At 63.7% G+C, this 51,116-nt stretch carries 36 protein-coding genes and 1 pseudogene; 17 read left to right on the top strand and 20 right to left on the bottom strand.

Annotated features, from left to right (window positions below):
* Together JKL46_RS25615 and JKL46_RS25610 are read right to left on the bottom strand one after the other, a co-directional pair.
* A pseudogene (locus JKL46_RS25615) lies at window positions 1-319 on the bottom strand (autotransporter domain-containing protein); the annotation flags it as partial.
* Between the two features lie 308 nt (window positions 320-627).
* Window positions 628-1,326, bottom strand: a complete 699-nt coding sequence (locus JKL46_RS25610; protein WP_201838628.1) for an alpha/beta fold hydrolase — start codon at window positions 1,324-1,326, stop codon at window positions 628-630.
* 189 nt (window positions 1,327-1,515) lie between these two features.
* Here JKL46_RS25610 and JKL46_RS25605 point away from each other — a divergent pair, with 189 nt between their 5' ends.
* Window positions 1,516-3,060 carry a DEAD/DEAH box helicase gene (locus JKL46_RS25605; RefSeq protein ID WP_201838627.1) on the top strand — a complete coding sequence of 515 codons (1,545 nt, stop codon included), beginning with the start codon at window positions 1,516-1,518 and terminating at the stop codon, window positions 3,058-3,060.
* On the opposite strand, the gene JKL46_RS25600 is transcribed toward JKL46_RS25605, so the two are convergent.
* The gene (locus JKL46_RS25600; RefSeq protein WP_201838626.1) at window positions 3,053-3,427 is read right to left on the bottom strand and encodes a TfoX/Sxy family protein; all 375 of its coding nucleotides are present in this window, start codon (window positions 3,425-3,427) and stop codon (window positions 3,053-3,055) included. The two genes, JKL46_RS25605 and JKL46_RS25600, sit on opposite strands and share 8 nt — an antisense overlap.
* A gap of 3 nt (window positions 3,428-3,430) precedes the next feature.
* Window positions 3,431-3,811, bottom strand: coding sequence for a HesB/IscA family protein (locus JKL46_RS25595; RefSeq protein ID WP_201838624.1), 381 nt, complete (start codon window positions 3,809-3,811; stop codon window positions 3,431-3,433).
* A 167-nt stretch (window positions 3,812-3,978) separates the two neighbouring features.
* Here JKL46_RS25595 and ybaL point away from each other — a divergent pair, with 167 nt between their 5' ends.
* Entirely contained in the window at window positions 3,979-5,859 is a 1,881-nt protein-coding gene (ybaL, locus tag JKL46_RS25590; protein ID WP_201838622.1) for a YbaL family putative K(+) efflux transporter, read from the top strand.
* Window positions 5,860-6,094: 235 nt separating this feature from the next.
* Here ybaL and JKL46_RS25585 read toward each other — a convergent pair whose 3' ends face one another.
* The 6 genes from JKL46_RS25585 to JKL46_RS25560 all read right to left on the bottom strand — a co-directional run bounded on the left by JKL46_RS25585 (window position 6,095) and on the right by JKL46_RS25560 (window position 12,751).
* A complete protein-coding gene (locus JKL46_RS25585) occupies window positions 6,095-6,469 on the bottom strand; it encodes an SUF system Fe-S cluster assembly protein (protein WP_201838636.1) in 375 nt (124 codons plus the stop codon).
* A gap of 19 nt (window positions 6,470-6,488) precedes the next feature.
* A complete protein-coding gene (locus JKL46_RS25580; protein ID WP_201838620.1) occupies window positions 6,489-7,724 on the bottom strand; it encodes a cysteine desulfurase in 1,236 nt (411 codons plus the stop codon).
* A 117-nt stretch (window positions 7,725-7,841) separates the two neighbouring features.
* On the bottom strand, window positions 7,842-9,155 hold the full coding sequence (gene sufD / locus JKL46_RS25575) for a Fe-S cluster assembly protein SufD (RefSeq protein ID WP_201838618.1): 1,314 nt from the start codon (window positions 9,153-9,155) through the stop codon (window positions 7,842-7,844).
* A gap of 1 nt (window position 9,156) precedes the next feature.
* Entirely contained in the window at window positions 9,157-9,909 is a 753-nt protein-coding gene (gene sufC, locus JKL46_RS25570; RefSeq protein ID WP_201838616.1) for a Fe-S cluster assembly ATPase SufC, read from the bottom strand.
* A 130-nt stretch (window positions 9,910-10,039) separates the two neighbouring features.
* Window positions 10,040-11,512 carry a Fe-S cluster assembly protein SufB gene (gene sufB / locus JKL46_RS25565; RefSeq protein WP_201838615.1) on the bottom strand — a complete coding sequence of 491 codons (1,473 nt, stop codon included), beginning with the start codon at window positions 11,510-11,512 and terminating at the stop codon, window positions 10,040-10,042.
* Window positions 11,513-11,578: 66 nt separating this feature from the next.
* Complete coding sequence (locus tag JKL46_RS25560; RefSeq protein WP_201838635.1) at window positions 11,579-12,751, bottom strand: cysteine desulfurase family protein; 1,173 nt, start codon at window positions 12,749-12,751, stop codon at window positions 11,579-11,581.
* Window positions 12,752-12,985: 234 nt separating this feature from the next.
* Between JKL46_RS25560 and JKL46_RS25555 the strand changes: the two genes are divergently transcribed.
* Window positions 12,986-13,642 carry an alpha/beta hydrolase gene (locus JKL46_RS25555; RefSeq protein WP_201838614.1) on the top strand — a complete coding sequence of 219 codons (657 nt, stop codon included), beginning with the start codon at window positions 12,986-12,988 and terminating at the stop codon, window positions 13,640-13,642.
* A gap of 441 nt (window positions 13,643-14,083) precedes the next feature.
* Here the strand turns inward: JKL46_RS25555 and JKL46_RS25550 are convergent, their stop codons facing one another.
* The gene (locus JKL46_RS25550; RefSeq protein ID WP_201838613.1) at window positions 14,084-16,762 is read right to left on the bottom strand and encodes a M10 family metallopeptidase; all 2,679 of its coding nucleotides are present in this window, start codon (window positions 16,760-16,762) and stop codon (window positions 14,084-14,086) included.
* Between the two features lie 213 nt (window positions 16,763-16,975).
* On the opposite strand from JKL46_RS25550, the gene tyrS reads away from it, so the two are divergent.
* On the top strand, window positions 16,976-18,238 hold the full coding sequence (gene tyrS, locus JKL46_RS25545) for a tyrosine--tRNA ligase (protein ID WP_201838612.1): 1,263 nt from the start codon (window positions 16,976-16,978) through the stop codon (window positions 18,236-18,238).
* 277 nt (window positions 18,239-18,515) lie between these two features.
* On the opposite strand, the gene JKL46_RS25540 is transcribed toward tyrS, so the two are convergent.
* Window positions 18,516-21,977, bottom strand: a complete 3,462-nt coding sequence (locus JKL46_RS25540) for a YhdP family protein (protein ID WP_201838611.1) — start codon at window positions 21,975-21,977, stop codon at window positions 18,516-18,518.
* A 270-nt stretch (window positions 21,978-22,247) separates the two neighbouring features.
* On the opposite strand from JKL46_RS25540, the gene JKL46_RS25535 reads away from it, so the two are divergent.
* Together JKL46_RS25535 and JKL46_RS36395 are read left to right on the top strand one after the other, a co-directional pair.
* On the top strand, window positions 22,248-22,715 hold the full coding sequence (locus JKL46_RS25535) for a peroxiredoxin (protein WP_201838610.1): 468 nt from the start codon (window positions 22,248-22,250) through the stop codon (window positions 22,713-22,715).
* Between the two features lie 89 nt (window positions 22,716-22,804).
* Window positions 22,805-23,953, top strand: coding sequence for a matrixin family metalloprotease (locus JKL46_RS36395; protein ID WP_201838608.1), 1,149 nt, complete (start codon window positions 22,805-22,807; stop codon window positions 23,951-23,953).
* A gap of 98 nt (window positions 23,954-24,051) precedes the next feature.
* Here the strand turns inward: JKL46_RS36395 and prfB are convergent.
* The 3 genes from prfB to JKL46_RS25515 all read right to left on the bottom strand — a co-directional run bounded on the left by prfB (window position 24,052) and on the right by JKL46_RS25515 (window position 29,150).
* Window positions 24,052-25,180 (bottom strand): peptide chain release factor 2 gene (gene prfB, locus JKL46_RS25525; RefSeq protein WP_201838607.1). Its coding sequence is split into 2 segments (ribosomal slippage): window positions 24,052-25,110 and window positions 25,112-25,180, totalling 1,128 coding nucleotides; the frame shifts between segments, so codons are not numbered across the junction.
* Between the two features lie 168 nt (window positions 25,181-25,348).
* Window positions 25,349-27,799 carry a penicillin-binding protein 1A gene (locus JKL46_RS25520; protein ID WP_201838634.1) on the bottom strand — a complete coding sequence of 817 codons (2,451 nt, stop codon included), beginning with the start codon at window positions 27,797-27,799 and terminating at the stop codon, window positions 25,349-25,351.
* Window positions 27,800-27,908: 109 nt separating this feature from the next.
* The gene (locus JKL46_RS25515) at window positions 27,909-29,150 is read right to left on the bottom strand and encodes an N-acetylmuramoyl-L-alanine amidase (protein WP_201838606.1); all 1,242 of its coding nucleotides are present in this window, start codon (window positions 29,148-29,150) and stop codon (window positions 27,909-27,911) included.
* Between the two features lie 605 nt (window positions 29,151-29,755).
* Here JKL46_RS25515 and JKL46_RS25510 point away from each other — a divergent pair.
* On the top strand, window positions 29,756-32,506 hold the full coding sequence (locus JKL46_RS25510) for an Rne/Rng family ribonuclease (protein ID WP_201838605.1): 2,751 nt from the start codon (window positions 29,756-29,758) through the stop codon (window positions 32,504-32,506).
* A gap of 570 nt (window positions 32,507-33,076) precedes the next feature.
* On the opposite strand, the gene JKL46_RS25505 is transcribed toward JKL46_RS25510, so the two are convergent.
* Window positions 33,077-34,258 (bottom strand): pyridoxal phosphate-dependent aminotransferase, encoded by a 1,182-nt coding sequence (locus JKL46_RS25505; RefSeq protein ID WP_201838604.1) that lies wholly within the window; start codon window positions 34,256-34,258, stop codon window positions 33,077-33,079.
* 338 nt (window positions 34,259-34,596) lie between these two features.
* Between JKL46_RS25505 and JKL46_RS25500 the strand changes: the two genes are divergently transcribed.
* From JKL46_RS25500 to aat, 5 genes are all read left to right on the top strand, one after another.
* Complete coding sequence (locus tag JKL46_RS25500; RefSeq protein WP_201838602.1) at window positions 34,597-35,376, top strand: DsbA family protein; 780 nt, start codon at window positions 34,597-34,599, stop codon at window positions 35,374-35,376.
* Window positions 35,377-35,617: 241 nt separating this feature from the next.
* Complete coding sequence (gene aroQ / locus JKL46_RS25495; protein WP_201838600.1) at window positions 35,618-36,085, top strand: type II 3-dehydroquinate dehydratase; 468 nt, start codon at window positions 35,618-35,620, stop codon at window positions 36,083-36,085.
* 25 nt (window positions 36,086-36,110) lie between these two features.
* The gene (gene accB, locus JKL46_RS25490) at window positions 36,111-36,578 is read left to right on the top strand and encodes an acetyl-CoA carboxylase biotin carboxyl carrier protein (RefSeq protein WP_201838599.1); all 468 of its coding nucleotides are present in this window, start codon (window positions 36,111-36,113) and stop codon (window positions 36,576-36,578) included.
* Between the two features lie 8 nt (window positions 36,579-36,586).
* A complete protein-coding gene (gene accC / locus JKL46_RS25485; protein ID WP_201838598.1) occupies window positions 36,587-37,942 on the top strand; it encodes an acetyl-CoA carboxylase biotin carboxylase subunit in 1,356 nt (451 codons plus the stop codon).
* Window positions 37,943-37,964: 22 nt separating this feature from the next.
* The gene (gene aat, locus JKL46_RS25480) at window positions 37,965-38,627 is read left to right on the top strand and encodes a leucyl/phenylalanyl-tRNA--protein transferase (protein WP_201838597.1); all 663 of its coding nucleotides are present in this window, start codon (window positions 37,965-37,967) and stop codon (window positions 38,625-38,627) included.
* A gap of 11 nt (window positions 38,628-38,638) precedes the next feature.
* Here the strand turns inward: aat and JKL46_RS25475 are convergent, their stop codons facing one another.
* Window positions 38,639-39,238, bottom strand: coding sequence for a DUF2155 domain-containing protein (locus tag JKL46_RS25475; RefSeq protein WP_201838633.1), 600 nt, complete (start codon window positions 39,236-39,238; stop codon window positions 38,639-38,641).
* 229 nt (window positions 39,239-39,467) lie between these two features.
* Between JKL46_RS25475 and JKL46_RS25470 the strand changes: the two genes are divergently transcribed.
* From JKL46_RS25470 to JKL46_RS25460, 3 genes are all read left to right on the top strand, one after another.
* Window positions 39,468-40,469 (top strand): SDR family oxidoreductase, encoded by a 1,002-nt coding sequence (locus JKL46_RS25470; RefSeq protein WP_246529528.1) that lies wholly within the window; start codon window positions 39,468-39,470, stop codon window positions 40,467-40,469.
* Window positions 40,470-40,575: 106 nt separating this feature from the next.
* Window positions 40,576-41,199, top strand: a complete 624-nt coding sequence (locus JKL46_RS25465) for an LbetaH domain-containing protein (RefSeq protein WP_201838596.1) — start codon at window positions 40,576-40,578, stop codon at window positions 41,197-41,199.
* Between the two features lie 5 nt (window positions 41,200-41,204).
* On the top strand, window positions 41,205-41,975 hold the full coding sequence (locus JKL46_RS25460) for an aldo/keto reductase (protein ID WP_201838595.1): 771 nt from the start codon (window positions 41,205-41,207) through the stop codon (window positions 41,973-41,975).
* A 399-nt stretch (window positions 41,976-42,374) separates the two neighbouring features.
* Here the strand turns inward: JKL46_RS25460 and JKL46_RS25455 are convergent, their stop codons facing one another.
* Window positions 42,375-42,788: an NADH:ubiquinone oxidoreductase subunit NDUFA12 gene (locus JKL46_RS25455; protein ID WP_201838594.1), complete on the bottom strand. Its 414-nt coding sequence runs from the start codon at window positions 42,786-42,788 to the stop codon at window positions 42,375-42,377.
* A gap of 677 nt (window positions 42,789-43,465) precedes the next feature.
* Between JKL46_RS25455 and JKL46_RS25450 the strand changes: the two genes are divergently transcribed.
* Both JKL46_RS25450 and JKL46_RS25445 read left to right on the top strand, forming a co-directional pair.
* A complete protein-coding gene (locus JKL46_RS25450) occupies window positions 43,466-47,173 on the top strand; it encodes a vitamin B12-dependent ribonucleotide reductase (RefSeq protein ID WP_201838593.1) in 3,708 nt (1,235 codons plus the stop codon).
* Window positions 47,174-47,345: 172 nt separating this feature from the next.
* A complete protein-coding gene (locus JKL46_RS25445) occupies window positions 47,346-49,325 on the top strand; it encodes a sensor histidine kinase (protein WP_201838591.1) in 1,980 nt (659 codons plus the stop codon).
* Window positions 49,326-49,689: 364 nt separating this feature from the next.
* On the opposite strand, the gene JKL46_RS25440 is transcribed toward JKL46_RS25445, so the two are convergent.
* Both JKL46_RS25440 and JKL46_RS25435 read right to left on the bottom strand, forming a co-directional pair.
* Window positions 49,690-49,983, bottom strand: coding sequence for a GIY-YIG nuclease family protein (locus JKL46_RS25440; RefSeq protein ID WP_246529526.1), 294 nt, complete (start codon window positions 49,981-49,983; stop codon window positions 49,690-49,692).
* A 215-nt stretch (window positions 49,984-50,198) separates the two neighbouring features.
* Window positions 50,199-50,486: a hypothetical protein gene (locus JKL46_RS25435; RefSeq protein ID WP_201838590.1), complete on the bottom strand. Its 288-nt coding sequence runs from the start codon at window positions 50,484-50,486 to the stop codon at window positions 50,199-50,201.
* Window positions 50,487-51,116 lie beyond the last annotated feature (630 nt).

The following is a 51,116-nucleotide window of genomic DNA, read 5'->3' as shown; positions in this document are numbered from 1 at the left end:
CGTCGCCGCCGAAATCGGCGTACTGGATGTCGCCTTCGAGACCGACCACGAAGGAGCCGATCTGGTAGTTGTAGCCGACCTGGGCGCCGCCGACGAAGCCGCCGTCGTCGTCGAGGTCGAAGCGGACACCGCCGACGGTGATGCTGTCATTGGTGTTCCAGCCATAGCCGGCGTTCACACCGACGTAGAAGCCGGTCCAGGTGAAGAGCGGAACGGCAGCGATCACCGGAGCCGGAGCGCGGCGCGAGGGAAGGTCGGCAGCGAGAGCGCCGGTGGCCAGGCCGAGGAGGGCGACCGAAGAGAGGAGAATCTTTTTCATTGGTTTGGTCCGTCCGTTAGAAGGATGTGGCCAGCTTGTAGCCCAGACTTGACCTTGCGTCTGTCACTTTCCTGCCACACATGAGGCCAAAGCCGGATTATATCCCCCGACAACCCAAGGTCGGTGGCTTTGGACACCCTTCCGGCTCGGCCTGCCATTCCCGAGCGGCATAGGAGGGAGATCTTAAAATTGCTTATTTTTCAATATCTTGCAGCGCCGGTATCAAGACCGATTGCTCGTCTTGAGCCCGGTAACGAAGGATTGACCATCTTTTGCACGAGGTCTGCAAGAAGCGGGCGAAAAGATGGTTAATTCTCGTTCAACCATAGCGTGAGGGCCTGAATCACCCGCTCAGGCTGTTCGAGGGACGACAAGTGTCCTGCCCCGGGCACGACCACCAGGGAGGACCATTCGATCATTTCCGCCATCTCCCGCGCGATGTCAGGCGGCGTGATCGCGTCGCCTTCCCCAACGAGCACGAGGGTCGGAATCTCGATGCCGGAGAGCCCCGGCCGGGAATCGGCACGCGCCATGATCGCACGCTGCTGGCGGATATAGGCTTCCGTGCCGGTTTCCCGCAGCATGGAGACAGAGATGTCCTGCAGCGCCTGATTGGATTGGTTGTCCGGATGGACAAGGCGTGGCCATAGCCTGGAATGGATATCCTCGAGGCGGCCGGCCTGAGCGAGCGCGATCAGCCTTTCGCGATCCTGACTGGCCTCGACCGAGTCCGGGCGCGCATTCGTATCGAGCAGCGCCAGCCGCGCAACCCGTTCCGGCGCCTGCCGCATGACCTCCATGGCGACGTATCCGCCCATCGAGAGCCCGGCGAGGGCAAAGCGCTCGGGAGCCTCGTGCAGCAGACGGGCGGCGATGGCCGGGATCGAATCATCCCGCCTATGGTCGGCCACCAGCACGGTCCGCCCCTCGGACAAGGCTTCGATCTGCGGCTCGAAAAGGCGGGATGTGCAGGCCAGCCCGGGGATCAGAACGAGTGCTTCGGCCATTCAATTTGTCCTTTGCGGTCTTTTGGCAAGTTTCCCTGGATTGACAAGCGCATAGCTTATCTTATGGTCCCGCCACTCCTTAACTTGAGCAAGAGCCTCAGGTGAAACCAGTCTCGCGCCTGTTTGTTGCCGTAGAGCGCGGCCGGCACTTAAGAGCGCGCCTTAGCCCCTCAACGGTAATTTGCATTCATGTCGTTCGCCGAACTCGGACTTAGCGAAAAAGTTCAACAAGCCGTGGATGCCGCAGGCTACACGACGCCGACGCCCATCCAGGCCCAGGCCATCCCGCACGTGCTGGCGCGTCGGGACGTGCTCGGCATCGCGCAGACCGGCACCGGCAAGACGGCGGCCTTCACGCTGCCCATGCTGACCCTGCTGGAAACAGGCCGTGCCCGGGCGCGCATGCCGCGCACGCTCATCCTGGAGCCGACCCGCGAGCTCGCCGCCCAGGTCGAGGAGAACTTCGACAAGTACGGCGTCAACCACAAGCTCTCGGTCGCTCTTCTCATCGGCGGCGTCTCCTTCGGCGATCAGGATGCCAAGATCACCCGCGGCGTCGACGTGCTGATCGCGACGCCCGGCCGCCTGCTCGACCATTTCGAGCGCGGCAAGCTCCTGCTCACCGGCGTCGAGCTGCTCGTCATCGACGAGGCCGACCGCATGCTCGACATGGGCTTCATCCCGGATATCGAGCGCATCGTGAAGCTCGTGCCGTTCACCCGCCAGACATTGTTCTTCTCGGCGACGATGCCGCCGGAGATCCAGCGCCTCGCCGATGCCTTCCTCCACAATCCCGTGAAGGTGGAAGTGGCCCGCGCCGCTTCGACGGCCTCGACCATCATCCAGCGCCTCGTGGCGACGGGCCGCGAGGATTACGAGAAGCGCGAAACCCTGCGGGAGCTGATCCGGAACGCGACGGACCTCCAGAACGCCATCGTCTTCTGCAACCGCAAGCGCGACGTCGCCGTCCTTCACCGGTCCCTGCAGAAACACGGCTTCGGGGCGGTCGCCCTTCACGGCGACATGGACCAGCATGCCCGCATGGCGGCGCTCGACAGCTTCCGCACCGGAGAGATGCCGATCCTGGTCGCCAGCGACGTGGCAGCCCGCGGCCTCGACATTCCGGCGGTCAGCCACGTGTTCAACTACGACACTCCGCATCACGCCGAGGATTACGTACACCGGATCGGCCGCACGGGTCGCGCCGGGCGCTCGGGCCAATCCTTCACGCTGGTAAGCCACAGCGACGAGAAATCCCTGGCGGCCATCGAGAAGCTGATCGGCCAGCCGATCGAATGGGAAGGCCCGACGCTCGCCGAGCGTCCGGCTTCGGAGGGATCCTCCCGCCGCCGCGGCGGCGGCCGGGGCGAGGAACGGTCACGGGGCCGCAAGGTCCGGGTGCGCTCGTCGGAGCGCAGCCGTGAGCGGTCCGAAGAGCCGAGGGACGAGGCACCGGCGGCGCGCGCGAATCCCGCCCCGCGCGAGGAACAGCCGAGCCGCAGGCCCCGCCAGGAGCGCAGCGAACGCTCTGAGCGCTCCGAACGGCCAGAGCGCTCCGAACGGCCAGAGCGCTCCGAACGGTCTGAGCGATCCGAGCGATCTGAGCGGTCGTCCGAGCGCGAATATCGCGGTCGCTCGCGCCGGGACGACGATCATGACGAGAAAGTGATCGGTCTGGGCGATCACGTTCCGGCCTTCCTGATGCGGCCGGCGACGCTCAAAAAGGCTAAGTAGCGGATCGGGAAGCGCGCTTGCGGGTCTTGGCCGTGCCCTTGGCCTTGCCCGCCACCTTCCGACGAGCCGCCGCCACGGCCATCTTTCCCAGCTCGGCCGCCTCGTCGGGATCGTCGAGGGCTGATTCGGGCATCAGCCAATAGCTCGTGAGCGTCTTGCTGCCGTCCTTCGTCTCGTAGGAAAACGGACGAGACCCGGCGTTCCGGAAGAAGCCGACGCTCTCGTCGTCGGTCTTGAGATAGAGTTCTCCGGACGCCACGAGCGCGAACATCAGCTCGTCCCGATAGACGCCCTGCCCTCCGAACATCCGGCGAATCTGGACGGGACCGAGGGCGCGGAAGATCTCGCGGATATCCTCGGATTCCATGGCTCAGTTGGCGGATTGAAGCGCAGGCGGCGTCGCCGGCGTGATCGCGACGGATTCGCCGCAGCCACAGGCCGAGGTCTGGTTGGGATTGTTGAAGACGAACTGGGACGACATCCTGGTCGTCTGGAAGTCCATCTCCGTGCCGAGCAGGAAAAGCACGGCCTTGGGATCGATGAGCACGGTCACGCCCTTGTCCTCGACCACCTCGTCGAGCGGGTTGACGCTTTCCGCGTATTCCATGGTGTAGGACATGCCGGCACAGCCGCCATTCTTCACGCCGACGCGCACGCCGACGATGGGACGGTCCGCCTTGCCGATGATGTCCTTGACGCGGTTCGCCGCCGCGTCGGTCAAGGTCACGACCTTGAAACCGGGTAGAGCCATAAGCCTTCTCTCCTGACGGCCGGGTTCAAGGCCCGGGCAGAACGAGTTCACATGATGAATAGATAGGCGATGAATGGTGCAACGTCGAGACACTTTGGGGTTGTGCCAACTGCCGAGGTCGACCATATCGGGATTGTCCATCCAAAAAACCCGTCGAAGGAGAGCCGATGCCGCATCACATGCCGCTGATATCCACCGTTGTTGTCGGCCTCGTGATGGCATTCGCCCTTGGCGCTATTGCGCACCGGTTCCGCCTTTCTCCCCTTATCGGTTACCTTCTCGCCGGCGTCCTCGCCGGGCCGTTCACCCCCGGCTACGTAGCGGACCAGGGGCTCGCCAACCAGCTCGCTGAAATCGGCGTGATCTTGCTGATGTTCGGCGTCGGCCTCCACTTCTCGCTCAAGGACCTGCTCTCCGTGAAGGCCATCGCCATCCCGGGCGCCGTGGTTCAGATCGCCAGCGCGACGGTTCTGGGCATGGGGCTGGCCTGGCTGATGGGATGGAACCTCGGCGGCGGGATCGTCTTCGGCCTGGCCCTCTCGGTCGCCAGTACGGTCGTGCTGCTGCGGGCCCTGCAGGAGCGCCGCCTCGTCGAGACCGAGCGCGGCCATATCGCCGTCGGCTGGCTGATCGTGGAAGATCTGGCCATGGTGCTGACCCTGGTGTTGTTGCCGGCTTTCGCCAACGCCACGGCCAGCGCCTCGGCCGACGTGGAATCCATCGTCATTTCCCTGGGCATCACGCTGGGCAAGGTGGTCGCCTTCGTGGCGATCATGCTGATCGTCGGCCGCCGGGTGATTCCGTGGATCCTGCACTACGTCGCCCATACGGGCTCGCGCGAGCTGTTCCGTTTGGCGGTCCTAGCCATCGCTCTTGGCGCCGCCTTCGGCGCTGCGGAACTGTTCGGCGTGTCCTTCGCGCTCGGCGCCTTCTTCGCCGGCATGGTCTTAAGCGAGTCGGAGCTCAGCCATCAGGCGGCCTCCGAGACCCTGCCCCTGCGCGACGCCTTCGCGGTCCTGTTCTTCGTCTCGGTCGGCATGCTGTTCGACCCGATGATCCTGGTCAACGATTTCGGTCCGGTGCTTGCGACCTTCCTGATCATCGTGGTCGGCAAGTCGCTTGCCGCCTTCGCCATCGTGCGGCTCTTCCGCCATCCGAACTCGACCGCGCTGACCATCGCCGCGAGCCTCGCGCAGATCGGCGAATTCTCGTTCATCCTCGCCGGTCTCGGCGTCGAGCTTCAGCTTTTGCCCGAGAAAGGGCGCGACCTGATCCTGGCGGGCGCCATCCTGTCGATCCTGGTGAACCCGTTCCTGTTCACCCTGCTCGACCGGTGGTTCGCGAAAGGCGAAACCGCCAAGGCAACGGCGAAGGCCGAGGCGATCGCCGCCGAGAAGGAAGCGGCTGCCGCGGAGAAAGCGGCGGCTGCAGCTGCACAGGAACCTCTGCCGGCGACGTCGCTTTCCGACCATGTGGTCCTCGTCGGCCATGGACGCGTCGGCAAGTTCATCACCGGCAAGCTGATCGCATCCGGCACGCCCTTTCTCGTCATCGAGACCACCAAGAGCCAGATCGCCGACCTCCAGAAGGAGAACCTGCCGGTCATCGTCGGCAATGCGGCCGATCCCGACGTGGCGGCCGCCGCCAACATCAGGCAAGCCCGATGCCTCCTGGTCGCGATTCCGGATGCCTTCGAGAGCGGTCAGGTGGTGGAGCAATCCCGCAGCATGAATCCGGACCTGCCGATCATCGTGCGCGTGCATTCCGATGCCCAGGAAGAGCACGTCATGAAATACGGCGCGAGCCGGGTCGTGATGGGCGAACAGGAGATCGCCCGCGCCATGTTCGCCGCAGTTCCCGACGCACCCCGGGAGCCGGTGCTGTCCTCCGTCGAGGAGGCGGACGATGAGGTTGCGGACGATGAGCGTGACGACGCCGCTGAATTGTCGCCGGAAGGTCCCGTGACCGAATCCGTTTCGGATCAGTCGGAGGAAACTGGGCTGGAACAGGAGCCCGTGCGCCGGTCTGCCGACGAACGGGGGCGTTAGTACATCCGCTCCCTTGTCATTCCGGGGCCGCGAAGCGGAGCCCGGAACCCATAACCGCCAGCACTTGCGAAAAGGGTGTGACGCGCATCGCACTTTCCTTGAACGTCGTGTTTATGGGTTCCGGGCTCGCCTGCGGCGCTCCGGAATGACGGTGCAAAGCGTTGCAACAACGAAAAATGGCCGGGACAAGCCCGGCCATAACGCGATTAGACGAAGAGGGATCGAGTCGTGGGCCTCACCACATGTCGAGCGCGACGCGCGCCTCATCGGACATGCGGCTCTGGTCCCACGGCGGGTCGAAGACCATGGCGACCTTGACGCTCTGCACGCCCTGAACGGTCGAGACGGCATTCTCGACCCAGCCCGGCATCTCGCCGGCGACGGGGCAGCCGGGGGCGGTCAGGGTCATGTCGATGGAAACGTTGCGGTCGTCGTCGATATCGACGCGGTAGATCAGCCCGAGCTCGTAGATGTCGGACGGAATTTCCGGGTCGTAGACGGTTTTCAGGGCCGCGACGATGTCATCCGTCATGCGGTCGAGCTCTTCCGGCGGGATCGTGGAGCCTGAAGACGCCTGCGGCGCGTTGGGCCCATCCTGGGTCGGGGTCATGTCATTCACAGGTCAATCCTCACGCAAACAAGGCTTCCGCCTTCTGCAGGGCGTCCGCCAGCTTATCGACTTCTTCCATGGTGTTGTACAGGCCAAACGAAGCACGGCAGGTCGAGGTCGCCCCGAAGCGCTCCAGCAGCGGCATGGCGCAATGGGTGCCGGCGCGTACCGCCACGCCCTGCCGGTCGATGATGGTCGCGACGTCATGGGCATGCGCGTTCTTCATCTCGAAGGCGAGGATCGCGCCCTTGCCCTTAGCGCGGCCGATGATCCGGATCGAGTTCATGGCGCCGAGCCGCTCATGGGCGTACGCCGAGAGCGCGGCCTCGTGCGCCTGGATGTTCTCCCGGCCGAGCTGCATCATGAAGCGCAGAGCGGCATCGAGCCCGATGGCCTCGATGATCGGCGGCGTTCCCGCCTCGAACCGGTGCGGCGGGTCGTTGTAGGTGATCGCGTCCTGGCGCACTTCGCGGATCATCTCGCCGCCACCCGAGTAAGGCGGCATCTTCTCGAGCCATTCGCGCTTGCCGTAGAGAACGCCGATGCCGGTCGGGCCATAGACCTTGTGGCCGGTGAGCACGTAGAAATCCGCATCGAGATCGCGCACGTCGACGCTGAGATGAACCGCGCCCTGCGCCCCGTCGACCAGCACCGGAACCCCGTGTGCGTGGGCGATGCGGATGATTTCCTTCATCGGCGTCACCGTGCCGAGCACGTTCGACATGTGGGTGATGGCGACGATCTTGGTGCGCGGAGAGATGAGCTTCTCGAACTCGTCGATGAGGAAGTTGCCCTCGTCGTCGACCGGCGCCCATTTGATCACCGCTCCCTTGCGCTCGCGCAGGAAGTGCCACGGCACGATGTTGGAATGGTGCTCCATGATGGAGAGGATGATCTCGTCGCCCTCTCCGATATTCATGCGCCCGAAGGAATCCGCCACGAGGTTGTAGGCTTCGGTCGCCGACTTGGTGAAGACGATCTCCTCGATGGAGCCGGCGTTCAGAAACTCGCGAACCGTTTCGCGTGCGCGCTCAAACCCTTCGGTTGCCGCATTCGCCATGTAGTGCAGGCCGCGATGAACGTTCGCGTAGCCCGTCTCCATGGTGTTCACCATGGCATCGATCACGACCTTCGGCTTCTGTGCCGAGGCGGCGTTGTCGAGATAGACGAGCGGCTTGCCATAGACCTGTTCGGCCAGGATCGGAAACTCCGCCCGGATCGCTTCGACGTCGTATGGCTTCACTTGCATGTTCATCGGCCTAACCATTTCTCTGCCGTCATGGCCGGGCTTGACCCGGCCATCCACGTCTTCCACGTCGGCGCGAAGCAAAGACGTGGATGCCCGGCACGAGGCCGGGCATGACGAGGCGCGTTATGCTCGCGCCTTCAGCCAGCCCTCGACCGTGCCGACGAGCGACTCGCGGACGGCCTCGTTCTCGACGAATTCCAGCGCCTCGCCCAGGAAGGCCTGAACCAGGAGGCTTTCGGCCTCCTTCTTCGGCAGGCCGCGGGCCATGAGGTAGAACAGGAGGTCCTCGTCGAGCTGGCCGCAGGTGGCGCCGTGGGCGCATTGCACGTCGTCGGCGAAGATCTCGAGCTCCGGCTTGTTGTTCATGGCGCCGCCCTCCTCCAGGAGGAGCGCCGCCGACATCATGCGGCCGTCGGTCTTCTGCGCGTGATGCGGAACGATGATCTTGCCCTGGAAGACACCGGTGGCCTCGTTGTCGATCACCGTCTTGAACAGCTCGCGGCTCTCGCAATGAGGAGCCGCATGCTCGACCACGAGGGTCGAGTCGCCGTGCTGCGTGCCTTTCAGCATCGTCGTGCCGTTGACGCGCAGGTTGGTGTTCTCGCCGTCGAGAATGGCGAAGACCTGATGCCGCGAGGTCGCAGCGCCGGCCGTCACGTTGATGCTGTTGAACAGGGCCTCGCCGCCGATCTTGGCCGCGAGCGTCGACAAGGCGAGCGCCTTGTTGCCCTCGGCATTGACGCGCACGTGCTGCACGTTGGTGCGGTCGCCGGCGATCAGCTCCACCACGTCGTTCGGCTGGTGATTGGCACCGTCCGTGCTCTCATGCGTCTCGAGCAGGGTCACCGAGGCGCCCTCCTCCACGACCACGAGAATGCGGGTCGCGGTGGCAACGGCCGAGGTCGCGGACGTCACGAAGCGCAGATGCACCGGCGCTTCGACGGGCCCGGCGATCCGGATCATCACCCCATCCGCCATGAAGGACGTGTTGAGCTGGTAGACCGGGTTGTCGTTCGCCCATTTCACCGGGCTCAGCTTCGCCAGCCAGTCATGGCCGTTCGCCAGAGCCTCGGCGAGCGGCACGATCTCGACGTTCTCCGGCAGGGCGTGGAAGTCCACCGCGTCGCGGACGAAGTGGCCGTTCACGAACGGCACCTGCAGCGCGTCGACGCCGGCAAGCGCCTTGGCGCCCGCGAGGGCGGCCTTGGCCTCCTCCGCGGAGGGCGTGCCGGCGAAGGGCGCGACCTCGCGCAGGAGCGCGCGCAGATCGGTGTACTTGAACTCCTCGACCCGGCGATGCGGCAAGCCCTGCTGGGCGAAATGCTCGAAGGCCTGAGCACGCGATTCCCCGTCGCCGGGCAACGCCGTCTTCGCGCTCTCGAAGGCCTGCACCAGCGCGGTTTCCGCTGGCGTCTTCATGAGGGTGACGTCAGCCATGTTACGCGGCCTCGCTTTCCCGGTAATCGGCGTAGCCATTGGCCTCGAGTTCGAGCGCCAGCTCCTTGCCGCCCGAGCGCACGATGCGGCCGCCATGCATCACGTGCACGGTGTCCGGGACGATATGGTTCAAGAGGCGCTGGTAGTGCGTGATGACGAGGAAGGCGCGGTCGGGCGAGCGCAGCGCGTTCACGCCCTCGGACACGATGCGAAGCGCATCGATGTCGAGGCCGGAATCGGTCTCGTCCAGAATGCAGAAGGACGGCTGCAGCAGAGCCATCTGCAGGATCTCCATGCGCTTCTTCTCGCCGCCGGAGAAGCCGACATTCAGCGCGCGCTTGAGCATGTCCTTGGGAATCTCGAGCTGAGTGGCCGCAGCGTTCACGCGCTTGATGAAATCGGGCGTGGTCAGCTCGTCCTCGCCGCGCGCCTTGCGCTGGGCGTTGATGGCAGCCTTCAGGAAGGTCATCGAGGCGACGCCGGGGATTTCCAGCGGATACTGGAAGGCGAGGAACACGCCGGCGGCGGCGCGCTGGTCCGGCTCCATTTCGAGCAGGTTCTCGCCGTCGAGCAGGATCTCGCCGTCGAGGATCTCGTAGTCCTCCTTGCCGGCGATCACGTAGGACAGGGTCGACTTGCCCGAGCCGTTCGGGCCCATGATGGCGGCGACCTCGCCCTTGTTCACGGTGAGGTTGAGGCCGTTGAGAATGCGCTTGTCCTCGATCTGGACAACCAGGTTCTTGATTTCGAGCATTGTAGTTTTCCTAAAACCCTCATCCTGAGGAGCGCGCCTGCGCGCGTCTCGAAGGATGATTTCAGCGAGACGCCCTCGTCCTTCGAGACGCCGCCTTCGGCGGCTCCTCAGGATGAGGGCTATGTTGCAATTAACCGACCGAGCCTTCGAGCGAGATCGAGATCAGCTTCTGCGCCTCGACCGCGAACTCCATCGGGAGCTGCTGCAGCACGTCCTTCACGAAGCCGTTCACGATCAGCGCCGTCGCCTCCTCGTCCGAGAGGCCGCGCTGCTGGCAGTAGAACATCTGATCCTCGGAGATCTTCGATGTGGTCGCCTCGTGTTCGAACACGGCGGTGGCGTTCTTCGACTCGATGTACGGCACCGTATGCGCGCCGCACTGGTTGCCGATGAGCAGCGAGTCGCAGTTCGTGAAGTTGCGCGCGCCCGTCGCCTTGCGGTGGGCCGAGACGAGACCGCGATAGGTGTTCTCGGACTTGCCCGCGGCGATGCCCTTCGAGATGATCCGGCTCGTGGTGTTCTTGCCCAGATGGATCATCTTGGTGCCGGAATCGACCTGCTGCTTTCCATTCGACACGGCGATCGAATAGAACTCGCCGCGCGAGTTGTCGCCGCGCAGGATGCAGGACGGGTACTTCCAGGTGATGGCGGAGCCGGTCTCGACCTGGGTCCAGGTGATGACCGAGTTCTTGCCCCGGCAATCGCCGCGCTTGGTCACGAAGTTGTAGATGCCGCCCCGGCCTTCGGCATCGCCCGGATACCAGTTCTGGACCGTGGAATACTTGATTTCGGCATCGTCGAGGGCGATCAGCTCGACCACTGCGGCGTGGAGCTGGTTCTCGTCGCGCTTGGGCGCCGTGCAGCCTTCGAGATAGGAGACGTAGGAGCCCTTGTCGGCGATGATGAGCGTCCGCTCGAACTGACCCGTGTTCTTCTCGTTGATGCGGAAATAGGTCGACAGCTCCATCGGGCAGCGCACGCCCGGCGGGATGTAGACGAACGAGCCGTCGGTGAAGACCGCCGAGTTCAGCGTCGCGAAGAAGTTATCCGTCACGGGCACGACCGTGCCGAGATACTGGCGGACGAGATCCGGGTATTCGCGGATGGCCTCCGAGATCGGCATGAAGATCACGCCGGCCTTGGCAAGCTCTTCCTTGAAGGTCGTGGCCACGGACACGCTGTCGAACACCGCATCCACGGCGACCCGGTTTTGCGGCTCGACGCCGGCCAGGATTTCCTGCTCGCGAAGCGGGATGCCGAGCTTCTCGTAGGTCTTGAGAATCTCCGGATCGACCTCGTCGAGGGACTTCGGCGACGGGTTCATCTTCGGCGCGGCGTAGTAATAGATGTCGTTGTAGTCGATCTTGTCGTACGACACCCGCGCCCAGTTCGGCTCATTCATGGTGAGCCAGCGCTTATAGGCGTCGAGGCGCCACTGGAGCATCCACTCCGGCTCGCCCTTCTTGCCCGAGATGAAGCGGATCACATCCTCGGAGAGGCCCTTGGGTGCCTTCTCCATCTCGACTTCGGTCTCGAAGCCGTACTTGTACTGATCGACGTCGATCAGACGGACCTGATCGATGGTTTCCTGCACTGCAGGCATTCGTCTCTCCCACCGCTCACGGCTTCAAGGGCCGCGGGTTGATGACATGGAAATGCTCGCCGGCCGTCAGGCCGCGCTCGCCTTCCGCTTATATAAGGTGCCGACCACCCTTTCGCACGCCTCCGCAAAGCGGAGCACGTCCTCTTTCGTGGTCGTCCACCCCAAACTCACACGTAAAACGCCCTCGGCCAGGGCGGGCTCAACCCCCATGGCGTCGAGCACATGCGATCGCTTGACCTTTCCGGACGAGCAGGCCGAACCGGAGGACAGGGCCACCCCTGCCAGATCGAAAGCGATCAATGCCGTTTCGGCTTTGAGGCCGGGTATGGCAAAGGCGAAGGTATTAGGCAACCGCTCAGCACTGGTAGCCACAACAATGGCATCGGGCGCGATGCGGAAAAGCTCGGCCCGAGCCTCCTCCCGCAGGTTAAGAAGGCGGGCAGCTTCCTGTTCCAGGCTGGCCATGGCCAACTCGGCCGCGGCCCCGAAACCGGCGATGGCCGCCACGTTCTCCGTGCCGGCCCTGAACCCCTTTTCCTGCCCGCCGCCGCGGACAAGCTTCTCGGCGATCTCGAACTGGTCGGAGGCCAGCACCAGGGCGCCGACGCCCTTCGGACCGCCGATCTTGTGGGCCGAGAGGGTGAGCGCATCGACGCCGAGCTCGGCCAAGTCCACCGGGCACTTGCCGGCCGCCTGCACCGCGTCGGTATGGATCAGCCCGCCATGCTCGTGAACGATCCGGGCCGCCTCGGCCACCGGCTGAAGCACGCCGGTCTCGTTGTTGGCGAGCTGAACGGAGACCAGAACCCGCTCCTCCCCGGCCCTTTCCAGCGCCGCCTTGAGCCAGGCCAGATCGAGGATGCCGTTCGAATCGACGGGGATGACCCCGACGGCGTCAGGGGAAAACCGGTGACCGTTGAGCACGCAAGGGTGCTCCGCTGCTCCGACGAGGAGCCGTGTCGGGCCAGCCTGTCCCAGGCGCCGGAAGCCCGGCGTCAGGACGAGATTCGCGGCTTCGGTCCCACCGCTGGTGAAGATGACGTTCTTTGGTCTCGCCCCGACGAGGCGGGCCACCTTCTCCCGCGCCTGCTCGATCTCGGCCCGTGCGGCCCGTCCCTCGGCATGGACGGACGAGGGATTTCCCGGCAGTTTCAGCGCCTGCAGAACGACCTCGGCCACCTCCGGCCGCAGGGGCGAGGTGGCATTGTGGTCGAGATATATGCGCTGGCTGACCGCCATGGCTGCCTGAAGCCTCACGAAATTCTTGCAATCGACCCTGGTTGCCGTGCTAAAGCACCCCAACCACATCTGTCCGATGTTTCCCCCGACGGTATCAGTCACCCGGGGCCAATGAAACAGTGGAACACTTTAGAATAGTTCTAAGGGTTCTTTTATGAGGATCCGCGGCCTGAAGTCAAGGTCGTGCGGGATTTTCCCTCTCCTGACGGAGAGGTGATCAAGAGGTTCGCGTATATGCCTGAAGTCATCTTTACGGGTCCTGCCGGTCGCATCGAAGGGCGCTACCAGCCGGCCAAGGAAAAAGGCGCTCCGATCGCCATCATCCTGCACCCGCACCCGCAATTCGGCGGGACGATGAACAACCAGATCGTCTACAACCTGTACTACGATTTCGTGAAGCGCGGCTTCTCGGTGCTCCGCTTCAACTTCCGCGGTGTCGGCCGCAGCCAGGGCGCCTTCGACCATGGCCAGGGCGAGCTCTCCGATTCGGCGGCAGCCCTCGACTGGGCTCAGTCCATGAACCCGGATGCCCGCGCCTGCTGGATCGCCGGCGTGTCCTTCGGCGCCTGGATCGGCATGCAGCTCCTCATGCGCCGCCCGGAGATCGAGGGCTTCATCTCGATCGCCGCCATGGCCAACCGCTACGATTTCTCCTTCCTCGCCCCCTGCCCGTCCTCCGGCCTCTTCGTGCACGGCTCGGAAGATCGCGTGGCGCCGGTCCGCGACGTGGTGAGCGTGATCGAGAAGGTGAAGACTCAGAAGGGCGTGAAGCTCGAGCACGCGGTGATCGAGGGAGCCAACCACTTCTTCGACGGCAAGGTCGACGAGCTGATGGTGTCCGTGGACGAATATCTCGACAAGCGCCTGGGCGCGACGGAAGAGGTCGCCTGAGCCGAGACCGGCACTGCACTCTCACCCATTTAAGTCATGACTGTCCGAAGCCGGCGCATTCCGACGCCGGCTTCGCCTTTTTCAGCCAATGCCAAACAAAGGCCGGCGGAAACGGGTAGTGACTTAAGTTTGGCCCCGCCCCGTCATTCCGGGGCCGCGCAGCGGAACCCGACCCGAAGGGCCACGCCGAAGGCGGGGAAACCTATAAGCGCTAACGCTGTCGAACAAGGCGGCGAGCTCCAGCTCTCTTCGGAAACGTCGTGGCTATGGGTTCCGGGCTCGCCTGCGGCGCCCCGGAATGACAAGGCAGAGTCAAACTGAGCCACGGCCCATTTTTGAACGGCCTCGTCCTAGAGCCGTTCCACTTGCGTGGAATCAGCTCTCTTCTTTGCTTGCCGCATTTTTGGACGGCGAACCGGAACCACTTCGCCGAAAAATGCTCTAGACCAGCAGGAAGTGAGAGGCCGTCAGGTTGTGACCAGCGCCGATCACGGCGAACTTGGTCTGTCCTGCCGCCATGCCGGAACCGTCGGCATCGTAGAAGAGCTCGCCGCTCGTCTTGTTGTAGACGATGCGATGCGATGCCGTCGTCGCCGCGGAGCCGGTGGTGAAGGCTGCCGCGGCAAGCGTAGTTCCGGATAAATTGCCGAAGACGCTGCGGCCGAGTTGGATCATGTCCTCGGCCACGCTGAAGTCCTCGATCGTGTCCACATTCCCGGTATGCAGTGCCGTGTCGAAGCGGAAATAATCGCGACCGGCACCGCCGACGAGCCAATCCATGCCCTCGCCGCCCGACAGGCTGTCCGAATGATCGCCGCCGTGGATGTAGTCGTTGCCGGCGAGCCCGAAAAGCTGGTCGTTGCCACCATTACCGTAGAGCGTGTTGCCGATACCGTCGCCGGTGAGCGTGTCGGCATGGTTCGAGCCTTCAAGGCCCTCGATGGACACGAACACGTCGCCGGCCGCGTCGCCCGCGGTGCCATACCCTGCCGAGAGGCTTGCCACCACGCCTGACGTCGCGCCCCAATAGACCGCGTGGTCGCGCCCGTCGCCGCCATCGAGTTGGTCGCCGCCGCCCCTTCCTTCGAGCCGGTCGTCTCCAGCGCCGCCATAGAAGCCGTCCCAGCCGGCCGTCCCGTAGAACTGGTCGGCGTGGAGGGAGCCGATCAGGCCTTCGATGGAGACATATACGTCGCCTGCGGCCTCCCCGGCGTTGCGCGACATGTTGAGGAGATCGACCAGCACGCCGGATGGCGCATCGGCATAGACGGCGAAGTCGAAGTCCGCCCCGCCGTCGAGAAGGTCCGCCCCCTCGCCTCCATAGAGATGGTCGCCGCCGGCCCCGCCCGAGAGCGTATCTGCCCCGGCAAGGCCTTTGAGCAGGTCATGGCCGGCATTCCCCACGAAAACGTCGGCCGCCGCACTGCCCTCGAGGGTGTCGCTCTGGAACGATCCTTCGATCACTTCGACGGAAACGTAAGTGTCGCCCGCCGCCTCGCCGGTGTTGCGCGCGGTATCCGAGAGGTAGACGCGCACGGCTCCGGCCGCCAGCGCGTAGCGCACGATGTCGCGGCCATTACCCCCATTGAACAGGTCGGCGCCGGTGCCGCCTTCGAGCCGATCGTCGCCGTCGCCGCCCGAAAGCTGATCGTCGCCTGCGCCGCCTCGGAGGACATCATCGCCGGCATCGCCCCAGAATGTGTTCGCAGCGCCGTCGCCTTCGATCGTGTCGTTGAAGCGAGATCCGTCGATGGCCTCGATGGAGACGAAGTGGTCGCCGACGGCTGCGCCGCCACTGTGGAAGCCCGTACCCCACAAAAAGACCTGCACGCCCGCCTTTTCGTCCCAATAGCTCACCAGATCCCGGCCATTTCCACCGTCGAAGATGTCGTATCCGGCTCCGCCATAGAAACGGTCGTCGCCATCCTCGCCGTAAAGATTGTCGTGGCCGGCATTTCCGTAGAGCTCATCGTTGCCCCGGCCGCCCTTGAGCACGTTGTTAGCCTGATTGCCGATGATCTTGTCGTTGCCGCTCCCGCCCTTGGCGTTCTCGATGAGGGAGCGCGCATCGCCTTGGTACTGGAAGGCGTTGTAGACATTTCCGTTGACGAAGGCCGTGTCTGTCTTCCGTGCGAGCCTGTCCTGGGAGAAACGTGAATAGCCGCCGGGCGTCAGATCGATCAGAGCGTTGCCGGCGAAGTTCGACATGTCATAGGTGTCGAGACCACCGCCATCCCAGATGGTCAGGAAGATCTTATTGTCTGCTCGCCTGCCCTGACCGATGCCATATTGGTTGAGATACTCGTCCCTGACAAACATCTCGCCCGAAAACGCATCCCAGCTATAGACGGTGTCGCCCACATTCGTCGTGAAGTCGGCGCCGTACATCGCCTGCAGGGCTGCGATGTCGTATTGCATGAAGGTCGACGGCCTGTCCGTGGTGGTTTTATAGGACATCACAGTGAATTCGGTTGAATCCCGTGCAGCCGACATTCCCGGGAGGCCGGGGACCGAGTCATGGGTATGCTTCAGGCCGAGCGCATGCCCCAGCTCATGGAGAACCAAGTAGTGGTTCGATCCGCCTTTCGGGACATAAGTGGAGGATCCGTATTCGAGCCAGGTCTCGCCGCCATAGACGGGCACGCCGGGATAATACCCGGTGCTTGCGTTGATGATCGATCCGGACTGGAAGCCGGCGACCTTGATCATCGCGTCGTTGCGGCCCGCGTAGGAGACGCCGGTCTTGATGTAACCGGCGACGGCAGCCATCGCTTCATGGATGGCGGTCTCCGATTGAGCCGACAGGCGTTCGTACCCCGATGCGCTGGGGTTGACCTGCACATAGTCGCCGCGGGCATCCGGAAGCGAATAGGTGATCGCATCGCCCTTCCACTTCGAGCCGGACAGCAGCGCCGCGACGTCCGAATCCGGATGCGATGGCCTGAAATACTCAGCCTTCCCTATCGACACGCCCGGGAGGTAGTTCGCCATCAGGACGTTGAAGCGCAATGGAAGGGTCAGGACTCCATCCACGACCCACTCGCCGATCCCTCGGAAAAAGTCGACCGCGTCTCGTGCTGCTCCTTCGAGCCAGTCCCACGCACCATCGAGCCAAGACATCGCGTTCAATCCTTAACGATATATTATCACTGTAATCGAAGACGGCAAGCTGGACAATATGCGAGTCGGCGGGCATGCACCGGTGGTTAATTCAATTCCAAGTTGAGCGCATTGGGCTGCCGAGAGGCGCCACTCCGTCGAAACCGCGTGAAATCCTGGCACGAAGCTGGTAGAGGGTCCGCACATTTGCGACAGGACCATGAGAGAGACGCGATGAACGCGCCGAAATCCGAATTTCTGAAGGTGCTCACCGAGCGCGGCTTCATCCACCAGACCTCCGATTTCGAGGGCATCGATGCCGCCGCGCTGGAGAATCGGCTCACCACCTATGTGGGCTACGACTGCACGGGGCCGTCTCTCCATGTGGGACACCTGCTCTCCATCATGATGCTGCACTGGCTGCAGAAGACCGGCGCCGGCAAGCCGATCACCCTCATGGGCGGCGGCACCACCCGGGTGGGCGACCCGTCCGGCAAGGACGAAAGCCGCAAGCTTCTCACCGTCGAGCAGATCGAGGCCAACAAGGAGAGCATCAGGACGGTGTTCTCGCGCTTCATCACGTTCGGCGACGGCAAGATCGATGCCATGATGGCGGACAATGCCGAGTGGCTGACCAAGCTCAACTACATCGAGTTCCTGCGCGATGTGGGCCGCCACTTCTCGGTCAACCGCATGCTGTCCTTCGACAGCGTGAAGCTGCGCCTCGACCGGGAGCACGAGCTGTCGTTCCTGGAATTCAACTACATGATCCTCCAGGCCTACGATTTCGTGGAGCTCAACAAGCGCTATGGCTGCGTGCTGCAGATGGGCGGCTCGGACCAGTGGGGCAACATCGTCAACGGCATCGATCTCGGCCGCCGCCTCGGCACGCCGCAGCTCTACGCCGTCACCTGCCCGCTGCTCACCACCGCCTCCGGCGCCAAGATGGGCAAGACCGCCTCCGGCGCGGTCTGGCTCAATGCCGACATGCTGAGCCCCTACGATTACTGGCAGTTCTGGCGCAACACCGAGGACGCGGATGTGGGCCGCTTCCTCAAGCTCTTCACGATCCTGCCCATGGACGAGATCGCCCGGCTCGAGGCGCTGGCAGGTGCCGGTATCAACGAGGCCAAGAAGGTTCTCGCGACCGAAGCGACCGCCCTCCTTCATGGCCGCGAGGCAGCGGAACTGGCAGCGGACACCGCGCGGAAAACCTTCGAGCAGGGCACGCTGGCGGAAAGCCTGCCCACCATCGAGATCGCCTCCGATGTCCTCAAGGCCGGCCTCGGCGTGCTCGCGGCCTTCGGGCCGGACTACGCGAAGCTCGTGCCGTCATCGAGCGAGGCGCGCCGGCAGATCAAGAGCGGTGGATTGAGGGTGAACGACCAGACGGTCTCGGACGAGCGCGGCTCATTGAGCCTGTCCGACGTGACCGCCGAGGGCGTGATCAAGCTGTCGTTCGGCAAGAAGAAGCACGTTCTGCTGCGTTCGGTCTGAAGCATTCTTCGGTAGTGACTTAAGATTGGCTCTGTCCCGTCATTCCGGGGCGCCGTAGGCGAGCCCGACCCGAAGGGCCACGCCGCAGGCGGGGAAACCCATAACCGCCAGCCTTGAAGAAAGCAGCGCAACGCTGCTCACCTCTCTCTTGAGCCGTCGTGGCTATGGGTTTCCACGCCTGCGGCGCGGCCCTTCGGGTCGGGTTCCGCTGCGCGGCCCCGGAATGACGGTGTGCCGGCCCCCACCAGAACGCAAACTGAGCCACGACCCGGAAACCTCAGCGTTCGGGAACCGTCGGCAGCGATCCTGTCTGCGGTTCCCCTCCCCCAGCACCGAACAGCTTGCGCAGGAAGCCCGGTGCCACCGCCGAGAGCGGATTGACCGTCAGAGACGGCGAGCTCGCCTGCCCGTTCAGGCGGAAATTGACCGCGAACAATCCCTCATACTGGCTTCCGCCAAGCAGCGGCCCGAACAGCGGCACCTGGGCGAATACGTTGTTGAGCCCATAGGCCGGGACGAAGGTGCCGGTAATGTCGAGCTTGTCCCGCGCATAATCGATGAAGCCGCCGAGCGTGAACCCGATCTGGTTGCCCCAGATGGCGGCATCCTTGAAGTCGAGCCGGCCGGCCGAGCGCGTGAACTCGAAGCGCGCCTTCGTGAACTGGACCTCGTTCACGTCCACGCGGACCATCTGCGGCTTGCCGAACTTGTCCTGCCCGGCGACGATCTGGGTCTGGGTCGGGATGATCCGGCGCAGGGCCGGTTCGTTGATCAGCGCGAAGGAGCGCAGGATCACATGCCCCTCCTGCGGCCCGTCGCCGGTGCCGAGCTGCAGGATGAGATCGCCGCGCGACAGCCGCTTGTAGATGTCGGTGAAGCGCAGAAGGGACCCGGCATCGTCCGCCTGGATGATCACCACCGGGCGTCCGCTCGTATCCGGCATGGTCTTGCCGAGGATGTCGGTGGCGCCGAGGCGCCCCTTCATGTCGAGCTGGCGCAGGTTCTCCTTGCGCATGGAGGCCTTGACGGAAGCGTTGGTGATTGCCTCCTCGTTGTAGCCCGTCAGGATGTTGAGGCTCAGGTCGAGGTCGAAATCCTTGCTTTCCTTCGCGGCGGTGCCGCCGCGGGCCGGGGAAGCGGTCGGCGTGCCTGCGCCCTTCATGAAGGGCCGCGCATCGCCGACATTGCCGCGGATCGTCACCTTGTAGACGTTGCTGGCGCGCTCGATCTGCGCCTTCATGTCGTCACCGGGCGAGAGCTTGAAGGTGGTAAGCTCGGCCTTCTCCAGACTGCCCTCGCTCGAAAGAACCGCATTCCCGCGCAGCTGAACCGGGCCGCTGTCGAGCTGAAGCTCGCGGATCTCGTTCGCGGGACCGTCCGCGAGGGTGAAACTGAGCTTGCCGGGTCTGCCGACCGGCTTCACCCAGCCCGGGATGAGCTGATCGATTCCGGCCCTGGCGAGATCGGCTTCGACAAGAATGATGGAAGGCGCCGCCTCGCCGAGCGGCAGGCTGGCTTTCAGGCCGATGGTGCCGGTCAGCTGCGAGCCGAAGGACAGGCCGCGCCTGTTGCGCGCCGCCTCGTCGAGGGAGAAGGCCACGCTGGCCTGCCCGCCCTGGCGGTTCTTGTGCAGATCGATGACGGCGGTGCTTCCTGCCAGCTTGCCGTCGCCCTTTACGGCGAGATCGCCTTTGTCATAGGCGATCGACAGATTGGCGCCTTCCAGGCGGTCCTTCCCGAAGAACTTGTCGACGCCGAAATCGCTGACCGTGCCGGTAACCTTCAGCGGCAGGTCGACGAAGGCCGGGATGTTCTCGACCGGCAGGCCGATGCCGACACGCAGATCCGTTTTGCCCTTCATGGTGGCCGGATCGATGTTGAACCCGGCGATCTCCTTGATGCGCGGCTCCAGCAGCAGGGCGCCCAACCCGTCGGCGCCCCCCGTGAGGCGGAAATCGATGCGCGCGACGGCATTGTCGTCCCAGTAATTGTCCAGCGCGAAGGTGCCGTCGGAAGCGTTGAGCGAGCGGTTGCCCGCCATCTGGACGAATCCCGAAGGGGCACGAAGAGACACCTTGGTGCCCGTCACCTGGCCCGCCACATCCATGTTCGAGATCGGCGGAATCCCCGCATCGACCTGGAGCACGCCTTTCGACACAGCGAAATCGATCTTGAGAGAATCGTCCGGCGTCGGACCGCCATGGACGGCCTTCTCGATATCCGCGCCCGTCATCGCCACCTTGAGATTGATGGATTCGAGCGTGCCTCCCTTAAGGTTCGAAGCCAGATACCGCCTCACCGGCGGCGCCACGGCTTCGGGCCAGATGCGCAGGGCCGAGCGGAGGTCTGTCTTTTCCGCCTGCACATCGAGATGCAGCCCCTTCGGGTCCGCGCTGGCGCCCAAGATGCCGCTGATGCGGGCCGACAGGTCCGGTCCCTTCAAGGTGATGTTGTTGATCCTGACCCCGTCGGGGCCCGACAGGTCGGCGGAGAAATCGCTCACACGGAGCGGCTTGTCGCCGGCGGCTGCCCCCGACCAGACGGCGTCGCGGCCGCTGAGGGACATGCGCCAGGGATTGTTTCCGTTGGGCATCGACAGGCGGCCCTGGAGGCGAAACTGGGTATCGCCCCCCTTCACTTCGAGGGATTCGAGCGCTAGCGCCTTTCCGGCCTCGTCCCAATGGGCTTCGATGGTGGCGTGCTCCACCGGGAAAGGCGAGGTATCCTTGTCGTCGATCTGGAGCGTGCCGGCATTGCTCTCGAGCCGCGTCTTCAGCTCCGTGATGCGCCCGTCCGCGAAGGCGATGTCGAAGCGTCCGGAGAATTCGATATCCGTGGTCGCGGGCAGTTCGGACGACCCGGCCAGCAGCAGGATGTCCTTGATCGGCGCGGCTTCGGCCGTGACGCTCGCACGGTACGAATCCTTGCCTTGCGCGATCACGTCGCCGTTCAGCTGCCAGGGACCCTGATCCCCCTCCACCGTCGCCGCGAACTGGCGGCCGCCGTTCTCCGCCCAGTCGAATGCGGCGTCCACGCGCTGGAACCGAGCCCGCTCGCGCCCGTCCGCATCGATGAAGACGAGGCGCGCATTGGTCAGCTGGGCCTGACCGAGCGAGCTGAGAACGCTCGACGGACCGACGATCAGTTCGAGCAGCGAGCCGATGGCGCCCGAGACGGGCGACGGCCCGTGGCCATCGCGGGCGAGCGAAGCCGCCGCCTCCTTGGAGGGCGTCGTCATAACGGGCGGGGGCGCGGCCGCCTCCGGCTCCGCCGCCACGGGCGAAAAGGTCAGTGAACCGTCCCGGTTGACGAGGACACGCAACTGCAGGTCCCGCACCTCGATGGCTTTCGGCTGAAGATTGGCCGTCAGCAGAGAGGTCAGGTCGACGCTGAGGATGGCATAGGGCGCCCGCAGGACGAGATCTCCGCCCGGAGCCCGGATGTCGAGGCCGTTCGCGCGCAGGGCCGGCGAGCCGTCATAGAGCTCGATGGCCGTATTCCGCAGCGTTACGTTCCAGCCGGGGCCGATCCGCTCGGCCAACGCCTCGGCCACCCGCTCGGGCAGGCGCCCGAAGGTCATGGGGGCGGCCGACAGGCGCAGATAGAACAGCCCGAGCGCCACCGCCACGAGGATCAGAAGGCCAAGTTTCACATACAGAGTGCCACGCAGCACGCGCCTGAGCAGGCTTCGTTTGACCGGGTCTCGCCGGAACAACGTGGTCAGAAATGGCCGTTTCATTCTATGACGTCAGACAATCCGGTTCTTGCGCTAAGATCAATCGAGGAATCAGAGGAGAGACCTTAGCCGTGTCCGGCGCCTCTCGCGACTGCTCCCGCCGCTTTCGTGCACCTGTGCACTTGGTTCGGGAAAACGGCCCCGGTTTTCCGGGCCGAACGGCACGCCGCTTTTCGATTGAGCATAGGATCGATCCCAAAAACGGAGTCCACTTTTGGATCCGATGTCCTAAAGGTTTCCAAACAGTACATTCCGCCGAAAGGAAGGCGACTCATGTCTCTTAGCATCGGATCCCCGGCCCCGGCCTTCTCGCTGCCTGCGACAGATGGTCGGGAGATCGGCCTCGAAGCCCTTAAAGGCCGAAATGTCGTGCTGTATTTCTACCCCAAGGACGATACCAGCGGCTGCACCCTGGAAGCCCAGGCGTTCCAGGCCTTGAAAAAGGACTTCGCCGCTGCCGACACGGAGATCGTCGGGGTGTCCCCCGACAGCCTCAAGAGCCACGACAAGTTCCGGGCGAAATACGCCCTCGACTTCGCCCTCGCCTCGGACGAGGCGACGCAGATGCTGCAAGCCTACGGCGTCTGGGTCGAGAAGAGCATGTACGGCCGCAAATACATGGGCGTCGAACGCACGACCGTGCTGATCGACCGCGACGGCACCATCGCCAGGGTCTGGAACAAGGTGAAGGTCGAGGGACACGCGGAGGAGGTGCTGGCCGCGGCGAAAGCTCTGCCCTGATAGCCGAAAGAGCTCTTGCCGCCAGGCGCCGCAACGTTTTACGGTTTCCGTCCGTTGCGTAACCCTTGATCGGACCAGAGCTCAGACGGATGCCGGATTACAAAGCTATTCTCTCCGGCCAGAGCTGGAATGCGCTCCCCACCCTCGGCAGCACGCAAAAGCCGGTATTCCTCACCTACACGTTCAATCCGCCTGCGCTCGACATGTTCTGGGACTGGTCGCGGTTCAGCAGTTCCGACAGGGAGGTTGCGCGGAAGGCCTTGAAGATGTGGGGGGATGCCAGCGGCGTCCGGTTCATCGAGGTCAAAGGGCATGACGCCGAGCTGAAGTTCCAGTGGCAGGAAACGTGGGACTCGGCCGTCGCCTGGGCGGAGTTTCCCGAATTGAGCCGCAACCGCGCCGGGAATGCGGACGACAGGGTCCGGGATACGTCCGGAGGGAACGTCTACCTGAACAGCCTCTACAGCAGCGAGATCCGGGAGAACGCGAACTACAAGCTCTACGTGCTCCTGCATGAGATCGGCCACGCGCTCGGCCTCAAGCATCCTTTTCACAGGATGGACCACAACAAGCAGCTGCTGGCTTCGGATCTCGACAAGGTCGAAAACACCGTGATGAGCTACACGGGCGGCGATGCCGACATGGGGCCGGTCCATCTCGGACCGCTCGATCTGCAGGCGATCCAGGCGCTCTACGGCGATCCTTCGCAGGACGGCCGCCAGGTCGGCAAATGGCACTGGAACCAGTCGAAGCAAATTCTGTCGCAGACCGGCAAGAGCAAGGCCGACATCATCTACGGGGTCGCGGTCAAGGATGTGACCAAGGGGGATGCCGGCAACGACAGGCTCTACGGCTTCGGCGGCGACGACATCCTGTCCGGAGGCACAGGCCGCGATCTGCTGAGCGGAGGTGACGGCAACGACCGGTTCACCTTCGACACCTGGCTCAAATCCGGTGCGAATGTCGACAGGATCCTGGACTTCGACAACGAGGTGGACACGGACAGGATCGTCCTGTCGCAAAAGATCTTCGGGGCGATCCCAAAGGGTCAGCTCAGCGACGCGATGTTCGTCGACGGGCCGGCTGCCTTGGACGCCGACGACAGGATCATCTTCGACAACGATGGTGCGCGCGCCGCCTATTACGACCGGGACGGCTCGGGCCCCGCTGCGGCCCTCTGCTTCGCCAAAATCCTTGGCGCGGCCAAGATCGGCGCGTCCGACTTCTTCGTCGTCTAACGCATCGATGAGCGCTGAAAACTGGGTCCACTCTTCCGCATGATGCGTCATAAATTGGAGCGACGCGCACTACCGGCACGCATCGCTCGTTTGCTTGCTTAGTCGATATCCTCGACCTCGGCGTCGCCGCCATAGACGCGCTGGGCGAGCGAGGCTTCCATGAAGGGGTCGAGGTCGCCGTCGAGCACGTCCTGCGGGCTCGTGGATTGGGCGCCGGTGCGCAGGTCCTTCACCATCTGGTAGGGCTGCAGCACGTAGGAGCGGATCTGGTGGCCCCAGCCGATATCGGTCTTGGCGGCGGCCTCCGCGTTGGCCTTCTCCTCGCGCTTCTTCAGCTCGGCCTCGTAGAGGCGGGCGCGCAGCATGTTCCAGGCGGTGGCCCGGTTCTTGTGCTGGGAGCGCTCCTGCTGGCAGGCCACCACGATGCCGCTCGGGATATGGGTGATGCGCACGGCCGAGTCCGTGGTGTTCACGTGCTGGCCGCCGGCGCCCGAGGAGCGGAACGTGTCGATCCGGCAGTCGGATTCCTTGATCTCGATGTTGATGCGGTCATCGACCACCGGATAGACCCAGACCGAGGCGAAGCTCGTGTGGCGGCGGGCGTTCGAATCGTAGGGCGAGATGCGCACGAGGCGGTGCACGCCCGATTCCGTCTTGAGCCAGCCATAGGCGTTGACGCCCTTGATCAGGAGCGTGGCGCTCTTGATGCCGGCCTCTTCGCCGTCGGTGATCTCGAGAAGCTCGACCTTGTACTTCCGGCGCTCGGCCCAGCGGGCATACATGCGCTGGAGCATGTTGGCCCAGTCCTGGCTTTCCGTGCCGCCGGCGCCCGAATGCACTTCGACATAGGTGTCGTTGGCATCCGCCTCGCCGGAGAGCAGGGTCTCGACCTGGCGGCGCGCGGCCTCGGCCTGAAGGTTGCGGATGGCCTCCTCGCCCTCCGAGATCGTGCCCTCGTCACCTTCAGCTTCGCCGAGATCGATCAGGGTGATGGCATCCTCGAGCTCCTGCTCGAGGCGCTTCACGGCCGAGATCTGATCCTCGAGCGAGGTGCGCTCGCGCATGATCTTCTGCGCGGCGTCGGCATCGTTCCAAAGGTTGGGGTCTTCAGCCTGGGCGTTCAGTTCCGCGAGGCGTCTCTGGGCGGTATCCCAGTCAAAGATGCCTCCTCAGCAGCCCGACTGACTGCTTGGTCTCTTCTACGAGGTGCTGGATTTCGGCGCGCATCGTTTCTTTGCTGTCCGTGCGTGTGGTGAACGGCTCTTACGGGGAGCCCTGCATCATGTAAAGGCGCCCTCACCTCAAAACCAACGGATTGCCTACGACTGAAGAGCAGCCGAAGGACAACCCGTTTTCGTTGTGTGAGAAGCGGTTTCTATATGGTGGCGGGACCGGTCAATACAATCCGCTCGGCCCCACGCCCACGGCCCGCTGGGCGCCCGGAGGCGGAGCCGGCGTGTATTCGGCCTGCGGGCCATCGTCCGCGGGCTCCGGCGGCACGTATTCAGGCGGCGCCTGCCCCGGCTTGAAGGCTTCGAGGATCGTTCCGCCGCCCTCGCCGCCGGCGCGGGTGCCGGAAGAGGCGCTGACGCGGATCAGCTTGATGCCGGCAGGCACACGGAACGGCGTCGCGGGCTTGTCCTTGAGCGCCATCTGCATGAAGTCGCGGAACACCGGCGCGGCGTATTGGCCAGCCGTCGCCGCGTTGCCGAGCGACTTCGGCTGGTCGTAGCCGAGGAAGACGCCGACCGCGAGATCGGGCGAGAAGCCGACGAACCACACGTCCTTGGCGTCGTTGGTGGTGCCGGTCTTGCCGGCGAGCGGCTTGCCGACCGCCTTGACCGACTGTGCCGTGCCGCGCTGGACCACGCCTTCGAGGATCGAGGTGACCTGATAGGCGGTGAGCGGATCGATCACCTGCTCCCGGGTCTCGGTGAGCTTGGGCGCTGCGCCTCCATCCCACTTCTCGGCATTGCAGGTGGTGCATTTGCGATCGTCGTGACGATAAAGCGTGCGGCCGTTTCTGTCCTGGATCTGGTCGATCAGGGTCGGCCGGATGCGGCGTCCGCCGTTGGCGAACATGGAATAGGCCGCCGTCATGCGCATCACCGTGGTCTCGCCGGCGCCGAGCGACATGGAGAGCAGCGGCAGCAGGTCGTCATAAACGCCGAAGCGGCGGGCATATTCCGAGATCGCCGGCATGCCGACCTCGTTGGCGAGGCGGACCGTCATCAGGTTCTTGGAATGCTCGACGCCGTAGCGCAGGGTGCGCAGACCACCGGCCTTGCCGTCGTAGTTCGATGGCGCCCATGCGGCCTGGCCCGGGCCCATGTCGAGGACGAAGGGCGAGTCCATGATCGTGCTCGAAGGCGTATAGCCGTTGTCGAGCGCGGTCGCATAGACGATCGGCTTGAACGAGGAGCCCGGCTGGCGCATGGCCTGGATCGCGCGGTTGAACTCGCTCTGATCGTAGGAGAAGCCGCCGACCATGGCGTGGACGCGGCCCGTATTCGGGTCCATGGCCACGATGGCGCCGGAGATTTCCGGGATCTGGCGGAGGCGGAACTGGCCCGGCTTGTCGGCCATGGGTTCCACGAAGACCACGTCGCCGACGTTAACGGAACGCTCGACCGGGCGGCGGGTCCATTTCACGCCATCGGCGGTCACCGTGCCGGTCTCGCGGTCCTTGACCATCTGGCCGGACGCTTCGCGGCGGGGCTGCAGGCCGATTTTGGCCTGTCCGCGCGCGACCTCGAGCACGACGGCAAGACGCCAGGGCTGCACGTCGCCCATCGCCGGCACTTCTGCGAGAGCCAGGCCCCATTCGCGGCCGGCAAGGTCGATCTTCTGATGCGCGCCGCGCCAGCCGCGCGCCTCGTCGAAGCGCACGAGACCGTCCACCAGCGCCTTGCGGGCCATGGCCTGCATCTTCGGGTCGAGGGTCGAGCGGATCAGCAGGCCGCCCTCGTAGAGGGTTTCCTCGCCGTAGCGCTCGGCGATGTCGCGGCGCACGCCCTCGGCGAAATAGCCGGAGGCGATGCTGTTCGGGGAGACCACCCTCGGCTTGACGTTGAGCGGCTCCTTCACCGCCGCATCCGCCTCCTCCTTCGAGATATAGCCGTTGGCGGCCATGCGCTCGATCACCCAATTGCGGCGCTCGATGGCGGCCTTGCGCTGGCGGAAGGGATGGTAGTTGTTCGGCCCCTTGGGCAGAGCGGCGATATAGGCGGCCTCGGCAATGGTCAATTCGTGGATCGACTTGCCGAAATAGTCGAGCGCGGCGGCAGCGATGCCATGCAGGTTGCGGCCGGGCGTCAGGGTGCCGAGGAAGATCTCGTTGAGATAGAGCTCCAGGATCTTGTCCTTGGAGAAGGTCGATTCCATCCGCAGCGCGATCAGCGCCTCGCGGATCTTGCGCTCGTAGCTGCGCTCGTTGCCGACGAGGAAGTTCTTGGCGACCTGCTGGGTGATCGTGGACGCGCCCTGCTCGCGGGACCCGCCGGAGCGCAGATTGACCACGACGGCGCGCACCAGACCCTCGGGATCGATGCCCGGATGCTTGTAGAAATTCTTATCCTCGGCGGAGAGGAAGGCCCCGATCACGAGCTTGGGCACGGAGTCGATCGGCACGTAGAGCCGGCGCTCGCGGGCATATTCGGCGATCAGGCTGCCGTCCGCGGCATGGATGCGGGTCATCACCGGCGGCTCGTAATTGGCGAGCTGGGCGTGATCCGGCAGATCCTTCGAGTAGAACCAGAATCCATAGGCCAGCCCAACGGCGCCGATCAGGAAGAAGATCGCTCCGACGCTGAAGAGGAAGCCGAAAAATCGTAGGACGAAGCGCATCCGTGGGTGTTCCATGACGGCGCCCGTGGCGCCTGTTTATGCAGATCTTGAAACGCGGACCCTCGTTACCCGATGAATCGCGCCCCCGCTACGGGTATCCACACTCTATCTATGGTAAAACTGCGGCGGCGCCCCTGCGGGCAAACCGCGCGGCGAAGAACCGGTCGACGGCAACGGACATCGCCGAGACCATCTTGGCCCGCCATTCCTCGGACATCAACAGGTCGAGGTCCTTCTGGCTCGAAAGATAGCCAAGCTCGACCAGCACGGAGGGGACGTCGTGGGCCCGCAGCACCTGGAAACGCGCCTGCCGGTGCGGGTTCTTGTTCAAGCGGGCGACGGAATCGAACTCCCCGACCAGGCGGCTGGCGAAGCTGTGGGAAAAGCCCCGCGTTTCCCGCATGGTCAGTTCCATCAGGATGTCGGACACGTCGTCGGGCATGTCGCCCGATTCGACGCCGGCCACCGCGTCGGCCTTGTTCTCGCGGTCGGCAAGCCTGGCGGAATCGGCGTCGGAGGCCCGCTCGGAGCCGGTATAGACCGTCAGGCCCCTCACCTCCTGCCCGCCGGCGATCGAATCCGCATGGACCGAAATGAAAAGATCGGCCTGGGCGGCGCGTGCCGCGCGCACCCGGTCCCCAAGGGAGACGAACACATCCTGATCGCGGGTCATCACGATCTTGTAGCGGCCGTTCTCCTCGAGTTTCTTCTTCAGCCGCTGGGCGAAGGAGAGCACGAGATCCTTTTCGACCACGTTGCCGGAGCCCGCCGCGCCCGGGTCGATGCCGCCATGGCCGGCGTCGATCATGATCACCGGCCGGGAATCCTTGGTTTCCTGGACGACAGGTGCGGCCGAGGCTTCCTTCGCAGCGGCCGAGCTTTCAACGGCCGCCTTGCGGAATTCCTCGCGATCGGCGCGGGAGAGCTCGATGGTCAGGATCGACGCGGCTCCGGTCGCATCGGGCGCGGTGGTCATGCCGGAGACGACGGCCGGCTGGGTGAGCTCCATCACCACCCGGGAGCGGCCCGGCGCGAAGAGGCCATAGCGATAGGAGGCGATCAGCCCCTCCCTGCCGCGCCCCGACTCGGCCGGCAGGTGGAAGGCGACCTCCGGCAGGTCGATGATGACACGATCCGGGCGCTCCATGACGGAGACCTGCGCCGTCACAGGCTTCGACAGAGTGACCTTGAAGCGTGTCTTGCTGCCCTCCGTCTCGACGGCGGCGGCGGCGGCGATCGTCGGGGTCCCAGGTTTCGCCCCGTCTACAGCCCAGGCGCGCTCGATCCCCGCGGCCATGACGATGGCCACGATGCATGCGCTGACGAGGCGGACAAAGGAGAAGAAGGGCATTGCAGATCGCCGGATTCGTGCGTCCTTCCTATACCGAATAGACAGCTTTGGTTAACGGAACCTCACGTCGCATGGGATGATCCTGAGACTCTGTTGCATTCATGGCACAGTGACAGAGGATCTTGCCAAATGCCCCAATCGATCTGTAATGATCTTGATCCCGTCCGGCATGGCCGAATCTGACGGCGGATCCGAGGAGACGGTTGTGTTGACCGATCCTCACGGAACCCGTCACCCTCGACAGGCACACGGACAGGACCATATGGCGACGCTTGTCGCCACTCGCCGATGACCGGTTTCCGGCTCATCGATATCTACGAAAGGGCCGTGTCGAATGGTTGCGCACGCGAAGTCAGCTTTGACCTTCGTTTCTGCACCGTTCGAATCGCGCGTTTCTTCTCGCGCACGCTCCTGCACCACCCTTTCCGGCTCAAAGCCGGCCCAATTCAACCCAGAATGCGCCCCAAAGCGGCGGCGCATGATGGCGATCGACAGCACTCCGAACGCAATCTCAGCCCGTCGCCTTCGTTTGCGGCGTGCCACTCCGCCCACAATGCGGCCGCTGCCTCAGGTCCTGCCCTCGATCGCCATGTCGAGAGTTCAACATGGCAAACAAGATGCTCATCGATGCCTCACACCCGGAAGAAACCCGGGTCGTGGTGGTGCGTGGTCAGAAGGTCGAAGAATTCGACTTCGAATCCGCTAACCGGAAGCAACTGCGCGGGAATATCTATCTCGCCAAGGTCACCCGGGTCGAACCGTCGCTCCAGGCGGCCTTCGTGGAATACGGCGGAAACCGCCACGGGTTCCTCGCCTTCAGCGAAATCCATCCCGATTACTATCAGATCCCGGTCGCCGACCGGCAGGCTCTGCTCGAGGCCGAGGCCGAAGCCCAGCGCGAGGAGGAGCAGGAGGAGGAGCGCCGCAGCCGCGGCCGCGGCCGTCGCCGGTCCTCGCAGCGCCGCGCCGAGAGCGACGAGACGATCGTCTCGACCGAGGCCGAGGCCGGAACCGGAGAAAACGTAGCGGCGGCTCCCGAAGGCGAAGTCTCCGATATCCCCGAGACTACGGGCGACGAGAGCGAGGCGGCCGCTGCCGAGGCGGCTGAGGCCGTCGCCCTGGTGATGGCCGAGGATACCGCTCCCGGCGAGAACGCCGAAGAGGCTGCCGTCGAGGCGGTCGAGGGCTCGGCGCATGTGGAGCCGGCACCCGCCGAGGCGCCGGCGCAGGGCGAAGAGACTGCAGATGCAGCCGAAGCCCGCGCCCCCGAGGGCGACACGGAAGCCGAAGACGAGGACGAGGACGGCGAGGACGAAGACGATCAGGACCTCGAAGAGCACGAGATCGTCGAACAGCTCGGCGGCGACGATGCCATCGAGGATCTTCCCCAGCGCCGGCGCACCCCGCGCAAGCAGTACAAGATCCAGGAAGTCATCAAGCGCCGCCAGATCCTGCTGGTCCAGGTCGTCAAGGAAGAGCGCGGCAACAAGGGCGCGGCGCTCACCACCTATCTCTCGCTCGCCGGCCGCTATTCGGTGCTCATGCCCAACACGGGCCGGGGCGGCGGCATTTCGCGCAAGATCACCAATGCGGCCGACCGCAAGCGCCTGAAGGAAATCGCCCAGGAGCTGGAGGTGCCCGAGGGAATGGGCATCATCCTGCGCACGGCCGGCGCCTCCCGCACCAAGCCCGAGATCAAGCGCGACTACGAATACCTGATGCGCCTGTGGGAGAGCGTGCGCGAGCTGACTCTCAATTCCGCCGCCCCCGCCCTCGTCTACGAGGAAGGTTCGCTCATCAAGCGCGCCATCCGCGACCTCTACAACAAGGACATCGACGACGTGATGGTCGCCGGTGAGGAGGGCTACCGCGAGGCCAAGGATTTCATGCGCATGCTCATGCCGAGCCATGCCAAGCTGGTCCAGCCTTACCGCGAGCCGCAGCCGCTCTTCGCGAAATACGGCATAGAGGCCCAGCTCGACGCCATGTTCTCGAACGTGGTGACGCTGAAGTCGGGCGGCTATCTCGTCATCAACCCGACGGAAGCCCTCGTCTCCATCGACGTGAACTCGGGCCGGTCCACCCGCGAGCACAACATCGAGGACACGGCGCTTCGCACGAACCTCGAAGCGTCGGAGGAAATCGCCCGCCAGCTCCGCCTGCGCGATCTCGCCGGCCTCATCGTCATCGACTTCATCGACATGGAGGAGAAGCGGAACAACCGCGCGGTCGAGAAGAAGCTGAACGAGTGCCTGAAGAACGACCGCGCCCGCATCCAGGTCGGCCGCATCTCGCCTTTCGGCCTGCTCGAGATGTCGCGCCAGCGCATCCGCACCGGCGTGCTCGAATCCTCTTCGATCCCCTGCCCGCATTGCGCCGGCACCGGCTTCGTGCGCTCGACGCCGTCGGTGGCCCTGCAGGTGCTGCGCTCGATCGAGGAAACTCTCATCAAGAATGCGAGCTACAACCTCGTGGTCCGCACGCGGATGGAGGCGGCGTTCTACATCCTGAACCAGAAGCGCGTGCATCTGCGTGAGCTGGAAACCCGCTTCGGCGTTTCGATTTCCATCGTCGCGGACGAGAGCCTGCACGGCACCACGACCTATGCCATCGAGCGCGGCGATCCCGCCCTCAAGCTCGAGCACAAGTCCATCGCCACCGGCATCCAGATCGACGCCATCGCCCCCGTCGACGAGCCCGTCGAGGAGGATGAGGTCGACGTCGAAGAGGAGAGCGCCGACGAGGCCCAGGCCGGCGAAGACCGCGGCGAGCAGGGTGAGAGCGATGGTGGCGGACGCCGCCGTCGCCGCCGTCGCCGGCGCCGTGGTCGCGACCGCGAGTCGTTCGCGGGTGGCGACCAGGCAGAGGATGGCGCCGAGGCCGGCGAGGCCGAAGGTGAATCCGACGAGGAAGACGCCGAGATCGAAGCCGGCGGCGAGGAGGCGGCTCCGGCCGAGGCCGGCGAGTCGGATGAGGAATCGCGCGGTGGGCGTCGCCGCCGCCGCGGCCGCCGCGGCGGTCGTGGGCGCGGCCGCGACGAGACGGTCGAGTTCGCCATGGAGGAAGGCTTCGTCGCCCCCGAGCAGGCCGAGGCGGAAATCGAGGCCGTGTCTGATGAGGCCGCTTCCGCGCAGGAGGCCGGCGTCGCAGCCGAGACCGAAGCGTCGCCGGTGGTCACCGTGGAAGACCCCATCGTCACGCCTGCGCGTCCCGTGGCCGAAGCGCCCGTTCCGCCGCCCGCTCCCGTGGTTCCCGAACCCGAGCCGGTCGCGGTCGTCCTGACCCCGCCCGACCCGGAGCGCCCGAAGCGCGCCGGCTGGTGGTCCAAGGCCAAGTCGGTCCTCAGCGGATCGTAAGGTTCACACAGAAATGCCCGGCTTGAAGCCGGGCATTTTCGTTTACAGCAAATGCTCCGCCGTCATGCCCGCACTTGTTGCGGGCACCCACGTCTCAGAAAACACAAACCTCATCCTGAGGAGCAGACTGCGTCTGCTCCTCAGAGGCTGGCTCATAATGCGCTGGCAACCCTCCTCCCCCTTGTGGGGAGGAGTGGGAGGTGGGGGTGTGAGCGCTGCGCTTTTCCAGTTCAGCACTGAGGCTGCCGCAGGCATCACCTCTCCCCGGTGGGGAGAGGTCGAGCGAAAGCGAGGGTGAGGGGGAGAGCGTTATCCGGAGAGGGCGCAACCCCTCACCCGCGCCTCCGGCGCGACCTCTCCCTCAAGGAGAGGTGAACCCGAGCCAAACCTTCATAGGCTATCGCTCGCACCCCGCCCCGACCCTCCCCACAAGGGGGAGGGAGAAGGCACCTGCGCCTCTCAATGAATTATGAGCCAGTCTTTGTGGGTTGGAGATCGATAAGGACGTGGATCACCCGGCCCTGGTCCCCGGATCAAGTCCGGGGACGGCCATGACGATGTAGAGCTGACTTATCTCAACCACCCCTTCAGCCGAGCCACCGTCTCGCGGCAATCGTTCTCCGAGCCTGCAAATGACAGGCGCAGGTAATGCGAGCCCTCGATGGGATCGAAATCGAGGCCCGGGGTCGCGGCGACGCCCGCCTCCTCCAGCATGCGCTTGGAGAAGCCGATGGAATCGTTCGTGAAGCGGGCGATGTCGGCATAGATGTAGAAGGCGCCGTCGACCGGATGCATCTCGGTGATGCCGACCTTCGGCAGCTCCTCCAGCAGATAGGCGCGGTTCCTGGCGTATCCTTCCTTCACCGCCTCGAGCTCCTCGGCCGAGTCGAAGGCGGCAAGTGCCGCCACCTGCGAGAGATAGGGCGGCGAGATGTAGAGGTTCTGGGCCAGCCGCTCGATGGGACGCACGAGCCGTTCCGGCACCACGATCCAGCCGATGCGCCAGCCGGTCATGCAATAGTATTTCGAGAAGGAGTTGATCACGACGGCATCGTCGTCGGACGCCAAGGCCGTCGAGGCCGCCTCGCCGTAGGTCAGGCCGTGATAGATCTCGTCGGAGACGAACCAGAGCCCCAGGCGGCGGCAGGTCTCGCCGAGTTCGGCGAGGGCCTTGCGCCCGATCATGGTGCCCGAGGGATTTGCAGGGCTCATGGCAAGAATGCCGTGCAAGGGCTTGTCCGCATGGGCCTTTTCGATGGCTTCCGCCGTCATGATCCAGCCGTCGGCCTTGGCGAGCGGGATCGTCACCGGCTCGATGCCGAGCGCCTCCAGGATGTTGCGGTAGGCCGGATAGCCCGGCGCCGTGATCGCCACCCGCTGCCCGTGATCGAAGAGGCTCAGGAAAGCGAGCACGAATCCGGCCGAGGAGCCGGTCGTCACCACCACCCGCTCCGGTGCGATGCTCACCCCGTAGGCCTCGCGGTAATGGCGGGCGATCCGCTCGCGCAGGGCCGAGATGCCGAGCGCCTCGGTATAGCCGATGCGGCCGAGATCGAGGGCGGCCTTGGCCGCCTCCCGGGCCGCGCGAGGCGCAGGCGCCGAGGGCTGGCCGACCTCCATGTGAATGACGGTATCGCCCCGCCGCTCCTTGGCTGCGGCCGCGCTCAGCACGTCCATGGCGAGGAAGGACGACACGCGCTCCATGCGGCGCGCGATGAGGGGCGAACGGAGATCGGCGGATGATTTGGTCATGGACAGGCTCGTATCCCGTTGCAGGGACGGTCTCAAGACGATTGATCGCGCCGCCCTGTCATTCCGGGGCGCGTAAGCGAGCCCGGAACCCATAACCGCTGACGGTTCACAAGAGCGCGAAACGCTTGCCGCCTCTTTCTGCATCCTCAGCGGTTATGGGTTCCGGGTTCGGCCTTTGGCCGCCCCGGAATGACAGGCGGCACAAGCAAAACGAACCCGTGATTTGACGCGGCACCGTTTGAGCCGCTAACTCGCAAGAATATGGACGAGTCTCAACTCCGCCTTGAACCATGGTTATGGCCCGGACTTGTCTTGAAGAATTCCTCGAAGGATTGGATATGCGCGCTTCGCTCCTCAAACTCGGCCAGGCCGTAGCCCTCATCGGCACGCTTGGCTTCGCATCCGCCGCGATGGCGCAGAATGCGACCTTCACCGACCAGCAGAAGCAGGCCATCGGCGAGATCGTGAAGGATTATCTCCTGAAGAATCCCGAGGTTCTCACGGAAGTCATCGCCGAGCTCGAGAAGCGCCAGGCCGAGGCGCAGCAGGTGGCGCAGGCCGGCGCGGTCAAGGAAACGAAGCAGTCGCTTCTGAACGCCGCCCATTCCTACGTGGTCGGCAACCCGTCCGGCGACGTCACCCTGGTCGAGTTCTTCGATTACAATTGCGGCTACTGCAAGAAGGCGCTCTCCGACGTTCAGACGCTGATGAAGAGCGATCCCAAGCTGCGGGTGGTTCTGAAGGACTTCCCCGTCCTCGGCCCCGATTCCGTGGAGGCGAGCCGCGTCGCGCTGGCGGTCAAGAACCAGCTCCCGGGCCAGAAGCTGTTCGACTACCATGTGAAGGTCATGGACAGCCGCGGGCGCGTCAACGGCGAGCGCGCCATGGCTGTCGCCAAGGAAATGGGCCTCGACATGGCCCGCCTGCAGAAGGACATGGAGAGCCCCGAGATCCGCAATGCGCTTCAGGAAAACATGGCGCTCGGCGACAAGCTGAGCCTGACCGGCACACCGGCCTTCATCGTCGGCGAGACCGTCATTCCGGGCGCCGTCGGCCTCGACCCGCTGAAGCAGCTGGTGGACAGCGTCCGCCAGTGCGGCAAGGCGAGCTGCGGGTAGTGCACACCGTCATCCCGGACTCGTTCCGGGGACCCACGTCTTTTGCCGTCCTTAAAGACGTGGATGGCCGGGACAAGCCCGGCCATGACGACGAAAAGCGCTGATCTGGATCTTCATGCCCTTGAGGAAACCCCGCCTAGCTTGGGAAAGCCTTGGTTTTCCCCTTCCCCCCTGCCCGCCTTTTGGCTAAGAGGGCGTTTCTGCCCCGCCAGACGGGGCTCCAGGGAATGCTCCTGATCCGATGACTACTGTCTTCGTCCTCAACGGACCCAACCTCAACCAGCTTGGCCGCAGAGAGCCTCAGATCTATGGCAGCATCACGCTTGCCGACGTCGAGAAGCTCGTGCGCGAGAAGGCCGAGGTCCTGGGGACAGCGATCACCTTCCGCCAGTCGAACCATGAGGGACATCTGGTCGACTGGATCCAGGAGGCAGGAACTCAAGGGGCCGGCATCGTCATCAACGCCGGCGCCTATACTCACACCTCGATCGCGCTGCGCGACGCCATCTCAGGCAGTGGCGCTCCGACGGTCGAGATCCACCTTTCGAATGTTCATGCTCGCGAGGGCTTTCGCCATCGCTCGCTCATAGCGCCCGTCTCCGTCGGCGTGATCTGTGGTTTCGGGCCCATGAGCTATCTGCTCGGCCTGGAAGCGGTTCACCGGGTGATGGCCGAGCGGGCCCGTCAGGCGAAACCCTCCCAGCACTAGATCCTCAGAGAATAGAGGTAGCCCCATGGCCAAGGAAAACCCTTTCGATCCCGATCTCGTCCGTGAATTGGCGAACTTGATCGCCGACACGGGTCTCAGCGAGATCGAAGTGGAGAAGGGCGACCTTCGCATCCGCGTGGCGCGCACGATCACCGCCTCCGTCACGGTTCCGATGGCGGCTCCGGCCGCCCTCGCGCCGGCCCCGGTCGTTGCCCCGCCTCCGGCTTCGGCCGAGGCCGTGAAGCCGGGCGCGCCTCATCCGGGCGCCGTTCTGTCGCCGATGGTCGGCACCGCCTACCGCAAGCCCTCACCGGACGCGAAAGACTTCGTCGAAGTCGGCTCCAAGGTCCAAGCCGGCGACAAGGTCCTGCTCGTCGAGGCCATGAAGACCTTCAACGAGATCGTGGCGCCCCGCGCCGGTACCGTGACCGCCATCTATGTCGAAGACGGAACTCCTGTTGAATACGGCGAACCCCTCCTCGTCATCGAGTAAGGCGCGACATGTTCGATAAGATCCTCATTGCCAATCGCGGCGAGATCGCCCTGCGGATTCTTCGCGCCGCGAAGGAACTCGGCATCGCCACCGTCGCCGTGCATTCCACCGCCGATGCGGATGCCATGCATGTGCGCCTCGCCGACGAGAGCGTCTGCATCGGCCCTCCGGCGGCCCGCGACAGCTATCTCAACATCCCGGCGCTCATCGCCGCCTGCGAGATCACCGGCGCGGATGCGATCCATCCCGGCTACGGCTTTCTCTCCGAGAACGCGCGTTTCGCGGAGGTGCTGGAGCATCACCGCATCGCCTTCATCGGCCCCAAGGCGGAGCATATCCGCATCATGGGCGACAAGATCGAGGCCAAGCGCACGGCCAAGCGCCTCGGCATTCCCTGCGTGCCCGGCTCAGAGGGCGGCATCAACGACGAGGCCGAAGCCAAGAAGGTCGCCAGGGACATCGGCTATCCGGTCATCATCAAGGCAGCCGCCGGCGGCGGCGGTCGCGGCATGAAGGTGGCGCGCAACGAGGACGATCTCGTCCACGCGCTCCAGACCGCCAAGACCGAGGCCAAGGCCGCCTTCGGCGATGACGCGGTCTATATCGAGAAATATCTCGAGAAGCCGCGCCACATCGAGATCCAGGTGCTCGGCGACGGCAAGGGCAACGCGATCCATCTCGGCGAACGCGACTGCTCCCTGCAGCGCCGCCACCAGAAGGTCTGGGAGGAAGGCCCCTCGCCTGCTCTCAACCTCGAGATGCGCGAGCGCATCGGCGGCGTCGTGGCCAAGGCCATGCAGGACCTGAAATACGCCGGCGCCGGCACCATCGAGTTCCTCTACGAGGACGGCGAGTTCTACTTCATCGAGATGAATACCCGCATCCAGGTGGAGCACCCGGTCACGGAGATGATCACCGGGATCGACCTGGTGAACGAGCAGATCCGGGTGGCGGCAGGCCATCCGCTCTCGGTGACGCAGGATGACGTCAAGATCGAGGGCCATGCCATCGAGTGCCGCGTGAATGCCGAGCATCCCTCGACCTTCCGCCCCTCGCCCGGCACGATCAGCTATTTCCATCCGCCGGGCGGTCTCGGCGTGCGCGTGGATTCCGCGGCATATCAGGGCTATCGCATCCCGCCGCATTACGATTCCCTCGTCGGCAAGCTCATCGTCCACGGCCGCACCCGCAACGAGTGCCTCATGCGCCTGCGCCGGGCCCTCGACGAGTTCGTGGTCGACGGCATCGACACCACGCTCCCGCTCTTCCGCACCCTGGTGCGCAACCCGGACATTCAGAACGGCCAGTACGACATCCACTGGCTCGAGAATTTCCTGAAGACAGGTGGCATTGAGGAAGCCTAAAGGGGGCGTTACCTTAAGCGGCATGAGGGCGGACCAGATCGACATCACGCCGGAGATCCTGCTGAAAGCCTATGCGGCCGGCATTTTTCCGATGGCGGAGGATGCGGATGATCCGTCGTTGTTCTGGGTCGAGCCGCGCGAGCGGGGAATCATCCCCCTCGACGGGTTTCACATCTCCAAGCGCCTTGCCCGCACAATCCGCTCCGACATGTTCGAGGTTCGCGTCGACCGGGATTTCGACGGGGTGATCGCGGGCTGTGCCGCGCCCGGCCTCGACCGGGAGAAGACCTGGATCAGCCGGCGGATCCGCGAGCTCTACGGCGAACTCTTCGATTCAGGCTTCTGCCACACCGTGGAGGTCTACCGGGACGACCGGCTGGTCGGCGGGCTCTACGGCGTGCGCCTCAACGGAGCCTTCTTCGGCGAGAGCATGTTTCATAGGGAGCGCGATGCATCGAAGATCGCCCTCGTGCACCTGGTCGCCAGGCTGCGCCGCGGCGGCTTCTCGCTTCTCGACACCCAGTTCGTGACCTCGCACCTGGCGCAGTTCGGCGCGGTCGAGGTTCCCCGGCGCACCTACAAGCAGATGCTGCGCCATGCCATGGAGCATGGCGCGAATTGGGATTCCTGGCCGCGAGACAGCGTCATCAGCGGCGAGGATGTGCTCGCCGCCATCGGGGTCTAGAGCATCGAACTTCAGCGATCCGTATTGATGAGCGGCGCAGCCGGACGGGGCTGACGCTGCGGCGCGGGTTGGCGCAGCGGTGCGGTCTCGACCGCTGGGGGACGCGGCGCGGTGTTGCCGGTGGGCGCCATGATGTCGCCCGGCCGCCCTGTCGCCGGTGCCGGGCGTGCGGTCTCCTGCTGGATCGGCGGCAACTCCTCCGGCGTCTCCTTGGGCTCGGCGATCACCTCCGTGCCGCCTTTGCAGTCGACGAGCCAGATATCGTAGACCGGGTGCTCCAGGCCGTGCAGGCCGGGGCTCGCGGCGAAGAGCCAGCCGGAAAAGACCCGCTTGGCCTTGCCGTCGGGGCCGGGCTCGTCCACCTCGATGAAGGAGGTGGTGTTGGGCGTTTCCGTCGGCGGCTTGGTGAAGCAGACCCGAGGCGTCATCTGCAGGGCGCCGAACTGCACCGTCTCGTCGACGGCGACCTCGAACGAGACGATCCGCCCCGTGATCTTGTCCAGACCGGAAAAGACGGCGGTGGGATTCTTGATCCTGTCCGCGTGAGCGGCCGTGAGGCTGCCGAGTACCGATGCGAGCACCAGGGCAGCCCGCGTCCATCCGAATGTCATCATACCGTCCAAGATACTGTCCAAGTCGATCCGTCCGGCCGAGGCCGGCGTGGAAGCAGTTGCGGCAACGCGATAACACGCGAACCATGATGGAAAAAGGGCAAGAGGGAAAAGATGGCTCGGAGGCCTGCCTCAACCTTCGTCCATTCACGACAAAGTCAAAGAAATTTCTGAACTCCCGGGTGCCGCTGCCAGTTAACGGGCCTCTATCGATCATGGAAGGCTGGTTATGGACAACGACAACGCGATCTCACGGCGGGGCATGATGGGGGCGGCTGCAGCCGGTCTCGCCTCGGCCGCCTCGGGCTCGGCAGCGGCGCAAAGCGGCGGCTCCACCCCAGCCGCTGGCGTGGCCAAGCACGATCCCACGACGAAACACCCCAAACCGCCCTTCCCCTCGCAATCCCAGCCTTGGCCGGGCCTTGCCGGCAAGATGGATCCCCGCCCCGACCATGGCGAGTCGAGCTACAAGGGCTCCGGGCGGCTGCAGGGGCGCAAGGCATTGATCACGGGCGGCGATTCCGGCATGGGCCGGGCGGCGGCCATCGCCTATGCCCGGGAGGGTGCCGATGTGGCGATCAGCTATCACCCGGACGAGGAGCCGGATGCGCGGGAAGTCATCGACCTGATCAAGAAAGAGGGTCGGATTGCAGTCGCACTTCCCGGTGATATTCGCGACGAAGCTCTGTGCTCTCGCATCGTGGCGGAGGCGGTGCGGCAGCTCGGCGGACTCGACATCCTGGTCAACAACGCCGCGCGCCAGCAGCAAAGACAATCGCTTCTCGACATCTCGTCGGAGGATTTCGACGCGACGATCAAGACCAACATCTATGCCATGTTCTGGCTGACCAAGGCCGCCCTGCCGCACCTGACGCCGGGCTCGACGATCATCCAGACCGCCTCCGAGCAGGCCTATGATCCATCGGCGAATCTGGTCGATTACGCCATGACCAAAGCCGCCATGATGAACTTCACCAAGTCGCTGGCGAAACAGCTCGGTCCCAAAGGCATTCGCGTCAACGGCGTCGCGCCCGGCCCGATCTGGACCCCCCTGCAGGTCAGCGGCGGCGCAACCCAGGAAAAGCTGCAGCAATTCGGCGGGGATACGCCGCTCGGCCGTCCCGGGCAGCCTGCGGAACTCGCCTCGATCTACGTGCAGCTCGCCGCAAGCGATGCGAGCTTCGCCAACGGCCAGATCTATGGCGCGGGCGGAGGCAGCGGCCAGCCGTAGAATTTTGCCGGGCTCCCGCCCACTTTCAGGCTCTTGTTTCTTCCAATGGCCACGCTGATCGTGTTGTTGTCACGAACACCAGCCTTGGCAATGAAATGAGAGCATCATGAGCGAAACCCACGCCTTGGGCGATGAGGCCCGCCGCCGCCTCGGCTTCCTGTCGCATGCGGAGACGGCGGCGCTTGCCCATCGTGGAGTTCTCCTGCCATTCCCTGATTCCGTGCTGGTCTCGCAGGAAGTGCAGGTCGGTGAAGGCGTGGCCCTTTGGCCCAATGTCGTCCTCCAGGCCCAAGAGGGCGGCGGCATCGTCATTGGCCGCGAGACGCAGATTTTTCCCGGCGCGAGAATCGTGGCGTCCGGCGGCGTCGTGAGGATCGGGGCGCTGGCCGAGATCGGCGAGGAAGGCGGCTTCACCATCAAGGCCGGCCCTGGCGAGATCATCGAAATCGGAGACGGGGCGCGCCTCCTCGGCGGCGGCTCGCTTACGCTGTCGAATCGAATCGGCCGCGGCGCGCAGATCCTCGGCCCCATCCGCTGCCAGAACTGCACCCTCGGCGACGGAAACAGCTACCGCGATCCTGATCCGAATGCGCGCGGCGGCGTGCTGAAGGGCGCAGGAGTCGCGCGCAATATCGACATCCCGACCGGTTCCGTGATCCAGGCCTTCGGGCTCTTCGCCGAGGGAATCGTCAGGCCTCAATCGTATTTCCACCCCAAGTCAGCCGGATAAATCCCATGTCGCAAAACCTCTCCGCCCCAGGCCTCAAGCTTGGCCTTGGACTGGTCTCCATCGGCCGCGTCTGGGGTGTCAATCAGAGCGCGCCGCCGAACGAGGACGAGGCGCAAGCGCTGCTGGCAATCGCTCTGGACCTCGGCATCGCCATTATCGATACCGCGCCGGCCTACGCGGTGAGCGAAGCGCGTCTCGGCCGCTTTCTCGCGACCCTAGCGCCTTCCCGCAGGCAGGCGCTCACCATCATGACGAAGATGGGGGAACATTGGGATTTCGAGCGCGGCACGAGCTTCGTCGATCACAGCCGCGACGCGCTGGTTCGAAGCATCGATCGAAGCCTTGAGATCCTCGGCTCCATCGACGTCATGCAGATCCACAAGGCGACGAGCGACGTGGTCGCCCAGCCCGATGTGGTCGCTGCGATGGACTATGCGAGACGCTGCGGCGTGACCGCTTTCGGTGCCAGCGTCAGCGATGTGGAGGCGGGCCAGCGGGCGCTCGACAGCGGATTGTACGACGCGCTGCAGTTCCCGCTGAACATGTCGAGCACGGGCCTGTCGCCCTTGGTGCCAGCCCTGCGCGCGAGCGGCTGCGCGGCGATCGTCAACCGCCCCTTCGCCATGGGCGGGCTGGTTGTCGGGCGGCCTTTCGAGACGGCAGCAGCTTCGGCGTTTCGCTATATCGAGCAGGAGCTTCCGAACGCAGTGATTCTCACCGGGACCGGAAAAGCTGCGCATCTCGCGCAGAACGTCAGGGCGTTTCGGGAGCTATGAGAAATTGAACCGGGAAAACGCTTCTCCGACCACGTCATCACCGGCCCTGTGCCGGTGATCCCGACGAAGAAAAGCGCCGCACTTCACAGAATCGGGATGGCCGGGACTGATCCCCGGATCAAGTCCGGGACGGCCATGACGAAGGTAAAGACCTCACCCCCGCTCAAGTGGATTCGGAGCGGGCTCCTGCATCGGATCACCCTCCTTCACGCGCCGCTCGAAATGGGCCGTGGAGCAGGTGTGGCAGCACAGGAGGCCGCGGTCGGACCAATAGGCGGGGCCATTTTCGACGCGGCCGGCATGATATGCGAAATCAGGATGCCCATAGGGGCGTCCGCATTCGATACAGGCACGGGCTTGGGGTCTCTGCAGCATGGATGGCGAAGGCCGTTGCCGGCCCTACTCTCCCGGCGTCCAGGGCACGTAGTCGCCGGTCGCAGAGGGGCGCTTGCCGGAGGCCAGAACCGAGCCCTGCGGGCGATAGGCCTGCGCCGTGCCGGTCAGGTTCGGAATGAAAGGCTTTTCCCACGCATGCGCCGTGTAGCTCTCCTCGCTCGGAGCGACGTCGCCGTTGTGGCACAGCCAGGCGCGCCAGCCGGGCGGCACCTTCGAGGCGTCGGCATAGCCGTTGTAGACGACCCAGCGGCGCTCGGCGCCCACATTCGAGTCGATCGGAATGGGTTGGGTGTAGCGGTAGTACTTGTTGCCGAACTCGTCCTCGCCCACGAACTGTCCCTTGCGCCAGGTGAAGTAGCGCGTGCCGAGGGTCTGTCCGTTCCACCAGGTGAAGAACTGGGTGAAAAACTCTTTCATGCTGCCGCCGTCGGAAGGGTTCGTGAAGGGTTCGTGAATTTGCGCGGAATATGGCGGCAAGGGGGAGCGAAGTCCAGCCTTTGCGAGTCGCGAAAACGAGGCACTGATTCTCGGATTCGGCCCTTTGGGAAGGCGGACGGGCAAAATCCCCGCATTCAGGCCATTCTGGGGCATCTAACAGCCCTTCCGAAGGCTTCCACAGGAAGCTAGCGAATTGATGCGCCGGCACAACATCTCTGGCCTTTGCGAGGCGACTCGAAGCCGGCGAAATTCGGTCGCCATCGAAGTGCGGAACGGATTCTCAAAGGAGTCTCTGTTACTTAGCCAGTTTTCCACATTCTTAACAATCTTCCACTATATATAGTTGGAACGATGAGCCGCGACACAAGTTCTTGACGTAAGGCTCGCAACACGACTAGCTTGCCGGGGTACCGATCAGAGACCGGCAACCGCCTCGAAAGGGACGGTTGGAACCTCCCCAGAGTAAGCGTCATAGTTCCGTGGCAACGCGATTGCCGCGCGACCTGTGGCGTCTGGAGGAGGCCGAAACTCGGGCGGTCATGTGGGCGATCCGAAGAACGGATCGTTGGGGCGTCGAACAATAAATTTGGGCTGATGAGCTGCGGGGCAAATCGCGGCCATGGGGACGTTTGTCCTCAACACTTAGGAATCTGACAATGCGGATCGAGCGGCGTTATACGAAAACCGGCCAATCGCCTTATTCCTCCCTCGCCTTCCGGCTCGCCACGAGCGAGATCCGCAATCCGGATGGCTCGATCGTCTTCAAGCTCGACAATATCGAGGTGCCGGAGACCTGGAGCCAGGTGGCCTCCGACGTGCTGGCCCAGAAGTATTTCCGCAAGGCCGGCGTCCCGGCCAGCCTGAAGAAGATCGAGGAGAACGACGTTCCCTCCTGGCTATGGCGCTCCGTGCCCGACGAGGCCGCTTTGGCCGCCCTCCCCGAGGATCAGCGCTTCGGCTCCGAGATTTCCTCCAAGCAGGTTTTCGACCGCCTCGCCGGCTGCTGGACCTATTGGGGCTGGAAGGGCGGCTATTTCTCGTCCGAGGAAGATGCCCAGGCCTTCTATGACGAATTGCGCTTCATGCTCGCCAACCAGATGGTGGCGCCGAACTCGCCGCAATGGTTCAACACCGGCCTGCACTGGGCCTACGGCATCGACGGCCCCGGCCAGGGCCACTTCTATGTCGACTACAAGACCGGCAAGCTGACCAAGTCGAAGTCCGCCTACGAGCATCCGCAGCCGCATGCCTGCTTCATCCAGGGCGTCGAGGACGACCTGGTGAACGAGGGCGGCATCATGGACCTCTGGGTGCGCGAGGCGCGCCTGTTCAAGTACGGCTCCGGCACCGGCTCCAACTTCTCGAAGCTGCGCGGCGAGGGCGAAAAGCTCTCCGGCGGCGGCCGCTCGTCCGGCCTGATGTCCTTCCTCAAGATCGGCGATCGCGCCGCCGGCGCGATCAAGTCGGGCGGCACCACGCGCCGCGCGGCGAAGATGGTGGTGGTCGACGTCGACCACCCGGACATCGAAAGCTACATCGACTGGAAGGTGAAGGAGGAGCAGAAGGTCGCGGCGCTCGTCACCGGCTCCAAGCTCGGCAACAAGCACCTGAAGGCCATCATGAAGGCCTGCGTGAACTGCGAGGCCGAGGGTGACGCCTGCTTCGATCCGGAGAAGAACCCGGCTCTGAAGAAAGAGATCAAGATGGCGCGCCGGGTCATGATCCCGGACAACTACATCAAGCGCGTGATCCAGTTCGCGCGCCAGGGCTACACCGACATCGACTTCCCGATCTACGACACCGATTGGGATTCGGATGCCTACCTCACGGTCTCCGGCCAGAACTCCAACAACTCCGTCTCGCTCACCGACGACTTCTTGCGCGCGGTAGAGACCGACGCCGACTGGCACCTCAAGGCGCGCAAGGACGGCAAGGTCCTGAAGACGCTCAAGGCGCGCGACCTGTGGGAGCAGATCGGCCACGCCGCCTGGGCCTCGGCCGATCCGGGCCTGCACTTCAACACCACCATGAACGACTGGCACACCAGCCCCGCCGGCGGACGCATCCGGGCCTCGAATCCCTGCTCGGAATACATGTTCCTCGACGACACGGCGTGCAATCTCGCCTCCGCCAACCTGCTGCAGTTCTTCGACCGCCAGAACCACAAGTTCGATGCCGAGTCGTTCGAGCATGCCTGCCGCCTGTGGACGGTGGTGCTCGAGATCTCGGTGATGATGGCGCAGTTCCCGTCGAAGGAAATCGCGCAGCTCTCTTACGAGTACCGCACGCTCGGCCTCGGCTTCGCCAATATCGGCGGTCTGCTCATGACCATGGGCCTGCCTTACGATTCCGACGCTGGCCGCGCGCTCGGCGGCGCGCTCACCGCGATCATGACCGGCGTGTCCTATGCCACCTCCGCCGAGATGGCGGGCGAGCTGGGTCCCTTCCCGAACTACAAGGCCAACGCGAAGCACATGCTGCGCGTGATCCGCAACCATCGCCGCGCGGCACATGGGGTGTCGGAAGGCTATGAGGGCCTCGCCGTCAACCCGGTCCCGCTCGATCACGCCTCCTGCCCCGATGCGGACCTCGTCACCCATGCCAAGGCCGCCTGGGACAAGGCGCTGGAGCTCGGCGAGACCAACGGCTACCGCAACGCGCAGGCCACCGTGATCGCGCCCACCGGCACGATCGGCCTCGTGATGGATTGCGACACCACCGGCATCGAGCCCGACTTCGCGCTGGTGAAGTTCAAGAAGCTCGCCGGCGGCGGCTACTTCAAGATCATCAATCGCGCCGTGCCCGATGCGCTGCGCGCGCTCGGCTACCGCGAATCCGAGATCGCCGAGATCGAGGCCTATGCGGTCGGACACGGCTCCATGAAGCAGGCGCCTGCGATCAACCCCGGCTCGCTCCGCTCCAAGGGTTTCACCGACGAGAAGATCGACGCGGTGGAGAAGGGCCTGAAGAGCGCCTTCGACATCAAGTTCGTCTTCAACCGCTGGACTCTCGGCGAGGACTTCTTGACCGGCACGCTCAAAGTGCCGGCGGAGAAGCTCAACGATCCGTCCTTCGACCTGTTGTCCTTCCTCGGCTTCTCGAAGGCCGATGTGGAGGCCGCGAACATCCACATCTGCGGAGCGATGACGCTGGAAGGCGCGCCGTTCCTGAAGGTGGAACACTACGCGGTGTTCGACTGCGCCAATCCGTGCGGCAAGATCGGCAAGCGCTATCTCTCGGTGGAGAGCCACATCCGCATGATGGCGGCCTCGCAGCCCTTCATCTCGGGTGCGATCTCCAAGACCATCAACATGCCGAACGACGCCACCGTCGAGGATTGCAAGAACGCCTACATGCTGTCCTGGAAGCTGGCGCTGAAGGCGAACGCCCTCTACCGCGACGGCTCCAAGCTCTCGCAGCCGCTGAACTCCGCTCTCATCAGTGATGAGGACGAGGATGCGGAGGACGCAGCCGAGCACGTCGCCGCCCTCCCCGCGGCGGCAAAAGCGGCGCACGTGTCGGAAAAGATCGTCGAAAAGATCGTCGAGCGCGTGGTGGCCCTGCGCGACCGCGAGAAGATGCCCGACCGCCGCAAGGGCTACACCCAGAAGGCCGTCGTCGGCGGCCACAAGGTGTACCTGCGCACCGGCGAATACGACGACGGACGCCTCGGCGAGATCTTCATCGACATGCACAAGGAAGGCGCCGCCTTCCGCGCGATGATGAACAACTTCGCCATCGCCATCTCGCTCGGCCTGCAATACGGCGTGCCGCTCGAGGAATACGTGGAGGCCTTCACCTTCACGCGCTTCGAGCCGGCCGGCTTCGTGCAGGGCAACGAGCGCATCAAGAGCGCCACCTCGATCCTCGACTACGTGTTCCGCGAACTCGCGGTCTCGTATCTCGCCCGCAACGACCTCGCCCATGTCGACCCGTCGGAAGCGGGCCCCACCACCATCGGCTCGGGCGAAGCCCAGTCGAAGGCGCCGGAGCCCGCGCCTGCCACGGCCATCGTCTCCCGCGGCTTCACCCGCGGCACCGTCGACCGCCTCATGCTCATCCCGGGCGGCGCCGGCAGCGCCGGAGGCATTGTTCAGCGCACGGCGGCGGTGACCGTCGGTGCGAACGCGCTGAAGGGCGAACTCGCCCCGGTCGGTGCAGCGGTCGAGGAGAAGGTCGGCGAAGCCGAGATGTCCAAACTCGCCTTCGCCGCGCCCGCCCCCTCCATGGCCGACAAGCGCGCCGAGGCCAAGATGAAGGGCTATGTCGGTGAATCCTGCCCCGAATGCGCGAACTTCACGCTGGTTCGGAATGGGACGTGCTTGAAGTGCGATACCTGCGGATCGACGACGGGGTGCTCGTAAGACGGAGCAAGAACGCTTAGTCGAAAAACGAAAATGGCCGGGTTCGCCCGGCCATTTTTATGACAATACTGGGTTTGAACGCCCAGCTAACGCGCCGCTCAACAAAAGTTCTAGTTGCCAACCAGAAGTGGCAGCAATAATGTTTCGCCTCGATCTATAGGTAGCCCTACGGATGAGAACACTTGATACCGACGAATTGGTAAAGCCTGATATGCAGGCGGTCCTTTCCAGGACTCATCTCGCGGTTGAGTTGCATGACTTTCTGCTTCCAACTTTTGAAGCAGTCTCGAATGCAATGCATGGAATCGAGGCCCAATACGAACAAGAGGCTAAACGGTTAGGCAAGATCCACATACATTTTACTAATCCCACTGATCCGACGAAGTTCAAAATTACTGTCACTGACAATGGTATTGGGCTCAATGATGAGAACTATAAATCCTTCAAAACTCCTTTCTCCGGCTATAAATTAAAAGAGCATGGCCGAGGATTTGGCCGATTTATCGCATTTAAGGTTTTTGCACGAACTGTTTATTGGAGCCAATATGCATTCTTTACTGAATACAAATCGAGGTCATTTCGGTTTGACATATCCCAAGAAAAAGAATTCGCGTACTTAAATGATAATATAGATTTCGAATTTACAGGTGTTCGCGTTGAGCATGATCAGCCACTCACGCCTTGGCATGATCTAATCAGAAGCTTAAATGTGGAAGACGTAGCTGACGCCATCGGCAGTCACTTTTTGCCATACTTTTTGTACCGTTGGCTCCCAAGTATCACTATTCAATTTGATGACGCAGCTCCGGAAGATATTACTTCTCACTTCAATTCAGTGTTTGTGCAGTCAGATTCAGGGCAAATTGATTGCGAAGTTGACGGTAGCACTGAGACGCTTCATTACTCGATCACAAAAATCCCAAAGACACGTACTTTTAAAAACCATTGCCTGCTGTTCTCCGCAGCAGATCGAATTGTAGGTGCTCCTCGCGATTTAACAAACAAATTAGGCCAGCCGCACTTCGTTGATGAGGCAGACAAGCGATATATAGTGCTGGCAGTAGTACGCAGTCCTGCCTTTGAGACACGATTAAATGATGCACGCACAGGTCTAAACATCCCAATTAAAACAATTGAGAAAATAGTTACAAAGATCAGCGATGTCATCCAAGTTAATGAGAACTCGCAAATCGACAAGATAAAGCGGGATCAAACTTATAGCCTTGGTGAAGCACTCCGTGAGAATCCAATCCTGAGGATCGGTCTCAAAGGGAGATCCGTAGGCGAGTATGTCGCCTCTAAGCCAAACAACTGGTCAGCAGAAGAATTTATATCGGACTTGGCTATTGAGCGCTTCAGAGCGTCGAGTGATCTCACTAGAGCAATTACTAAAGCCGCAAATAATCCAGTAGACTATCAAAACCGCATTCAGGAACTCGTGAGCAAGCTTGATGCGAACAAAAAGGATGCACTTGCCGAGTATGTATTGCATCGGAAGAGCGTAATTGAACTTGTTGAGGCAGCACGTAAATTTAAGGAAGACACCAAGAGAGCGCCAGAAGATGTTATCCATGAATTAGTATTTAGACGATTTACTGACAATAAGTCTCTAGATTATTTCGAGCACAATCTCTGGCTTATTGACGATGCTTTAGCCTTTTTGCCTTATATATCAAGCGATAGGACTATGCATGGAGGCGGCCGAAAGAAGGGAGATAAAATCACTGACATCGCGTTCTTTGACGATAGCATGGTGCTCGGAGACAACGACGGGACAACAATCACAATCGTCGAATTCAAAAAGCCGAGTAGAGACGATTACGCCTTTGGAAACTCCAAAAGCGATCCGGTCCTTCAAGTAATTGATACGCTCGATCAAGCAGTAGCTAAGGGCGGGATCTCAAAGACCGATGGGACACACTTTTCATTTGCGGGCGTGATCAGGCGTTTTGCATTTATTGTGGCTGACCACACGCCGAGTTTAGTTAAGGTTTTTCAAAGACACGACTTCAAGAATGACTGGAACCCCAAAATATTCTTCAGATATCGCGACAATGAGCAGATATTTATTCAAGCATTCGGTTACGACACCTTAGTCGAGAACGCGAAAAAGCGAAATCAAGCTTTCTTCTCTGTACTACTAGGCGAGTAGCAATTTTATATACTCAGGTTCTGCCTTACATCCAACATCTTGCCAGGATTGCCCAAGGCGTGGAGCGGTGGCGGATCGATTGCCTAACTTCCCCGCCGTCATGGCCGCGCCCCTCCCGGCCACCCACGCCTTCAAAACCTCCCCGCCCCTAAGACGTGGGTGCCCGCAACGAGTGCGGGCATGACGGCGGAGGATGGTGGGGATGGTGGAGGGCTTGGGCCTATCCGGGGAGCCGGAACGGGGATGCCGGGATGATCCTTGGATCAAGTCCGGGGATGGGCATGACGTTGTGGGCGTCGAGGCGTGGGCGTGAGGGCGGCTGCGGCGGCGGCCGGTCCTGGGGTGATGCGGGGCACGGGCGCGCTTAAGCGTTCAGCACCTCGTAGAGATCGTCCCAATCCGGGTTCATGCCGTGGATGAGGCGCACCTTCCAGGCGCGGGGCCAGTGCTTCATGGTCTTTTCGCGCTGGATCGCGTCGCGGATGTCGCAAAAATGCTCGTACCAGACGAGGCGCTTGAGGCCGTATTGCCTTGTGAAGCCGGGAATGAGGCCCTCGCGGTGCTCGAAGGCGCGGCGGGCGAGGTTGCTCGTCACGCCGAGATAAAGCGTGCCGTTGCGCCGGTTGGTCATGAGGTAGACCCAGCCGCCCTTTTCCATCGGAAAATGATACGAAGTTGCATTAATTCCTCAACCGTCATGCCCGGCCTCGTGCCGGGTATCCACGTCTTTTTCTGCACGGCGGTTTAAGACGTGGGTGCCCGGATCAAGTCCGGGCATGACGGGGTGGTATCGACGTCTTGTTCTGCGCGCGATTTCAGACATGGGTGGCCGGATCAAGTCCGGCCATGACGGTGGCGGGTGTGGGCACGCCCTCACTCATTCCTCCACCCGAACACTCCCTGCACCACCGCCCCGCGTCCAGTCGGCTCCGGCGGGTTCTCGCGATCGGTCGCCTCGGGCGTGGGGCCGGGCCGGCGGATCGTCGGGCGGATGCGGTCGCCGCGGGCGAGACGGACGATCTCGGCGAGGCCGCGCATCACGAGCCATGTCATGCCGAGCAGGGTCGCCGGCACGGCGAGGAGCCAGAGGGCCTGGATGGATTCGGGCCAAGTGTGGAACTTCGAGAGCCAATCGGCCCATGCGCTGTAGGGCTGGTCCATCGCAGCAACTCCCTCGAGTGAAGCGACCACCAGCAGGGCTGGTGGCCGGGGAGTTGAGAAGCCGTCAGGGACGACCGCGCTGCCCTTTAGGCTTTCGCCCTGGACATGCGACAGCGCCTCCCCGGCCGTAAGGCTGGGAAGGCATCGTTGCGGCGGATGCTTGCGCCGCCCTGACGGGGTTCTCACGCCCCGGAACCGGGTGCGCCCGGCTCCGGAAACGAGATAACACGAGACGGCGGTGCGGGGTCAATGGCCCCGCCGGCACGCTCCCCAAGCGTCATGGCCGCCCTCCGTTTCATCCCACATTCCCACGTCATTCCCATCCTCTGCCGTCATGATACCCTCCGCCGTCATGCCCGGGCTTGTCCCGGGGATCAGTGCCGGTGATCTCGATCCCAAAGGCGCCCCGCTCGCCACGCTCGGACCGGGAATGACACCCGCGCCGTCATGCCCGGGCTTGTCCCGGGCACCCACGTCTTTGCGACGCGGCGGTTCTCGAAGACGTGGGTGGCCGCACCAAGTGCGGCCATGACGGCGCGGGGGTGGGCATGGCCAGTGAGAGCGTGATGTTATGTTCTCACTTTGTTCTTGACATCATTCCCAACCTCGGCTATATCGTTGCCTCAAGAC

It is taken from the genome of Microvirga zambiensis WSM3693, assembly GCF_016735695.1.
GTDB classification, from domain to species: domain Bacteria; phylum Pseudomonadota; class Alphaproteobacteria; order Rhizobiales; family Beijerinckiaceae; genus Microvirga; species Microvirga zambiensis.
Note: the sequence above shows the minus strand (reverse complement) of the source record. Positions and strands in the feature narration are given on the sequence as shown.

Bases quoted from the DNA above. Each gene is read 5' to 3' on its own strand.
- JKL46_RS25580 (WP_201838620.1), bottom strand. From the start codon at position 7,724: ATGAACATGCAAGTGAAGCCATACGACGTCGAAGCGATCCGGGCGGAG.
- JKL46_RS25460 (WP_201838595.1), top strand. From the start codon at position 41,205: ATGTCGCAAAACCTCTCCGCCCCAGGCCTCAAGCTTGGCCTTGGACTG.
- JKL46_RS25475 (WP_201838633.1), bottom strand. From the start codon at position 39,238: ATGACATTCGGATGGACGCGGGCTGCCCTGGTGCTCGCATCGGTACTC.
- ybaL (WP_201838622.1), top strand. From the start codon at position 3,979: ATGCCGCATCACATGCCGCTGATATCCACCGTTGTTGTCGGCCTCGTG.
- accB (WP_201838599.1), top strand. From the start codon at position 36,111: ATGGCCAAGGAAAACCCTTTCGATCCCGATCTCGTCCGTGAATTGGCG.
- JKL46_RS25445 (WP_201838591.1), top strand. From the start codon at position 47,346: ATGAGAACACTTGATACCGACGAATTGGTAAAGCCTGATATGCAGGCG.
- JKL46_RS25450 (WP_201838593.1), top strand. From the start codon at position 43,466: ATGCGGATCGAGCGGCGTTATACGAAAACCGGCCAATCGCCTTATTCC.
- accC (WP_201838598.1), top strand. From the start codon at position 36,587: ATGTTCGATAAGATCCTCATTGCCAATCGCGGCGAGATCGCCCTGCGG.
- JKL46_RS25470 (WP_246529528.1), top strand. From the start codon at position 39,468: ATGGACAACGACAACGCGATCTCACGGCGGGGCATGATGGGGGCGGCT.
- JKL46_RS25505 (WP_201838604.1), bottom strand. From the start codon at position 34,258: ATGACCAAATCATCCGCCGATCTCCGTTCGCCCCTCATCGCGCGCCGC.
- aroQ (WP_201838600.1), top strand. From the start codon at position 35,618: ATGACTACTGTCTTCGTCCTCAACGGACCCAACCTCAACCAGCTTGGC.
- JKL46_RS25540 (WP_201838611.1), bottom strand. From the start codon at position 21,977: ATGAAACGGCCATTTCTGACCACGTTGTTCCGGCGAGACCCGGTCAAA.
- sufD (WP_201838618.1), bottom strand. From the start codon at position 9,155: ATGGCTGACGTCACCCTCATGAAGACGCCAGCGGAAACCGCGCTGGTG.
- aat (WP_201838597.1), top strand. From the start codon at position 37,965: ATGAGGGCGGACCAGATCGACATCACGCCGGAGATCCTGCTGAAAGCC.
- JKL46_RS25560 (WP_201838635.1), bottom strand. From the start codon at position 12,751: ATGGCGGTCAGCCAGCGCATATATCTCGACCACAATGCCACCTCGCCC.
- JKL46_RS25500 (WP_201838602.1), top strand. From the start codon at position 34,597: ATGCGCGCTTCGCTCCTCAAACTCGGCCAGGCCGTAGCCCTCATCGGC.
- JKL46_RS25510 (WP_201838605.1), top strand. From the start codon at position 29,756: ATGGCAAACAAGATGCTCATCGATGCCTCACACCCGGAAGAAACCCGG.
- JKL46_RS25535 (WP_201838610.1), top strand. From the start codon at position 22,248: ATGTCTCTTAGCATCGGATCCCCGGCCCCGGCCTTCTCGCTGCCTGCG.
- JKL46_RS25610 (WP_201838628.1), bottom strand. From the start codon at position 1,326: ATGGCCGAAGCACTCGTTCTGATCCCCGGGCTGGCCTGCACATCCCGC.
- sufC (WP_201838616.1), bottom strand. From the start codon at position 9,909: ATGCTCGAAATCAAGAACCTGGTTGTCCAGATCGAGGACAAGCGCATT.
- JKL46_RS25440 (WP_246529526.1), bottom strand. From the start codon at position 49,983: ATGGAAAAGGGCGGCTGGGTCTACCTCATGACCAACCGGCGCAACGGC.
- JKL46_RS25595 (WP_201838624.1), bottom strand. From the start codon at position 3,811: ATGGCTCTACCCGGTTTCAAGGTCGTGACCTTGACCGACGCGGCGGCG.
- JKL46_RS36395 (WP_201838608.1), top strand. From the start codon at position 22,805: ATGCCGGATTACAAAGCTATTCTCTCCGGCCAGAGCTGGAATGCGCTC.
- sufB (WP_201838615.1), bottom strand. From the start codon at position 11,512: ATGCCTGCAGTGCAGGAAACCATCGATCAGGTCCGTCTGATCGACGTC.
- JKL46_RS25455 (WP_201838594.1), bottom strand. From the start codon at position 42,788: ATGAAAGAGTTTTTCACCCAGTTCTTCACCTGGTGGAACGGACAGACC.
- JKL46_RS25435 (WP_201838590.1), bottom strand. From the start codon at position 50,486: ATGGACCAGCCCTACAGCGCATGGGCCGATTGGCTCTCGAAGTTCCAC.
- JKL46_RS25605 (WP_201838627.1), top strand. From the start codon at position 1,516: ATGTCGTTCGCCGAACTCGGACTTAGCGAAAAAGTTCAACAAGCCGTG.
- JKL46_RS25465 (WP_201838596.1), top strand. From the start codon at position 40,576: ATGAGCGAAACCCACGCCTTGGGCGATGAGGCCCGCCGCCGCCTCGGC.
- JKL46_RS25600 (WP_201838626.1), bottom strand. From the start codon at position 3,427: ATGGAATCCGAGGATATCCGCGAGATCTTCCGCGCCCTCGGTCCCGTC.
- JKL46_RS25520 (WP_201838634.1), bottom strand. From the start codon at position 27,799: ATGCGCTTCGTCCTACGATTTTTCGGCTTCCTCTTCAGCGTCGGAGCG.
- JKL46_RS25515 (WP_201838606.1), bottom strand. From the start codon at position 29,150: ATGCCCTTCTTCTCCTTTGTCCGCCTCGTCAGCGCATGCATCGTGGCC.
- tyrS (WP_201838612.1), top strand. From the start codon at position 16,976: ATGAACGCGCCGAAATCCGAATTTCTGAAGGTGCTCACCGAGCGCGGC.
- JKL46_RS25585 (WP_201838636.1), bottom strand. From the start codon at position 6,469: ATGACCCCGACCCAGGATGGGCCCAACGCGCCGCAGGCGTCTTCAGGC.
- JKL46_RS25550 (WP_201838613.1), bottom strand. From the start codon at position 16,762: ATGTCTTGGCTCGATGGTGCGTGGGACTGGCTCGAAGGAGCAGCACGA.
- JKL46_RS25555 (WP_201838614.1), top strand. From the start codon at position 12,986: ATGCCTGAAGTCATCTTTACGGGTCCTGCCGGTCGCATCGAAGGGCGC.